Below are 57,312 nucleotides of genomic sequence, written 5' to 3'. Positions count from 1 at the left end.
GTGTGGCACAACGGTGTACGTCTCTGGGTGCCGTCGCTGGTGATGACGGCCGGATGGGCCGTGCTGTACATGGTCGTGGTCGACCAGAAGCGCTGGAGTTTGGATCTGTCGATGACGTGGGACCTGCTATCGCGGTCGGTGACGCACGGCATCCTGCCGGGGCTCGTCGGCGGCCCGTGGGACTGGCAACGCTGGGCGCCGGCGTCGCCGTGGGCCACGCCGCCGTTGACGGCGATCGTGCTGGGGGCGGTGGCACTGGCTGCGGCGGTGGCGGTTTCGATGTCGCGCAAGAAGCGAATCGGTGCGGTGTGGCTGGTGGCGGGCGGATACGCGGTGGCCTGTCAGATTCCCATCTACTTGATGCGCTCGTCGCAGTTCACCGCGTTGGAATTGGCGCAGACACTGCGCTACCTCCCAGATCTCGTCGTTGTGCTGGCGTTGCTGGCGGCGGTGGGCCTGTGCGCACCGAACCGGGCCGGCTCAGAGTGGTTGGACGCGTCACGCGGACGTACCGCGGTGATCTGGACGATCGCCGTCGCGTTCGTCGCTAGCAGCGCGTACTCGACGGCGACGTTCATGACGAGTTGGCGTGACAACCCGACGCGGGCGTACCTGCAGAACGCGGTGGCCGGGTTGGCCGACGCCGCCCGATTGTCCGATGCGCCGATGCTCGACCAGGAGGTCGACCCGATGGTGCTGCAGCGGGTGGTAGGACCAGAGAACCGCGCCAGCTACATGTTCGCGCTGTTGCATCCCCGCCCCGAGTTCGCGCCGGCGACAACGGAACTGCGCATGGTGGACAATGCCGGTCGAGTGGTCGGCGCGAAGGTCACCTGGGTGCGCAGCATCGCGCCGGGGCCGGCTCCAAACTGCGGCTATCTGGTTCAGCCCGATGTCCCGGTCCGGATGCCGTTGGACGGCCCGCTGCTGCCTGCGGACTGGACGGCGGAGATCAATTATCTGGCCAACAGCGACGGGTCGATGAAGATGTCGCTGTCGGAAGGGCACGAGGTCAAGGTGCCGGTGCGCCCAGGGCTGAACCGGGTGTTCGTCCGCCTGCCGGGCGCGGGGGACGCGATCGACGTGCGCGCGAACACGGCCGCGCTGTCGGTCTGCATCGCGTCCGGGCCGGTCGGATTCGTGGCACCGAGGTAGTTCGGGTGCTGGGATACTTGTTCGGTGAGTTCGATCGAGGCGTTCCTGACGACGTGGTCCGACGCGCGCGTGACCTACGGTGAGGGCGCCCCACAGACCGGTGCGCAGTACGACAACAGCGGCATGCTGCGGGGGTTGCAGTCGAACCTCGACTCCGCCGCGCCCGGCTCGCGATGGAGCGGCGGCGCGGCCACCAAGTACGCCGAGGCCAACACGGAGCATCGGCGCGTCATCGGCCAACTGGCCGACCTGGACCGAAGGTTGGCCGCCGAGGTCGACAATTCGGCGAGGTCGGTCGATGCGGGGCGCCGCAGCCTCGAAGGTTTGCGCAGGTGGGTCGTGGACGCCGCCGACAGCGTTCCGCCGGGCAAGAACGGCGACCAGTTGCGCATGGTCATCGCCCAGCGGGGACTTTCGCAACTGCAGGAGATCATGCTGCTGTCGAATGCCGAGGCCCACGATGTCGGCCGACGAATCGGGTTGTTGGAGCGCGAGTTTCACGCGTTGGGTAATCAGCGGTTCGGCGGCAAGGAAGGCGGGGGCGGCGATGTTCTTGACGATAAGGCTGTCGAGGACACGAAGAGGCGGGCTGAGGAGGATGTTCGTCGGGCGCTTGCGGGTGACCAGGCAGCAGCTGAACGGGTTGAGAAGGTTCTGAGCGGCATCCAGCAGGGAGGGGCCCTGTCACCCGAAGAAGGGTCATACCTGAGTCAGATGCAAGCTCAGCAGAATGGGATGTCCGTGAACGAACTGAAGGCTGCGGAGCAGAGACTTGGCAGCCATAGGGACGTCATCGGCGACTCATGGCAGCTGATGACCAATCCGAATGTCAGCTTCCCAAAGACTGATACGAAAGTCGGCGCTCTGGATGACTCAGGGCAGATGGTCAAAGGGGCCTTCGACCAGTTGCCGCAGAAAGTCCAAGAGGCGGTCAAGTCGCCCGGTGTCCTCTATGCCGAAGACATAAGTGACATCTCAGCGATCGTGCGGGACGGCAACCCGGCACTGCAAACCGGCACCGAGCTCGACAAAGAAATGCTGAATAAGGCTGACCGCATGATGGACACGCCGATCTGGGAGAAGGACCCGGCCAGTCATGGCAAGGACGTCGAGCGGGACCCCTACCTTGATCCGGTGGTATCTGAAGTTTTCTCCTCAGCCGGCCGTGATCACCCGGCCGTCGCCGAGCACATCACCGGTGGACAAGGCGAGGATTTCCTACATGACATCACCCACCACTATTGGAAAGACAACGGAGCGGCTGCCGGTTCGCTGCTCAGTTGGACGGGACACGAAGCTCTCGGTCCGCACTCAGGGATCGCTGCGGCGACAGCACAGGTTTATGCCGATTACATCGGAAAGCACGACGGTGACCTTCTTGCCCTCAACCATCACACCATCGGCGATATCAATCCAAACCTCGTGCGGGGGATCGCGGAAGGACTGACTCCATATATCCCGAACATCGCGGGAATGTCAGAAGGACAGCTACCAGGATTCGAGACCCCCGATTCAGATGATGCGATCGAGAAAGGCCTCATGCCGAGCGCCAAGGGGATCTTCTCTGTCATGAGCAGCGACGAAAAGGCGGGTGTGTTGTTCAACGGCGCCGCACAGCACCAAGCGGTGCTTGCGCAGGAGCGTTTCACCGAGGACTTCGAGAACCGTGTGCGCGGGCTCTCGTCACGATCCGGAGACCTGAATGATTCCGCGACGCTGCAGGGACTGGTCGATTCAGGCCTGCACAATGCGCTCTCCCACGAGAAGCTCAACGGCATCGAGCTGGAAAGGTCTGTCTACGAAGCGAAATCGCATGCCTTCGACATGGACAAGAGCATTCTGGAAGGTCTGGGAGGCAACCTCCCGGGTGTTGGCTCGGTGGTGGGTCCAGGTGTAGACGTGTTCGGGCAAGCGGCGAAGGACGCATTCATCGGGTCCGCTCCGACCGTCTCCCCTACAGATGCGAACGGAAACTACATTGCTCCCGACCTCCCCACGTCGGTCGCGAATGCGCAAGTCATCGGAGCACTCGTCAACGAAGGCGTCGAGATACCCGGTATACCGCCCGACTGGATCGTGCGCGAAGCCAACGGCGAAGCACGGATCATGTCCTTTGCCGAGGTGCAGAAGGCAGCACCGGAGCACCTGCTGACTTTCGGCGAGTACAACGAAAGGCTCTCGACAGCAGCGGAAGCGGTAATGGGGCAGAGCTTCGCCGTCGACGTGACTGATTCGATCGCGTACCGATACAACCAAGTGTCCGAAGTGCTCGATCCGCAGACCGAACAACCGGAACAACCGCGATGATGCTTCGAGGCTTAATCACACTGCTGTTCACTGGCTTTCTGCTCGTCGTCAGCGGGTGCTCTTCTGCCGCCGAACCTGAACTGCCCGACAGCCATGACACCAGCAGCGTGGCGCAGAAGCTCACAGGATCGGATGGGTCGTCGTTCTTGCGGGCCATCACGTCCTTCGAGTGGTCGGATGACGGCCGGCGGGCGGCGGAGACACTTGCCTGGGTTCCAGCCGACGCGAACTCACCTGACCTGAAGACCGCCGAGCAAGCCGGAGCGTCGGCGCATGCCATTGCAACGTTCCTTTCATCGAACCCGCAGAGCTGCACAGAAACGTCCGCGAGAAATCCGGAGCTCTTCGGCGCCTACGTCAAGGCGCTGATTCCCTACGTCGGTGCGATGGTCGGTGATCCCTCGGACACAGCAGGATTCGGCCCGCTCGATCCCCTTGATGGCTCGATGCCGGCCACGACGAAGTTGTTTGCGGCCATGGCCTGTGATGCCGGTGATGAATTCACCACCGCCGCATCTGAGCGTGCCTCCGCCTACGAGGAGGCATTTGCAGATTTTGCGGCCAAGAATCCAACTCTCGATGAACCGGATGACGTCCGAAATTACCTCTACCAGGCCGCTCGATTGAGCGGACTGATCTCCGCAGGCGCGCGCACTGCGCGCGTACAAGCTGATCCGACGACCGTGCAGACTCCATACCATGTGCAGTACCTGCTCGTGTCTCGGATGGTCCACGGCAGCGATCCGCGAATCAGCCCGGAATACTTCAGCTCTGACGGATCGCTGAAGTCTGCTCGAGAGCTCGACGGTGGAAGCTGGTCGCGCTACAACGGCCAACTGGCGAGCTACTTGACCTCATATCCGCAATTGGACGACGCGGTCAACGATTTCGGGAGGATATCGTCGTCGATCGGAAAGCCGTGACGCCGTGAGCGTACGACACATGCACCTGAACGGCGCCAATTGGAGCCACCTAGGAGAATCGAACTCCTGACCTGCTCATTACGAGTGAGCCGCTCTGCCGACTGAGCTAAGGTGGCGTGCCCTACAGGCGGGACGAGTCTACGGCAGCGTCCGCCGTGGACCCAACTCAGTCGCGCAACGCGCGGCCCACGGTGGCCACCATCGCGTCGACCGCGAACTTCGGCTTGACGTTGAGCGTCAGCGCTTCGCGGCACTCCAGCACCGCCTCGATGCAGCGCAGCAGCTTCTCCGGTGACGCGTGCGCGGCGATCTTGGCGACCTCGTCCGCCATGTCGGGATGGTTCCGCTGGACATCTCGGGCACTCGAGGCCACCAGCAGCGCATCACGGAAGTACGTCGCCAGGTCGATCAGCGCCCGGTCGAGCGAGTCGCGCGACGCGCGTGTCTTGCGTGACTTCTGCCGTCGCTCAAGAGCATTGAGTGCGCCCGCAGCTCCGCGCAGCGAACCGGCCGTGCCCTTTCCGGTGCCGCCCGCCCCGAGCGCGGTGCGCAACTCCTCGGTCTCGGCTTCGCTGCGGTCGACAGTCAACGCCAGGGCCTCGTCCTCGGCGGTCTTCACCAACTCCTCGGCGGCCGCGTAGGCCCGCGACGGCGTTGCCGCATCCCGCGCCAGCCCCAGCGCCCTCTTCCTGCGCTCACGCGCCGCCTCGTCGGTGGCCAGTCGCCTCGCCCTGCCGACATGGCCGCCGCTGACCGACGCCGCCCAGCGCGCCTCCTGCTCCGGCAACCCGTCGCTGCCAATCAGCACGTCTGCGATCGCGTCCACCGTCGGTGTCACCAGCGCCTCATGCCGGCAGCGCGAACGCAGCGTGATCGCGATGTCCTCGGGGTCCACCGACGGTGCACACAGCAGGAACACCGTCGAGGGCGGCGGCTCCTCCACCACCTTGAGCAGGGCGTTGGCCGCGCCCTCGGTCAATCGGTCGGCATCCTCGATCACCACGACCTGCCACCGCCCGGTGCTTGGCCGCCGCGACGCGATCTGCACGATGCCGCGCATCTCGTCGACGCCGATCGACAGCCCTTCCGGAATGATGCGCCGCACATCGGCATGCGTGCCGGCCATCGTCGTCGTGCACGCCCGGCACGCACCGCAGCCGGGCACACCGTCCGATGTGCACTGCAGCGCGGCCGCGAAACACAACGCCGCCACCGACCGGCCCGAGCCGGGCGGGCCCGTAATGAGCCACGCATGTGTCATGGTCCCGCGGACCTGTCCGATGTGAGCCGTCTCACCTCGTGCGGCGCGAGCGGCGGCCACCAACTCGGCCTCAACAGCGTGCTGGCCGACCAGACGTGAGAAAACCCCGGGCATCGCAGATAACAGTAATGCTGCGAACCGACACGTCCGTCTCACAGCACCCGTACACGTCCCCGATGCCCGATACGGTTGACGCGTGGCCATGGACGCGAGACCGATCGGGCGAATCAGCGCATTCGTCCGATGGGCTGCGCGCACCCCGTGGCCGGTGTTCACGCTGGGCATGGTGCAGGCCGACATCATCGGCGCACTTCTGGTCCTGAGCTTCCTGAGGTTCGGCCTGCCCCCCGAGGACCGCATCCAGCTGCAGGACCTGCCCGCGTTCAACCTCGCGGTCTTCCTCGGCTTCCTGTTCGTCTCGTTCACCATCGCGGCGTACTGGAGCCTGCGGTTGCTCATCCCCGTCATGCGCTGGCAGCGCCGCGACATGCTGCTCGGCGACCGGGGTGACCCTGCCGACACCGAGGTGGCGCGCACCCGGGCGCTGAAGATGCCGTTGTACCGCTCGGTGATCAACGCGGTGAACTGGTTTCTCGGCTCGGTGGTGTTCATCGTCGCCAGTTGGCCGGTGGCCAGCAAGTCAGCGCCGGTGGTCGCCGTGGCAACGGGCCTGGGCGCCACCGCGACCGCGATCATCGGCTACCTGCAGTCCGAGCGGGTGCTGCGGCCCGTGGCGGTGGCCGCCCTGCGCGGCGGGGTCCCGGAGAACTTTCGCGCCCCGGGTGTCGTCCGGCGCCAGGTGATGACGTGGGTGCTGTCCACCGCGGTGCCGATCATCGCGATCGTGCTGGCCTTGGTGGCCAGCAAGTTCGAGATCCTCACCGCATCCGCCGACCGCCTCATCACGCCGATCCTGATCCTGGCGATCGCCGCGCTGGTGGTCGGGCTGGCCGGCACCGTGTTGGTCGCGATGTCGATCGCCGACCCGCTCCGTCAATTGCGGTGGGCCCTGGGCGAGGTGCAGCGCGGCAACTACAACGCGCACATGCAGATCTACGACGCCAGCGAGCTCGGCCTGCTGCAGGCCGGCTTCAACGACATGGTGCGCGACCTGGCCGAACGGCAGCGGTTGCGAGACCTGTTCGGACGCTACGTCGGGGAGGACGTGGCTCGCCGCGCGCTGGAGCGGGGCACCGAACTGGGCGGTGTGGAGCGTGACGTCGCGGTGCTGTTCGTCGACCTGGTCGGCTCGACGCAGCTGGCCGCGACGATCCCGGCCGCCGAGGTCGTCAGCCTGCTCAACGACTTCTTCCGCGTCGTGGTCGACACGGTCAACCGGCACGGCGGCTTCGTCAACAAGTTCCAGGGTGACGCCGCACTGGCCATCTTCGGCGCACCGATCGAGCATCCCGACGCGTGTGGTGCCGCGTTGGCCGCCTCGCGAGAACTGCACGACGAGCTGATCGAAGTGCTGGGCCAGACGGAATTCGGCATCGGGGTGTCGTCCGGCCGCGCTATCGCCGGGCATATCGGCGCGCAGGCGCGCTTCGAGTACACGGTGATCGGCGATCCGGTCAACGAGGCGGCGCGGCTGACCGAGCTGGCCAAGCTCGAAGAGGGCCACGTGCTGGCGTCGGCGATCGCGGTCAGCGGCGCGCTCGACGCCGAGGCGCTGTGCTGGGACGTCGGCGAGATCGTCAACTTGCGCGGGCGTGTCGCGCCGACACAGTTGGCCAGGCCGTTGAACCTGATCGCACCGAACCGAGCCGACGCCGAATGTGAAGTGGTGTCCGAAGAAGCGCGCTGACCTCGCGCACACGCTCGGGCGGACTAGCTCTTCTTGGCGGCCTTCTTCGCGGTGGTCTTCTTCGCAGTCTTCTTGGCCGCCTTCTTCGTTCGCTTCACCGGACCGCGCGCTCGTCGGTCGGCGAGCAGCTCGGCGGCGCGCTCATCGGTGATCGACAACACGTCGTCGCCCTTGCGCAGGCTGGCGTTCGTCTCGCCGTCGGTGACATAGGGACCGAACCGGCCGTCCTTGATCACCATCGGCTTGCCGGTGGCCGGGTCCTCGCCGAGCTCGCGCAGCGGCGGGGCGGCTGCGCGCTGCCCGCCACGACGTTTCGGCTCCGAGTAGATCTTCAGCGCTTCCTCGAGCGTGATGTCGAACATCTGCTCTTCGGTCGCCAGGGAGCGAGAATCGGTACCGCGCTTGAGGTATGGGCCGTAGCGACCGTTCTGCGCGGTGATCTCCTCTTGCGTGTTCGGGTCGACGCCGACGACCCGGGGCAACGACAGCAGCCGCAACGCGTCCTCGAGGGTCACCGTCTCCAAGTCCATCGACCGCAGCAGAGAACCGGTCCGCGGTTTGGGACCCGTCGGCTTCTTGCCCTTCTTGGCGCCCGCGGCGGCGTCGCCCTCGTCCGGCGGCTCGGGAAGCACCTCGGTCACGTACGGTCCGTAGCGACCGTCCTTGGCGACGATCTCGTGACCGGTCTGCGGGTCGATGCCCAGCGATCGGCCCTCTTGCGGTGTGGCGAAAAGCCTTTCGGCGAGCTCCAACGTCAGCTCGTCGGGCGTGAGCTCGTCCTTGAGGTTGGCCCGCTGCGGGGTCGGTTCACCGTCGTCCCCGGTGACCATTCGCTCCAGGTATGGGCCGTTCTTGCCCACCCGCACGTAGATCGGACGGCCTTGCTCGTCGTCGAAGAGCTTGATGGAGTTGACTTCTCGCGCGTCGATCTCCTCGAGGTTCACCCCGACGAGCTTCTTGAGTCCACCGGAGCGCGCGATCGAGTCCTCGACCCCGTGATCGCCACCGAAGTAGAAGTTGTTGAGCCAGTTGGTCCGTCGTTCGTTCCCGGCCGCGATCGCGTCGAGCTCGTCTTCCATCGCCGCGGTGAAACCGTAGTCGACGAGGCGGCCGAAATGCTGCTCGAGCAGACCGATCACGGCGAACGCCACCCACGACGGCACCAGCGCGCTGCCGCGCTTCATGACGTAGCCACGGTCCTGGATCGTCTTGATGATCGACGAGTACGTCGACGGCCGCCCGATGCCGAGGTCTTCGAGCGCCTTGATCAGCGAGGCCTCGGTGTAGCGGGCCGGCGGCGCCGTGTTGTGCCCGTCGGCGGTGAGTTCCTTGGCGTCGACGCGCTGGCCCTGCGTGAGGTTCGGCAGCCGGCTCTCAGCGTCGTCGGCCTCGCCGCCCGCCTGATCGTCGATGCTCTCGACGTAGGCCTTCAGGAAGCCGGGGAACGTGATCGTGCGGCCGGACGCGTTGAACACGACCTGCTGTCCATCCGCGGCGGTTCCGGCGATCCGCAGCGACAGCGTCGTACCGCGGGCGTCGGCCATCTGCGAAGCCACGGTGCGTTGCCAGATCAGCTCGTAGAGCCGGAACTCGTCGGTGTCGAGCTGGCTGTGCAACTGGCCGGGCGTGGAGAACACGTCACCGGCGGGCCGGATGGCCTCGTGCGCCTCCTGCGCGTTCTTCACCTTGCGGGTGTACTGGCGCGGCGACGGGTGCAGGTACTCCTCGCCGTAGAGCTGGCGGGCCTGGTTGCGCGCGGCTTCGACAGCGCTCGCCGACAGAGTCGTCGAGTCGGTGCGCATATAGGTGATGTAGCCGTTCTCGTAGAGCCGCTGGGCGATGCTCATCGTGCGCTCCGAGGAGAACCTCAGCTTGCGTCCCGCCTCCTGCTGCAGCGTCGACGTCATGAACGGCGCGTACGGCTTGCGGGTGTAGGGCTTCTGCTCGACCGAGCTCACGGCCAGCTGCGCCCCACGCAGTCCGGTCGCCAGGGCATTCGCGGCCGCCTCGTCGAGCACCAGCACCTCGTCGGGCTTGCGGACCTGTCCCAGCGAGTCGAAGTCGCGCCCGGTGGCCACCCGGCGTCCGTCGACCGAGTTGAGTTTCGCCGTGAACGTAGGCGGGGAGGCCTGCGCGTCGGAGACGCTGGCGTCGAGCTCCGCGGTGACGTCCCAGTAGCCTGCGCTGCGGAACGCCATGCGCTCGCGCTCGCGCGACACGATGATGCGCGTGGCGACCGACTGCACCCGGCCGGCCGACAACTTCGGTGCCACCTTCTTCCACAGCACCGGGCTGACCTCGTAACCGTAGAGGCGGTCGAGGATGCGGCGGGTTTCCTGTGCGTCGACCAGGTCACTGTCCAGGTCGCGGGGATCCTCGGCGGCGGCCCGGATGGCCGGCTCGGTGATCTCGTGGAACACCATCCGCTTGACCGGGACGCGCGGCTTGAGCGTCTCGAGCAGATGCCAGGCGATGGCCTCGCCCTCCCGGTCGCCGTCCGTGGCCAGATAGAGCTCGTCGACGTCCTTGAGCAGGTCTTTCAACTCGGCGACGGTGCTCTTCTTCTCGGGGCTGATGATGTACAGCGGCTCGAAGTTGTGATCGACGTCGACGCCGAGTCGCGCCCACGGCTCCGACTTGTACTTGGCCGGCACGTCGGCGGCGTTGCGCGGCAGGTCGCGGATGTGCCCGCGGGAAGATTCGACGATGTAGTTGGAACCCAGGTAGCCGGCGATTTTGCGCGCCTTGGTAGGCGACTCGACAATCACGAGCCGCCGGACGTTACCGTTGCGACCACCGCCGCGGTCCCCGTCTGCCACCTTTACTTACGCTCCACTTCGTCAATCGCCGACATGGCGCCGAATTCCGCATGCTGCGGCCCCTCGACCCCGTCGGCAACTGACAATTTCGCACCCCGCGCGACCCGACGCAAACTGGCCCCCCTCGATACACGTGTCAAATACGCGGCCACTGGTGGAACGCCTCCACATTGCCCGGCGGTTCCCCCACGTTCTCTACCAGGCGCGATAACCGTCGCCGACCGCTGATCCGCAAGGCCGGGCGAGAGCCGCGAGTGCCGATCAGCGTCGGCGCGATCCCCACCCGCATCATTGCCGACGCAAGCGGCGAGTGCGTGTCCGGCGCGTGCGGATCCAACCCGAGCAGATAGCGATCGGCCTCCGGTGCGCCCGCCGCCAACGTCCAGGCCCTCAGCTCGCGCGGCCCAGGCAACCACTGCGGGGGCACGGTCTTGACGGCGCCGCGGGTCCACTCGGCTGCGATGCCCACCAGCCGGGGGTCGACCGTGGTGCGCACCAGCGGCGTGTGCTCGTCGGTGCGGGCGATTTCCGGCTGCAGGCCGGCCTCGACGATCATCTCGGCCAGCGCCTCCGCCCGCCACATGTGGTCGACCACCACCGACAGCCGCGCACCCTGCTGTGAGCCCGAACCGATCACGACCACCTGGCCCGGCGCGGCGAGCACCCCGGTGAGATCGGCGACCGCGGGGGGCACCGACTCCGCCGAGAAGAACGACAGCTGGCTCACAGACCGACAGTAAGCCAGGCGACGACATCTGCTGTGTCGGCTCGGCCGAAGCGCGCCGTAATAGCGAACACCCCGCCGCAGCCGGTCTCGGATGCGCGCGGGGTGTCGCCTTCAGTTCGTGTTGGTCGCTCTAGACGGCCCGAACACCCGTGGCCTGAGGCCCCTTGGGGCTCTGGCCGACCTCGAACTCGACTTTCTGGTTCTCCTCCAGGGTGCGGAAGCCGCTGCCCTGAATCTCCGTGTAGTGGACAAAGACGTCAGCGGACCCGTCCTCCGGGGCGATGAAGCCGAAGCCCTTCTCCGCGTTGAACCACTTCACAGTTCCCTGTGGCATTTCCTGTTGTTTCCTTCTCTTATTCACCGGGTGCGGTCCACCGTGTTTCGGTACACCGGGCCCGTTCCGACCGCTCTCCTTCGTGGAAGCTCGGAACTGAACCCGACCTACAACCCTCGCAGGAACCGCGATCGCAACGTCGTTCCTGCGAGTGCTAGTACACGAACACAGAAGCTGCGACCGCGCTTAGTCAATCACGTTCGTCGCCGCTGCGTACAGTCTCGGCGCTGGTAAGTGGGGAACAATTCACCTAAGCGGTGCACTCAGGAGGGCGATCGATGGTTGATTTCGGCCGCGAGCTGCTGGCTTGCGCGGTCGAAGGCACAGGGCAGGGCGGGCAGAATCCGCTGCGCCACGTCGCGGACCTGCCGCCCCGGCAAGGCCGCCCGCAGCGGTGGCCGCACTGGGCCGACCCAGATGTGGTGCGGGCGTTCGTTGATCGCGGCGTCGAGGCGCCGTGGTCACATCAGCTCGCTGCAGCCGAACTCGCTCGCGACGGCCGCCACGTCGTGCTGTGCACCGGCACCGCTTCGGGCAAGTCGCTGGCCTATCAGCTGCCCATCCTGACGGCCTTGAGGACGGATCCACGAGCCAGGGCGCTGTACCTGTCGCCGACCAAGGCGCTCGGCCACGATCAGCTGCGAACTGCGGTGGCGCTCACCGAGGCTGTGCCGCTGCCCGACGTCGCGCCGTGCGCCTACGACGGAGACAGCCCCAGCGACGTGCGGCGTTTCGCGCGCGAACGGTCGCGGTGGATCTTCTCCAATCCCGACATGATCCACCTCTCGCTGCTGCGCAACCATGCGCGCTGGGCGGTGTTCCTGCGCAACCTGCGCTACGTCGTCGTCGACGAATGCCATTACTACCGCGGTGTTTTTGGGTCGAACGTAGCGATGGTGCTGCGCCGGCTGCTGCGGTTGTGCGCGAGATACTCGGCCACCGGCAGCATGCCCACGGTCATTTTCGCCAGCGCGACGACGGCCGCGCCGGCACAGACCGCCTCCGAGCTCATCGGCCAGACCGTCGTCGAGGTGACTGACGACGGGTCACCCCAAGGTGCGCGCACCGTCGCGCTGTGGGAGCCTCCCCTGCTCGACGACCTGGTAGGCGAAAACGGGGCTCCCGTAAGACGATCGGCGGGTGCGGAAGCCGCAGGAGTGATGGCCGACCTGATCGCCGAGGGCGCCCGGATGCTGACATTCGTGCGTTCGCGCCGCGGGGCCGAACTGACGGCCCTCGGGGCACGGGCCCGGTTGCAAGAGCGGGCGCCCCAGCTCGTCGGCCGGGTCGCGTCCTATCGTGCCGGTTACCTCGCCGAGGATCGACGCGCGCTCGAACGCGCGCTGGCCGACGGGGAACTGCGCGGTCTGGCGACGACGAACGCGCTGGAGCTCGGCGTGGACATCGCGGGCCTGGATGCCGTTGTCTTGGCTGGCTTTCCAGGCACCGTGACGTCTTTCTGGCAGCAGGCCGGCCGGTCGGGCCGCCGCGGCCAGGGTGCGCTGATCGTGTTGATCGCCCGCGACGATCCGTTGGACACCTATCTGGTGCACCACCCGGCCGCACTGCTGGACAAGCCGATCGAACGCGTCGTCATCGATCCGACGAACCCGTATGTGCTTGGGCCGCAAGTTCTTTGCGCAGCCACCGAGCTTCCGCTGACCGATGCCGAGGTGCGGACCTGGAACGCCGAGGCGGTGGCGGACGCTCTCGTCGACGACGGGTTGCTGCGCCGACGGCCGAGCGGATACTTCCCCACACCCGGCATGGATCCCCATCCGGCGGTCGACATTCGAGGCGGACTGGGCGGGCAGATCGCGATCCTCGAGGCCGGCACCGGGCGCATGCTGGGGAGCACCGGTGCGGGGCAAGCACCCGCTTCGGTGTACCCCGGTGCGGTGTATCTGCATCAGGGCGACAGCTACGTGGTCGACTCTCTCGACTTCGAAGACGGCGTGGCATTCGTGCACGCCGCCGAACCCGGCTACACCACGTCAGCCCGGGAAGTGGCCGACATCTCGGTCACCGGCGAGGGCGAACGAAAAGCGTTCGGTCCGGTGACCATTGGGCTCGTACCGGTCTCGGTGACCAACACAGTCACTGGCTATCTTCGCCGCAGCATGACCGGTGAGGTGATCGATTTCGTCGAGCTGGAGATGCCCACCCGCACACTGGACACCACTGCGGTGATGTGCACGATCGACCCAGACATGTTGCAGCGCAACGGCATCGACCTGTTGCGGGTACCCGGCGCCCTGCACGCGGCAGAACATGCGGCCATCGGCCTGTTGCCGTTGGTCGCCAGCTGCGATCGCGGCGACATCGGCGGGGTGTCGACGGCGGTCGGACCGGTGCAGGGCTTGCCCTCGATCTTCGTCTACGACGGCTATCCGGGCGGGGCGGGCTTCGCCGACCGCGGATTCCGCAGGCTCGCCATCTGGTGGGCAGCGACAGCCGATGCAATCGAAGCCTGTGAATGCCCTGCGGGTTGCCCGTCTTGTGTGCAGTCACCCAAGTGTGGCAATGGAAATGACCCGTTGGACAAGGACGGCGCGGTACGGGTGCTGCGCCTGGTCCTGCGCGAGATTGCCGACCATGCGCCGTGACGGCCGTGCAGAAGGGCGACCGACCCCTCGACGGTCGCCCCCACGGTTTCCGCGTTTTGGGCCGTGAGTCGAGCGCCTCGCGCGAATCTTGCGGGGAACGGCCGGACAACGCAATCCGTTCCCTATCCCGGACACCGGGTGCAGACGAAAATTACCTCGTCGTCGGGGTAGTTGCAACTACCCATTTCCGGCACCGACAGTCACGAAAGTCCTGGTACGGCCGATGGGCAACGAAATCCGCACCCGTCCGTCTGCCCGGGCGCCGCGCCCCTCGTCGGTAAGGTGGTGCCATGACCCACGACTGGCTGCTCGTGGAGACGCTGGGCGATGAGCCGTCCGTGGTCGCGCAGGGTCGTCGAACCAGGAACCTGATTCCGATCGGCGCGTTCCTGCGCCGCAATCCACATCTGATGGCCGTGCAGAGTGCCATCGCCGAGACAGTGCGCGCGCAGCAGGGCCTGAGCAGCATCACACCGAAGAACGACCGCGTCATCCGCACCGAGGTCGTGCAGATGACCGACGGCCGTATACACGGTGTGCACATCTGGATCGGGCCGCCCGACATGGAACCACCACCGCGGCCGGTGCCTGGGGCGCTGGTGTGGGACCTCGACGCGGGAACCGCCACCGACACCGAGGAATCGCTACTGAACAGCGGCTGGGATCCCCAGCGGGAGCCTGCGCTGCACCGCACTTTCGCCGACGACTTGCCGATGCGCGAGCTCAACCCGAGCGAGGCCAAGGTGCTGACAATGGCGATCAAACGCGAACCGGGCACCACCTTCTGCAGCACGTGGGACGTCACCGACTATCGCGGCGAGCCGATCACAGTGGGTTTCGTGACGCGCACGGTGGCCGAACCCCAGGACGACGGGCCCGACCGGCTGCTGTGCCGGGCGATGAACTGGCGCAGCGAGCAGGAGCCGACCGTACCGCGGCCGGACCACCTCGCGCAGCGGATCCTCGACGGGCTCGCCCAGCCCGGTGCGCATCGTGCGCTGGTCGACCCCGCGAACTGGACCCTGCTGAAATGGCTCGACGAGCCGGCCCCGTTTTTCGACTGGCGTGTCAGCCTCGCCGGTGACCATGCGGTACATCCCGACGACCGCGCCGAGATGCAGCGGATGGCAACCGAATTCACGAACTGTTTCGTCACCGGTGTACTGCGGATGACAGGTGTCGGGGGCGAGGAGTGGGCGCCGGTGCACGTGACGGTGAACCGGGTCGAACTCGACGACGACGTTTTCGCGGCACTTGCGACGCTGCGCCAACCCAGCGCCGGAGAAATCGCCGCGACAGGTAGGCACCCCGAGCCCTAGCCCGCCGGGTCTCCGGGTCCCGCCCGCGCCTGCGCCCGCGCGGGTCCCAGTCCGAAGCGGCCGATTGTCACCGGGACATCCACGGCGACAACGACATCGAGGTCGGCGACGTCGCAACGCACGATGGCAGTGCGCATCTGGGCGGCTACGACGGCGGCCGCCGCACATGCCGCGTCGGCCCCCGATGCGAGCCGATGGGCTGCGGCGAGTGCGCCGAGGTCTGCGGCGGCCTGGGCACGGTGCCGTGCTGCCACCGCAACGCCGAGACAGCCCACGCCGACGCAGATCATCAGCACCACGGCGACCATCGCCGCCGCGAGGACGCTCGCCGAACCGTCGTCAGCGTGCAGCCGGTTCAGCCGCAGCGACCGCCCTGGCCTCCACGGTGAAGCCGGGCAACATCGCGGACCGCGCGCTGACGCTGGCGACGACGAAGTCACCGTCGCGTCGGATGAGCACCGCGGCGCCATGCGGCGCGAGATCACGCGCCACGCTGGCGCCGTCGTCACCGCGCGCCGCAAGCCGCGCAGCCTCGCGTGCGGCGTCCACACAGCGGATGTGCATCGAGACCGCACTGAGCGCTGCCGCACACATGATGAGCACCGCGACCAGCGCCGCCACCGCGAACGCCGCCTCGACCGTGGCACCACCACGGTCACCGGCTAGATGTTCGTGTTGAGTGCGCGACTGATGATGTTGGTCAACGCGCTGACGATCGAATCGCCGGTGACCACTGTGTAGAGGATCGCGCCGAACGCGGCGGCGGCGATGGTGCCGATCGCGTACTCGACGGTCGACATGCCGTCCTCTTCCACGATCAGCAGCGTCAACCGCGCGTGCAATGTGCGAAATCTGTTGTGCAATCCCATTTTTCCTCCCCACTCGATTCCTTTCACAGGACCCCGGACCGCAGCACGTCACCGGCCAGGCCGGTGATCACGGGCACGATGCCCAGGCATATGAACGCGGGCAGGTAACAAACGCCCAGCGGGCCGGCGATCAAGACCGATGCACGTTCGGCCGCCGCGCGGGCCGCGTCCGCCGCGTCATCGCGCGATCGCTCCGCCAGTTCGATCACTCCCTGCGCCAGCGCCGATCCCGACGCCGCAGACCGCCGTGCCAGCCGCAGCAAGGCGTCGGTATGGCGATCACCGTCGACCGGATTCGCCCACGCCGTAGAGGGGTCGGCGCCCAGCGCGAGCAGATCCGACGCGCGGAACAACACGGTGGCGAGCTGCGACGGCGCCGACCCCGCCGCCGCCGCGGCGGCCGTGGAAACTGCCATCCCGGAACGCAGACATGCTGCCAGCACGTCGAGCGTCGATGCGAACGCCATCGGGTCGTCCGGACGGGTTCCGTCGAGCAACGGCGGCGTGGTGTCGTACACACGGCGGACACGCATCCGCGAATCGATTCCAGTCAGAAGGACCGCTCCAGCGAGAAGCATTGCGGCCAAGCTCATTTGACCACCGCCCCGGTGATCCGGTCCGCCCACGCGACGCCCAGACAGGTCAACGTGACACCACCGGCCAGCAGCCACTGGCCGCCGGAGAACAGGAACCGCAGTGGCTCCGCACCGATCAGTTCACCCAGGCCGACCCCGAGAAGCGGCAGCGCGGCCAGCACCGTACCGGTGGCGCGCGCGCCGGCCATTCCAGCATGCACTTGGGCCGCGAATCGCTGCCGCGCAACGATATCCCGCTGGGCGGTGCGCATCAACGTCGCGACGGCGAGGCCGTGGTACTCAGCCAGCTGCCAGCAGACTGCGAGTCGCTGCCAGTGCGCAGCCAGCACCGAACGCCCCGCCACGTCTCGAAGCCCGGCCGGGACGTCGGCACCCATCCGCGCCCTCGCCGCAACCGATCGCAGCGACGCCGCGACGGCACCGTCGGTCTCTGCCGCGGCCGCATCGAACGCGGCCACCGGATGAGCCCCGATGCGCAGTTCACCGACCAGGACGTCCAGCGCGCCCTCCAGGGCCGCAGCTTCCGCCGTCCGCGCGCGCTGTCCACACCTGCGGCGCCTGCGCAGTTCACCGCTGAGCGCGGCGACCGTCGCGGCAATCACTACTCCCAGCGGTGCGACGAACGTCAGGATGAGCAGGCCGAACACCAGCCACCCGGCGACCGGCACGCGCATGCCTCGGCGTGCGGGTCGGCGGCTCATCCGGGCCCACCGGCGCCCGGGGCCGGGCGAGATCAGCAGAGCCAGCGCCAGTGCGAGCGCAGCGATACTCATCGCGGTGCCCGCTCGCGCAGGAGGGTATCGAATCGCCCACGCGCGCAACCGGATCCTGACCCGAGGCGCCACACCGTCGAGGCTCGTACTCGACCATCGGTCCCGGCAGTCAGCAGCGCGATCTCGCTGAGCCTGCGGATGCCGGCGCGGTCGCGGTCGACATGGATCACGACTTGCACGGCCGCGGCGAGCTGGCTGTGTAGGGCAGCCCGGTCCAGACCGCCCAGCGCGGCCAGCGCCTCCAGCCGGGCGGGCACCTCTCCCGGGCTGTTGGCGTGCACGGTGCCGGCACCGCCGTCGTGACCGGTGTTGAGCGCGGCGAGCAGATCGACCACCTCGGCGCCACGCACCTCGCCGACCACGATGCGGTCCGGACGCATCCGCAGGGCCTGCTTGACCAGATCGCGCACTGTCACTTCACCGGCCCCCTCGACATTGGCACACCGCGCGACGAGCTTCACCAGGTGTGGATGTACCGGAGCGAGTTCCGGGGCGTCCTCGACGCAGACGATCCGTTCACTGGCGCAAACCGCCCCCAGCACAGCGGCCAGCAATGTGGTCTTGCCCGCCCCGGTGCCGCCGGAGATCAGGAATGCCAGACGCGCGCGGACGATGTCGCCGAGGAGGAGCGCGGCCTCGGAGTCGATCGCACCGGACGCGGTCAACGACGTCAAATCCTGTGTGGCAGGACGAAGTACCCGCAGTGACAGGCAGGTGCCCGCCGGGACGATCGGTGGCAGTACGGCGTGCAGGCGGACCGTGAACTGGCCGGCGCCGAGCCCGCTCAGTTGACCGTCGACCCACGGTTGCGCCTCGTCGAGCCGCCGTCCCGCGGCCAGCGCCAACCGCTGCGCGAGCCGGCGCACCGCACCCTCGTCGGGAAAGCGGACCTCGCTGCGGCGCAGACCGTTCCCGTCGTCGACCCACACCTCGTCCGGTGCGGTGACCAGCACGTCGGTAGTGCCGTCGGCGCACAACAACGGGTCGAGCGCGCCGGCGCCGGACAATTCGGTCTGCAGGAGGCGTAATCCGTCGAGCACCTCGCTGTCACCGAGCAACCCGCCCGACTCCGCCCGGATCGCCGCGGCCACGACGGTTGGCCGCAACGGCGACGACTCGACGGCCAACCGTTCGCGGACGCGGTCGATCAACGAGTCGCTCACGCGGCGACCCCCGGATGCTGATGCAGCACGGTGAGCACCTTGCGGGCTGCGCAGGCCAACGGTGACCGCCGGGCGATCTGCAGCCCGCCGCGCTCGAGGTCGGCGGCCACCCGGGGCTGCGGACGCATCGCCGCCAGCAGCGGAAGCCCGACAATGCCCGCCACGTCTTTCGACCGCAGGCCGCCCGGTGAGGGGCCCCGAACCACCACGCCGGAGTTCGGGTTGACCGTCGACACCCAACGCGCGACCACGGCCGCCGCGGCACAGGACCGCACGTCGGCCGGGGTCAGCAGAACGACGAGATCCGCTGACGCCAGTGCAGTTTCGCCAGCCTGGCCTGGCCGTCGCGGCACATCGCACACCACAGTCACCCCACCGCGGCTGCCCGCCTCGATCACCGCCCCCAGCGGTACGGCGTCGACCTCGCCTCCGTCGCGGCTCGCCGACAGCACGCTGACGCCGTGCAGTTGCGGTAGCACGCCGCGTAACGCCGCGAGATTGAGCCGGCCGCCCTGTAGCGCGAGATCGGGCCAGCGCAAGCCGCTTTCGGCCTCGCTGCCGAGCACCAGGTCGATGCCACCGCTCCAGGGGTCGGCGTCGATCAACAGCGCATCGCAAGCGAGGCGGGCCAACGCCGTCGCGAACACCGACGCTCCGGCGCCGCCCCGGCCGGCGATGACGGCCACCACCGCACCGCGTGTGTCGTCGTCCGAACGGTCCGCCGCATCGGCCAACTCGGCCATCAACTCACTGTCCTGTGCGGGCAAGCTCACCAACCGTTGCGCGCCGACCGCGATTGCCGCCTGCCAGTCGGCCGCGCTCGGTTCATCGCGCCCTACCAACACGACCCGAGAGCGACGTGGCAGCGCACGTGCGGCGCACCGCTGGGCCGCCGGCGCGTCGAGTACGACGGCCGCCGCGTCGGCCCACACTTTGCGACTGGACGGGTCCGCGGCATGAACGACCCGCACGCCCGCCGCTGCGCACACGCGGTCGACCTCATCGCGTAGCGCAGGATCGCCGATCAGCGCGAGGTACCCGTTCGAGGAAGCCATGCATCGAGCGTGCGGGGCGCAGTGAGGTCCGCACCACCGCCGATGTCGGATCTGTGGATGAACTCCGCTTTGGGGATGAAGGGAAGCTGTGCGTGAGCTGAAAACGGCGTTCCGCAACCACGCCGAGCGGCTGAGATTGTCCGCAATACGAATTAGCCCAAAAAAGGGACGACCCCCGCCAGGGGGGGAGGAGGCGGAGGTCGTCGTGTATCAGCCCCGGGGGGTCGGGCTGATGCACACCCGACATAAGCCGGGTAATGCTCACTATACACACGCTCGTTGGCTTGGGCGCAAGTGCTGGTTGCTTACGAAAACAGCCTGGTTTGCAAAATTGGCGGGCCGACGACAGGTGTCATAACCTGCCACTTTGTACACTCCACCCCCGTTTGTCACGCGCGGGCCCCTATGCTGACGGGGTGACCGAATCTGCGCCGGCGGCGGGGGGTCCGATCCCTCCGCAAACGCATGGCCCGAGGGACGGCTTCGTGCGCACCGCCGCCTTTTTCGATCTCGACAAAACGGTGATCGCAAAATCCAGCACGCTCGCCTTCAGCAAACCTTTCTTCGAGCAAGGGCTAATGAATCGGCGGGCAGTTCTGAAGTCGACGTACGCCCAATTCCTGTTCCTCATGTCGGGTGCTGATCACGATCAGATGGATCGCATGCGTGCCTATGTCACCAATATGTGCGCCGGATGGGACGTCGAACAGGTCAAGGCGATCGTCGGCGAGACACTGCACGACATCGTGAACCCGTTGGTGTTCGCGGAAGCGGCGGAGTTGATCGCCGACCACAAACTGTGCGGCCGCGATGTGGTCATGGTTTCGGCGTCTGGTGAAGAGATCGTCGCGCCGATCGCGCGGGCATTGGGCGCCACCCACGCGATGGCCACCCGGATGGTCGTCGAAGACGGCAAGTACACCGGAGACATCGCCTTCTACTGCTACGGCGACGGCAAGGTCGCGGCCATCCGAGAACTGGCGGCACGCGAAGGCTATGCGCTCGAGCACTGCTACGCGTACTCGGACTCGATCACCGACCTGCCGATGCTCGAAACCGTCGGCCATCCCAGTGTGGTTAACCCGGATCGCGCGCTGCGCAAAGAGGCAGCCGCCCGGGGTTGGCCGGCCCTGAACTTCTCCAACCCAGTGTCGCTACGAGACCGGATTCCGGCACCGTCAGGCGCCGCCGTGGCAACCACCGCCGCCGTCGGCGTGAGCGCCTTGGCGGCCGGCGCGCTGACCTATTCGCTGTTGCGGCGCTTCGCTTTCTAGCCGACCCTTCGCGCTGCGGCGAGCACGCTCATAACAATCCGGACGACTGCAGATTTGGGCCTTGATGTGACCGCGGTCACGGGGTACAAAGGAACCACGGAAGCTTGGAGAGGCCAAGATCGAGCCGGAAGAGAAGGCTCGAATCTCCCGCTTCAAGCTCCCCAGCACGGAACCCGGCACCCACGCGGAGCACATGCCGCGGAATAGGCAAAAGTGTTGCGGGCCTGCGTATTTGCGAAAAGCGGACGGCCATAGTGGCCCCTTGGGTGGGGCTGCCGCCGAAGCGCATCGACAAGACGCCGAGGCCACCCACGCAACCCGAAAAGCACGCTTGGTAACCGGTGTCCGTGCTAGCGGGCGACGAGCCGAACCGACGTTCGGAACGTCGCCCGCTTCGCGTTGTCGACGGGCGCCGACTCAGGATGCCTGTGCGATCGACAGCGCCTCGCGGGCGCCGGCGTGCAGCGCACGGCAGCTCAACAGAATCCACGCGGTGAGGCCGTCGGCGGTTCCCGAGGAGAAGCCCCGGGCCGCGGCTTGGTAGTCGCCCGACTGGCGCATCCAGTAGACCTCCGGCACACCGAGGCCGTGTGGATCGAGGCCGGTGGTAATCGTCACCAACCGCGACGCCGCCCGAGCCACCACGCCGTCGGCGACGCCGAACGGCGCGAGCGTCAGCAGTTCACCGTGCACGACAGCGGCCAGGACGGGCGCGGGCACCCTGGTTCCTCCGGCGACGATGTCGGCGAGCAGCGTCAGCCGCTCGCCCACGTCGGTATCCGTACGCGGACGGCCCAACCGGTCGTCGTCGGCGATGCCTGCGGCGGCCAAAGCATGCAGGCGGGCGATCGCCTGCAGCGGAGCCCGTTGCCACACCCCGACCAGCGCCGTGGCCCCGCCTTCCACCGCTTCGGAGACCCGAAGCGCACCGGCCAACACCGGATCCGGCGTGCCGTCGGCGGACAGTTGCAGCGCACCGCCGTCGAGCACCGACGACGCCCGCGCGCTGCGCAATGCGGCCTCGGCGGCGCTCTTCGGCCAGCCGCGGAGGTTGGTGCGGTGCCGGTGCGCCCGGCCCAGCGCCTCGCGCGCCTCCTCGGCCGCCTCCGCCACGCCGGGCAGTTCGGCCAACGGCCCCAACGGGTCTCTTGCCAAGCCACCGGTCACGGCAGCACACGCTAATGACATGTCGGTGTGTGCGGTCGACGGGGTGACTACCCTCACAGATATGACCGACGCACCGGCGAACGACACCGAAGCTTTGTCCGTCTATCCCCCGTCGCGCGAGTTCGCGGAGCAGGCCAACGCGACCGAGGAGCTCTACCGGGAGGCCGAGCGGGACCGGCTCGCGTTCTGGGCCGAACAGGCCAACCGGCTGTCCTGGGACACCCCGTTCACCGACGTGCTCGACTGGTCGCAGGCCCCGTTCGCCAAATGGTTCGTCGGCGGCAAGCTCAACGTGGCCTACAACTGCGTGGACCGGCACGTCGACGCGGGCCACGGCGACCGGGTGGCCCTGTACTGGGAGGGCGAACCGGTCGGCGACTCCCACGCGATGACCTACGCCCAACTCAAAGACGAGGTCTGCAAGGCCGCCAACGCGCTGACCGAACTCGGCCTGCGCACGGGTGACCGGGCCGCCATCTACATGCCGATGATCCCCGAGGCCATCATCGCGATGCTGGCGTGCGCACGCCTCGGGGTGCTGCACAGCGTGGTCTTCGCCGGGTTCTCCTCGTCGGCGCTGGCGGCCCGAATCGAGGACGCCGAGGCCAAGTTGGTCATCACCACCGACGGGCAGTACCGCCGCGGCCAAGCGGTGCCGCTGAAAGAGGGCGCCGACGAAGCGGTGAAGGGGCAGACATCTGTCGAGCATGTGTTGGTGGTGGCGCGCACCGGCATCGACGTGCCATGGACCGAGGGCCGTGACTTGTGGTGGCACGAGATCGTCGACGACGCCTCCACCGAGCACACCCCCGAGGCGTTCGACTCCGAACATCCGCTGTTCCTTCTGTACACCTCGGGCACCACCGGCAAGCCCAAGGGCATCGTGCACACCTCCGGCGGCTTCCTCACCCAGTCGTCCTACACCCATTACTACGTGTTCGACGCCAAGCCGGACACCGACGTGTACTGGTGCACCGCCGACATCGGCTGGGTCACCGGGCACAGCTACATCGTGTTCGGCCCGCTGTCCAACGGCTGCACCCAGGTGGTGTACGAGGGCACACCCAACTCACCGAGCGAGCACCGCCACTTCGAGATCATCGAAAAGTACGGTGTGACAATCTATTACACGGCCCCGACGCTGATCCGTACCTTCATGAAGTGGGGCCGCGACATCCCCGACTCGCACGACCTCTCCAGCTTGCGCTTGTTGGGGTCGGTCGGCGAACCGATCAACCCCGAGGCCTGGCGGTGGTACCGCAAGGTGGTCGGCGGTGACCGGACGCCGGTGGTCGACACCTGGTGGCAGACCGAGACCGGCGCCATCATGATCTCTCCGCTGCCCGGTGTCACCGCAGCCAAGCCCGGATCGGCGATGCGGCCGCTGCCCGGCATCTCGGCGAAGATCGTCGACGAGGAAGGCAACGAACTCGTCCCCGGTGCCGACGAGACGGAGCACGTCACCGGCTACCTGGTACTCGACCAGCCGTGGCCGTCGATGCTGCGCGGCATCTGGGGAGACGCCGAGCGGTACAAGGACACCTACTGGTCCCGATACGCCCAGCAGGGCTGGTACTTCGCCGGCGACGGGGCCAGGGTCGACCCCGACGGTGACATCTGGGTGCTCGGCCGCATCGACGACGTGATGAACGTGTCCGGACACCGCATCTCGACCGCAGAGGTCGAGTCGGCGCTGGTCGGGCACTCCTACGTCGCAGAGGCCGCGGTCGTCGGCGCCAGCGACGAGACCACCGGGCAGGGCATCTGCGCGTTCGTCATCCTGGAATCACACGCCGAGCACCGCGACGACGAGGAGATGACCGCCGAACTTCGCGAGCAGGTAGCCAAGGAGATCGGAAAGATCGCGCGGCCCAGGGAGATTCACGTGGTGCCGGAGCTGCCCAAGACCCGCAGCGGCAAGATCATGCGGCGGCTGCTGCGTGACGTCGCCGAGGGTCGTGAACTCGGCGACACGTCAACCCTGTTGGACCCCAGCGTGTTCGAGGCGATCCGGGCCAACAAGTAGCTCAGCCGCCGACGGGCGTGAAGCCCGTTCCGGGTCGGTTCTTGGCCGTGATGTCGGCCAGTTGGGTGTTGAACGACATGGTCACCGCGGGTGTGTGCAGCGGGATGTACTTGATGACGCACGTCGGCAGTGCCTGCGAGAACGCACCGTGGATCATGCCGACGAGGCGGTTGTTGACGGTGACCGGCGCGCCGGAGTCGCCGGGCTGGCCGCACACCTGGTTGACGATCGTGCCCGGCTGCTCGCCGCGGCCCCACGTCACACCGCACGAGTAACCGGTGGTGCGGCCGAGCTTGCAGGCGATGTCGCCGACCACCGGGTCGGGGCCGAGCCCGTCGATCTGAAACCCGTTGACATTGTTGACCGGACGCACCTTCTGCGGGTCGAACTCGATGACGGCATAGTCGAGCGCGTCGTTGCCCGCCACCATCGTGCCGAGCACGCCGGCAGCCTCCGCACCCTCGGCAGCGACCTGTGCGCCGGGGCCTCCGCAGTGCGCCGAGGTGAAGCCGATGAGTTTGCCCCGGTTGTCGTTGCCGATCGTGGTGAGCGTGCACAGCGTCTCGCCGTTGACGACGAGCCCGGAACCGCCGCCCAGCGAAACCCGCTCCTGAGCGGCTGCTACGGCCGGTGTGGAGATCAGGGCGGCGGCGACGGCGATGGTCGCGGCGAGACGGCTCATGCGCAGGCCGCTGGTCAACACGTGAACATTTCCCCTTACCTGCGTCCCGACCGCCCTGCCATGGATCGGGCCAGTCTATCGTCGGCCGGGATCGTTTCAGCGCACGGCACATGGCAACATGAATCGTGACCGAGACGAAATGCGGGAGGAACTGTCGTGAGCGATCGCAGGAATGGCGCGCCGGCCACCGTGACCTCGATACCGTTGGTCGACCCGCACGCACAGAAGGCCGATCCCTCTATCGGTGACCTCGTCAAGGATGCGACGGCGCAGGTCTCCACGCTGGTGCGCGCCGAGGTCGAGTTGGCCAAGGCCGAGATCACCCGCGACGTCAAAAAGGGCCTCACCGGCAGCGTGTTCTTCGTGCTCGCCCTGGTGGTGCTGTTCTACTCGACGTTCTTTTTCTTCTTCTTCCTCGGCGAGCTGCTCGACCTGTGGCTGGTGAAGTGGGCGGCATACCTGATCGTCTTCGGCCTGATGGTCGTCGTCACCGCGGTGCTCGCGCTGCTGGGTTATCTCAAGGTGCGACGCATCCGCGGCCCGCAGAAGACGATCGAATCGGTCAAGGAGATCCCCGAGGCGCTGACGCCCGGCCACGACAAGACGAAGGCGATCGCCACGGGTCCGGCGTCGACGGCCGACCCGTCAGGCTGGTAAGTGCCCGCACCCGCTCCGTCGGTCGTCCGCATCGACGGGCCGTGGCGCCATCTCGAGGTGCACGCCAACGGAATTCGCTTCCACGTGGTCGAAGCGGAGTTAGCCGGGGCTGCGGGCACCGATGTCGCCACGGCTCCGGACTCCGAGCGCCCGCTGGTCATCCTGCTGCACGGATTCGGCTCGTTCTGGTGGTCGTGGCGCCACCAGCTTCGCGGCTTGACCGGCGCGCGCGTGGTCGCGGTGGATCTGCGCGGCTACGGGGCCAGCGACAAACCGCCGCGCGGATACGACGGTTGGACGCTGGCCGGTGACACCGCCGGCCTGGTGCGCGCGCTGGGCCACAAGAGCGCGACGCTGGTCGGGCACGCCGACGGCGGTCTGGTGTGCTGGGCGACCGCGGTGCTGCATCCCCGCGCGGTGCGCGGCATCGCGGTGGTCAGCTCGCCGCACCCGGCGGCGCTTCGCGCATCCGCTGTGCGCCGCCGAGACCAAGGTCGCGCGCTGCTCCCGTCGATGCTGCGCTACCAGGTACCGCTGTGGCCAGAGCGCGCGCTGACCCGGCAGAACGCCGAAGAGCTGGAGCGCCTCGTCATCGGCCGGGCCGGCCCGAAATGGGTTACCTCCGAAGACTTCTCGCAGACCATGGAGCACATGAGACGCGCCATCCAGATCCCCGGAGCCGCACACTCGGCGCTGGAATACCAGCGCTGGGCGGTGCGCAGTCAGCTCCGCGGCGAAGGGCGTCGGTTCATGCGCTCGATGAAACGCCCGATCAACGTGCCGGTGCTGCACTTGCGCGGCGACGCCGACCCGTACGTACTGGCCGATCCGGTGTACCGCACCCAGCGTTACGCGCCGCACGGCCGGTACGTATCCGTCGCCGGCGCTGGGCATTTCGCCCACGAGGAGGCGCCCGGTGTGGTCAACGAGCAGTTGTCACGCTTCTTGAGGCAGGTCTACGGCTAGCCGACGCACTCGCCGGTCGCCACGCGCTCGGTATTGTTCAGCTTGGCGAGTTGGTGCGACACCTCGTTGGCGGTCAACACGAAACCGGTGTCCGCGTCGTCGACCGCTGCGCCGAACACGACCCCGAGCACGCGACCCTGCTGGTCGATCATGGGTCCGCCCGAGTTGCCTTGCCGCACACTGCCTCTGATCGTGTAGACCTCACGCTCGACAGTTGTGGTGCGGTAGATGTCGGGGCCGCTGAGCTCGATGACCTCGCGGACCCGCGCAGGCGTTGCGACGAAGTTGCCGCCGCCCGGGTAGCCCATCACCACGGCGTCGGTGCCGGTGGTGGCCGGGGTGTCGACGAACGACAGCGGGGCCGACGGCAGCTTCGGCACGTCGAGGATCGAGATGTCGGTCTGCGGGTCGTAGGAGACGACGAACGCGTCGTAGGTCTCCCCGTCGGCCTCCACTGTGACGCTCTCCGAACCGGCGACGACGTGGGCGTTCGATATCACGCGATTCGGGGCGGCGACGAAACCGGTGCCTTCGAGCACCTTCTGACAGCCGGGCGCCACTCCCCGGATCTTGACCACACTGGGGCGCGTCGCCGCAACGACCGGGTCGGCGGCGAGCGCGGCGTCGGGTGCGTCGACCGCGACGATCGGGGTCCGTCCGAACGGTTGCAGCACGTCGGGCAGACCTGAGGTGTCCAACAGTGCCGACAGCCGCGTCGGCACCGACCGCAGCCAGTCTGGGGCGACGTCATTGACTTCCTTGAGCACCTTCGAGCCGCGCACCGCAGCGGCGAGGTTGGGCTGGTCCGACGACTGCAGCGGATAAGTCAGCATCCACGCCGCCACCAGCACGGCGACGATCTGGATGGCCACCCCGACCAGCGAATCGATCCCGCGCACCATCCGGTTGCGAATGGCGCTGCGCACCGCACGACCCAACACGACGCCCGCGATCTCGCCGACCACCACGAGCGCCAGGATCAAGAACAACGTCACGAACAGCTTGGTGCGCGGACCCTCGATGTTCTCGACCAGGTGGGGCGCCAGCAGAACGCCCGCGACGGCGCCCAGCACCACGCCGAGGAACGACAGCATCGACCCCAGCGCGCCCGACCGCCAGCCCGAGATGCCGGCGACGAACGCGATACCGAGGACGACGAGGTCCACCCACTGTGACGATGTCATGGTTGTGCATCACCGTAACCGGCGTCGCGGCCGACGAGCGCCATTGCGTCCTCCAGTTCGCGCACGTCGTCGTTGTTCCACGGCTGCGCCCAGCCCGCGACGTCGAGCATGGCCGAGATCACCTGGCCGGTGAAACCCCACACCAGCATCTCGTTGAGCAGGAACGCCGGACCCGCATAGCGGCGGCCATTTGCGCTGCGGTACACCATGATCCGGTTCTCGGGGTTGACGAATGCCCGCAGCGGGACCCGCGCGACGTGAGCGGTCTCGGCGGGGTCGACGACGGTCACCGCTCCCGGGTCGGGCGAATAGGCCAGCACCGGCACCACATGGAATCCCGACGGCGGGATGAACAGCCGCTCCATGGTGGTCAGCGGCTGTAGCCGCGCGACGTCGATGCCGGTCTCCTCGTTGGCCTCGCGCAGAGCGGTCTGCACCGGGCTGCGGTCGCCGATCTCGAACGCCCCACCCGGAAACGCGGCCTGCCCCGCATGGTGCCGCAGCGTCGCCGCGCGAACCGTGACCAGCAGGTCGGCGTCCTCGGGTAACGCGCCGGTCGGGTTGTCGGCGGGACCGGAGAACAACACCAGCACCGCCGCCTCGCGAGCGTCGGCCTGCGCCGCCTTTCCCTCACTGGTGACCATGGCGAGCAGTTCGGGCGGCACCCGACGGCGATACGCCTGCTTGATGTCGCCGGCGTTGTCCAGCAACGGCTTGAGCCAGGGCGGCGCGGCGTCGGGCATCAGCCCGCTGCCCTCGTCGACCCAACTCACCCGGGCGCTCCTATCTGCGAGTTCACCGCTGCGGCGATCTCGTCGGCACTGGTGAACGAGCGCGGCAGGACCTCGGCAACGCTACCGTCCGCGCGCAGCACCACGGTGGCGGGCATGACGTTGGGCACCCGCAGCGCGGCGGCGATCAGACGCCGTCCGTCTTGCAGCGTGGGCAGGCGCACCCCGAGCTCGGCGAGCCGCAGCAACGCCGCGGTCTCGTTCTCATCCTGGTGCACGGTCAGCACGGTCACGGCCGAGCCCATGCGGCGCTGGTACTCGGCCATCGCCGGCAGCTCCTCGGCGCAGGGCGCACACCAGTACGCCCAGAGATTGAGCACCACGACCCGGCCGGCGAGCGCTTTGGCGACGTCGACGGGCGCGCCGTTGCCCACACATTCCAGCGTTATCCCGCGCAGGGCCTCGGGGCCCGGGCCAGCACCCGGCGGCGGGCACGGCAGCAGGTCGGCGCGGGCCCGCGGCGCCGCCAATGCCTCGGCCGTGTCGGCGTCGCGCCGGTCCCGCGCGCTGGTCTGCGACGGCGACCCGGTGGGCGCGGTGTCGTCATCCAACTGCGCCCACAAGGCCCAGCCCAGGGCGACCAGGACCACGAGGACCGCGACGGTCCAGCGAGTCGAGGTGCGCATGGTTGGTCCAGGTGTCGACGGGCTTAGAGCCCGGCCATGGCCAGTAGGTGCTCGGTTTCCGGACCCTTGACCAGTGCGGCGGCGGTCATCGGGTCGGTCGGTCCGATGCCGAAGGACGGGCAGTCGTTGGCGAGCACACAGACGCCGCACGCCGGCTTGCGCGCATGGCAGACGCGGCGGCCGTGGAAGATCACCCGGTGGCTGAGGTCGGTCCACTCACTGCGCTCGATGAGCTCAGCGACCGCGAACTCCACCTTGACGGGGTCCTCCTCGGCGGTCCACCGCCAGCGGCGGACGAGCCGGCCGAAATGGGTGTCGACCGTGATGCCCGGGATGCCGAACGCATTGCCGAGGATGACGTTTGCGGTCTTGCGCCCGACGCCCGGCAGCGTCACCAACTCCTCCATGGTCGCGGGCACCTCGCCGTCGAACCGTTCGACGAGTTCCTGGCCCAAGCGGATGAGCGAGTTCGTCTTGTTGCGGTAGAACCCGGTCGGCCGGATCATCTCCTCGAGTTCGGTGCGGTCGGCCTGCGCGTAGTCCATGGCGGTGCGGTACTTCTCGAACAGCGCCGGGGTGGTCAGGTTGACTCGTTTGTCGGTGCTCTGCGCGGACAGGATCGTCGCGACGGTCAGCTCGAGGGGGTTGGTGAAGTCCAGCTCGCAGTAGACGTGTGGAAACGCCTGTGCCAGCGTGCGATTCATCCGTCGCGCGCGCCGAACGAGACCGGTGCGCGTTTCGCCGTCCCGATTCCGGGCCCGCTTCGGCGCACCCGATTTCCCTGCCGGCGTCTCACTCACGGTCACGGGAGCCAGCGTATCGAGAGACCCCGACAGCGGTACTGCGGACCGGTGACAATTCGTGATCCCGCTGAGACCTTCGAAGTGTTTACTTCACCCTTGTGTCCTGGTTGCTGGTTGGGCTGATTCCGGGGTTGCTGATGGCGGCGACTTTCGGGCTGCAGCGCCTCGAGTCGGCCCTCGACCCCGACGCCGGATCGGCCACCGACGTGGCGAAGTTCTTCCAACAAGCCGAACCGTCCGACGTCAACACGCTGGCCCGCGACGGGATGAGCCGCGCGCTGGCGGAGTTGCGTCAACGGCAGCTCGTCGACCACGCGGTCGCCGCATCCGCGTTCGGCTATCGCGGCGCGGCTTTGCCGGCACAGCGCCTCGGCGGGCACATGGTGAATCCGGAGTTTCGGCCGACCCGACATGCCGATCGTGTGTAGCGTGAGCTGGTCACGAAACCGGGTACCTCTAGACTTGTCTCGCTAACTCATAGAGGTCGGCTTCACCTAACAGCTTAAGAGGGGCAACGTGGACGAGATCCTGGCGCGGGCCGGAATCTTCCAGGGGGTCGAACCGAGCGCCGTCGCCGCGCTGACCAAGCAATTGCAGCCAGTCGACTTCCCCCGTGGACACACCGTGTTCGCCGAAGGGGAGCCCGGCGATCGGCTGTACATCATCATTTCGGGCAAGGTCAAGATCGGTCGCCGGTCGCCGGACGGGCGGGAGAACCTGCTCACGATCATGGGCCCGTCGGACATGTTCGGTGAGCTTTCGATCTTCGACCCCGGCCCCCGCACGTCGAGCGCGACGACGATCACCGAGGTGCGCGCCGTGTCGATGGACCGGGATGCCCTGCGGGCGTGGATCGCCGACCGGCCGGAGATCGCCGAGCAGCTGCTGCGGGTGCTGGCCCGTCGGCTGCGCCGCACCAACAACAACCTCGCGGACTTGATCTTCACGGACGTGCCGGGCCGGGTGGCCAAGCAGCTGCTTCAGCTCGCGCAGCGGTTCGGCACCCAGGAGGGCGGAGCCTTGCGCGTGACGCACGACCTCACGCAGGAGGAGATCGCCCAGCTCGTCGGCGCGTCGCGGGAGACCGTCAACAAAGCGCTTGCCGATTTCGCGCACCGGGGCTGGATTCGCTTGGAGGGCAAGAGCGTTCTGATCTCCGACTCGGAGCGGCTGGCCCGCCGCGCCCGGTAGCGATTTGTGGAGCCGCACCGGCGGTGAGCGCCGGTAGGACTCCACAAATCACCTAGCGCAGGTAGTCGAGCTGGGCCTGGACGCTCCACTCCGCCACGTCCCAGAGCTTCTCGTCGACGTCGGTGTAGACGTGTTCGACGACCTCGCGGACCGTCGCGTCCTCACCCAACGCGTGCAGCGCGGCGCGCACCTGCTCGAGCCGCTCCTGCCGATGCGCGAGGTACATGTCGCTCACCGATTCGAGGTCGTCGAGTTCGGGGCCGTGGCCGGGCAGCACGGTGCGACGGCCGAGGCCGCGCAGGCGTTGCAGTGAGTCGAGGTACTGGGCGAGGCTGCCGTCCTCTTTGTCGATGACCGTCGTGCCGCGGCCCAGCACGGTGTCGGCGGTCAGCACCGCATCGTCGAGGAGAAACGACACCGAGTCGACGGTGTGCCCGGGCGTGGCCATCACGGTGATGCGCAACCCCGCGGCGTCGATCACCTCGCCGTCGGTGAGCGGTCCACCGAGCCCACGCAAGAAGCCACTGCCGACGGCGCGCACCACCGCACCTGTTCTCTCGACGATCTTGTCGATGGCCCCGGTGTGGTCCTCGTGTTTGTGGCTGATCAGCACCAGCGGGATGGGTCCGAGCTCCGCGATGCGCGCGATGTGCTCGTCGTCCTCGGGTCCGGGATCGACGACGACCATCTCGTCGCTACCGGGGCCGCGCAGCACCCATGTGTTCGTGCCCTCCAGCGTCATCAAGCCGGGGTTGTCGCACAGCAGCACCGACGCGGTCTCGCTGACCGGCCGCAGCAGACCGTACGCCGGATGTTCGAGCGTCAACCAAGCTCCACGATCAGCTCCACCTCAACCGGCGCGTCCTTCGGCAGCTCGGACACCCCGACCGCCGAGCGGGCATGCGCGCCGGCCTCCCCGAACACCTCACCCAACAACTCGGACGCGCCGTTGACGACACCGGGCTGGCCGTTGAATCCCGGCGCCGAGGCGACGAACCCGACGACCTTCACCACGCGGGTGACCGAGTCGATGCCGACCAGCGAGTGCACGGCGGCCAGCGCGTTCAGCGCGCACACCCTGGCCAGACCGCGGCCCTGCTCCGGGCTCACCCCGCCGCCGACCTTGCCGGTCTGCAACAACTCGCCGTCTGCGATCGGCAGCTGCCCGGCGGTGTAGACAAGATTGCCGGTGCGCACTGCGGGTACGTAGGCCGCCAATGGCGCCACCACCGCGGGGAGGTCGATGCCGAGTTCGGCCAGCCGGGCCGACGGCTTCTGCTCTCGGCCGCCGTGCGGCGACGAACTCACTTCGGCCGTTTGAGGTAGGCCACGTGCTGTTCGCCCGTCGGCCCCGGCAGCACCGAAACCAACTCCCAGCCGTCCTCGCCCCACTGGTCGAGAATCTGCTTGGTGGCGTGAGTCAGCAGCGGGACGGTCGCGTACTCCCAGCGGGTCGGTTCGCTCATGTGACTGAGCTTATCGGGCGGCGGACAGGCGTTAGCTAGCATGCACAAGTGGCTTCCACTACCAATGGCGGTAGATCCGTCGGCTGGCCCTCACGGTTGAACAAGGCTCGTCTGCACTTCGTCACCGGCAAGGGCGGTACCGGCAAATCGACGATCGCCGCGTCGCTCGCGCTGGCACTGGCCGCGGGCGGCCGCAAGGTCCTGTTGGTGGAAGTCGAAGGGCGCCAAGGAATTGCGCAGCTGTTCGATGTGCCGCCGCTGCCGTACCAGGAGGTCAAGATCGCGACCGCCGAAGGCGGCGGTCAGGTCAACGCGCTGGCGATCGACACCGAGGCGGCGTTCCTCGAATACCTCGACATGTTCTACAACCTCGGGCTGGCCGGGCGGGCGATGCGCAGGATCGGGGCCGTCGAGTTCGCGACCACCATCGCGCCCGGACTGCGCGACGTGCTGCTGACCGGCAAGATCCGCGAGATCGTGACTCGCGGCGACAAGGGCAAGCAGCCCGTCTACGACGCCGTCGTCGTCGACTCACCGCCCACCGGTCGCATCGCGCGGTTCCTCGACGTCACGAAGGCGGTGTCGGATCTGGCCAAAGGCGGCCCCGTGCACGGACAGGCCGAGAGCGTGGTCAAGGTGCTGCACTCCGACATCACCGCCATCCACCTCGTCACGCTGTTGGAAGCGCTGCCGATCCAGGAGACGCTCGAGGCCATCGACGAGCTGCGGGAGCTCGGCCTGCCCATCGGCAGCGTGATCGTCAATCGCAACATTCCGGCCTACCTCCCCAGCGATGCGCTGGCCAAGGCAGCCGAAGGTGACATCGACGCCGACACCGTGCGAGCCGGGCTGTCCGAAGCCGGAATAACGTTGTCCGACAGCGACTTCGCTGGCCTGTTGACTGAGACGATCCAACACGCCACCCGGATCCGCGCCCGCTCCGAGAGCGCGGAACAACTCGACGCGCTGGACGTCGCACGACTGGAACTGCCGCAGATCACCGACGGGGTGGACCTCGGCAGCCTCTACGAACTCGCCGAAGAACTCGAACGCCAGGGGGTGCGTTGAAATGAGTGCCACTCCACCGGCCCTGGACATGGGCTCGATTCTGTCCGACACCGCGAACCGGGTGGTGGTGTGCTGCGGTGCGGGCGGCGTCGGCAAGACGACCACCGCGGCGGCGATGGCGCTGCGTGCCGCGGAGTACGGCAGAACCGTCGTCGTGCTCACCATCGACCCGGCCAAGCGGCTCGCTCAGGCGTTGGGCATCAAGACGCTCGGCAACACCCCGCAGCGTGTTCCGCTCGCACCGGAGGTGCCCGGCGAGCTGCACGCGATGATGCTCGACATGCGCCGGACGTTCGACGAGATGGTGATCCAGTACTCGGGACCGCAACGGGCACAAGAGATTCTGGACAACCAGTTCTATCAGACGGTCGCCACCTCGCTGGCCGGCACGCAGGAGTACATGGCCATGGAGAAACTCGGCCAGCTGCTCGGCGAGGACCGGTGGGACCTTGTCGTCGTCGACACCCCACCGTCACGAAACGCTCTGGACTTCCTGGACGCGCCGAAACGGTTGGGCGGCTTCATGGACAGCCGGCTGTGGAAACTGCTACTCGGCCCCGGCCGGGGCATCGGGCGGCTGGTCACCGGCGCGATGGGGTTGGCGATGAAGGCCCTGTCGACGGTGCTGGGTTCTCAGATGCTTTCCGACGCAGCAGCTTTCGTGCAGTCGCTCGATTCGACGTTCGGTGGGTTCCGCGAGAAGGCCGACCGCACCTACGAACTGCTCAAGCGGCGCGGCACCCAGTTCGTGGTGGTGTCGGCGGCTGAACCGGACGCACTGCGCGAGGCGTCGTTCTTCGTCGACCGGCTTTCCGAGGAGAACATGCCGTTGGCCGGCCTGATCCTCAACCGCACCCATCCGATGCTGTCGGAACTGCACGCCGACAAGGCCGAGGACGCCGCTGATTCCATCGCGAAGAACGACCCCGACTCGCTGACGGCGGCGGTGCTGCGGATTCACGCCGACCGGGCGTCGACAGCCAAGCGCGAAATCCGGTTGCTGTCCCGGTTCACCGGCGCCAATCCACATGTGGCGATCGTCGGAGTGCCGTCGTTGCCGTTCGACGTCTCGGATCTGGAGGCACTGCGGGCGATCGCCGACCAGATCACCGGCGAGGCACCCGCCGCCTGACGGCGACTTAGACGGCGCTGCGGTGCTTGCGCTGGGCGGCGAAGAACTCGGCCCAGGACACCACCTCTGGATGCTGCTTGAGCAGCGCGCGACGCTGACGCTCGGTCATCCCACCCCAGACTCCGAACTCAACGCGGTTGTCGAGCGCGTCGGCGCCGCACTCGAGGATCACCGGGCAGTGTCTGCAGATCACGGCGGCTTTGCGCTGTGCGGCCCCCCGCACGAACAGCTCGTCGGGATCGGTCTGGCGGCATCGGGCCTGCGACACCCACGCGATGCGGGCTTCGGCCTCAGCGCCGTGGACAACACTGTGCGCCGAGGTTGTCATCGCGGTTCTGCGTACCGCGGACCTAGTAGCTGACACCAGCGTTCCCTCCGTTCCAACCGCCCCCCGGCCAACACCGGTACGGCGCAGTCCCAGGTGTAGAGCGCTGCTGCGATCTACGCCACATTGCGAGGGGTCAATGTGACCTGCATCGCACTGTTCGACCAAATTAGATGGTCAAAGCCGTTCTGCGCAATACGTACGTCCCTTCTTTTTTGGGACGCCCGTGCCGTCAGCGAGCAAAATTGACGTCCGCGCCGCTCGGGGCCGTTTTCAGGCCCGGAGATCGACCGTCGGAAGCCGCCGTTTTTGCGACGTTAGTCTGTAGGTCATGCCGGAGAGCCAGCCGAGTCGACCGCCGACTCCGCCTCCCACGACGGTCACCGTCGTCAAGCTCGTGTGGTGCATTCTGCTGGCGAGCGTGATCACCGCGGCCTTGTTGTTTCCGGTCGTCGGCGGTTTCGGCCTGGTCTCGAACCGCGCTTCCGACGTCGTCGCCAACGGTTCGGCACAGTTGGTGGAAGGCGAGGTTCCGCAGGTCTCGACAATGGTCGACGCCAAGGGCAACGTCATCGCCTGGCTGTACTCGCAACGCCGCTTCGAGGTGCCCAGCGAGCAAATAGCGAACACGATGAAATTGGCGATCGTTTCCATCGAGGACAAACGGTTCGCCGAGCACAACGGCGTCGACTGGCAAGGCACGCTCACGGGTCTGTCGGGGTATCTGTCAGGCAACCTGGACACCCGCGGCGGCTCCACGCTCGAACAGCAGTACGTCAAGAACTACCAGTTGCTGGTGATCGCGCAGACCGACGCGGAGAAGCGGGCCGCCGTGGAGACCACCGCGGCGCGCAAGCTGCGCGAGATCCGCATGGCGCTGACGCTGGACAAGACGTTCACCAAGCCGGAGATCCTGACCCGCTACCTCAATCTGGTCTCGTTCGGCAACGGCGCGTTCGGGGTGCAGGATGCCGCGCAGACGTACTTCGGTGTCAATGCCTCCGAGCTGAACTGGCAGCAGGCGGCGCTGCTCGCGGGCATGGTGCAGTCGACCAGCGCGCTGAACCCCTACACCAACCCCGAGGGTGCGCTGGCACGACGAAACCTGGTGCTGGACACCATGATCGACAACATCCCCGAAGAGGCGGAGGCGTTGCAGGCCGCGAAGCAGCAGCCGCTGGGAATCCTGCCGCAACCCAAGGAGCTGCCGCGCGGCTGCATCGCGGCGGGCGATCGGGCGTTCTTCTGTGACTACGTGCTCGAGTACCTGGCGCGCGCGGGGATCAGCAAAGAGCAGGTCGCCCGCGGCGGCTACCTGATCAAGACCACTCTCGACCCCGACGTCCAGGGTCCGGTGAAGGCCGCGGTCAACCAGTTCGCCAGCCCCACCCTCAACGGGGTGGCGAGTGTGATGAACGTCGTTCGCCCGGGCAAGGACTCGCATCCGGTCCTGGCGATGGCCAGCAGCCGCACCTACGGGCTGAACCTCGACGCCGGCGAGACGATGCAGCCGCAACCGTTCTCTTTGGTCGGCGACGGCGCGGGATCGACGTTCAAGATCTTCACGGTGGCGGCGGCGCTGGAGATGGGCATGGGCATCAACGCCCAACTCGACGTGCCCGCGCAGTTCCAGGCAAAGGGGCTCGGCAGCAGTGACACCCCGGGCTGCCCGGCCGCGACGTGGTGTGTGAAGAACGCCGGCGCCTACCGCGGCTCGATGAACATCACCGAGGCGCTGGCCACCTCCCCGAACACCGCGTTCGCCAAACTGATCTCCCAGATTGGGGTACCGCGCAGCGTGGACATGGCCGTCCGGTTGGGCTTGCGGTCCTATGCGCTGCCGGGTACCGCGCGCGACTACGACCCGAACAGCAACGAGAGCCTCGCCGACTTCGTCAAGCGGCAGAACCTCGGCTCGTTCACCCTGGGGCCGATCGAGGTCAACGCGCTGGAGTTCGCCAACGTCGGCGCCACGCTGTCGTCCGGTGGCGTGTGGTGCCCGCCGAACCCGATCGCGCAGGTCCTCGATCGCCATGGCGAGCAGGTCTCCGTCACCACCGAGACCTGCGAGCAGGTGGTGCCCGAAGGCCTGGCCAACACTTTGGCCAACGCGATGAGCAAGGACGACCAGGGCTCAGGCACCGCGGCCGCGGCGGCGGGTTCGGCGGGCTGGGACCTGCCGATGTCCGGCAAGACCGGCACCACCGAGGCGCACCGCTCGTCGGCCTTCCTCGGGTTCACCAATGGGCTCGCGGCCGGCAACTACATCTACGACGACTCCACCGCACCGGGCGAACTGTGCTCGTTCCCCCTGCGCAAGTGCGGTAACGGCGATCTCTACGGCGGTAACGAGCCGGCTCGCACCTGGTTCACCGCGATGAAGCCGATCGCCAACAACTTCGGTGAGGTCCGGCTGCCCCCCACCGATCCGCGTTACGTCGAGGGCGGTCCCGGCTCGCGGGTGCCCAGCGTCTCGGGCATGACCGAGGGCACCGCGCGGCAGCGTCTGCGTGAGGCGGGCTTTCAGATCGCCGATCAATCGTCGTCGGTGAACAGCGGCGCGCCGCGGGGGTCGGTCGTCGGAACCTCGCCGAGCGGGCAGACCGTGCCCGGTTCGATCGTCACGATCCTGGTCTCCAACGGCGTCCCGCCCGCACCGCCGCCTCCGCCGGTGGGTGGGCCGCCCGGAATTCCGGGTCTGCCGGCGCCCGTGGGTCAGACGGTGGTCGAGATACCCGGACTGCCGCCGATCACCGTGCCCGTACTCGGCCCGCCCGCGCCGGTTCCGCCGCCGCCCTGATCGGTTGTGCAATCGCGCACGTCGGGACGGGTGAAAGCGGTCAGATGGCGGGACTGGCAGTAGGCTCTGCAGCATGTCCGCCCGTTCGACGATCCTGAAGAACTCCGCCGCGGCGTCCGCCGGTGCGCTGGTGGCCGGTGTCGGCTACGCGACGCTCATCGAGCGCAACGCGTTCGCGGTGCGGGAGTTGACGATGCCGGTGCTCTCGCCCGGGTCGTCGCCGTTGAAGGTGCTGCACATCAGCGATATCCACATGCGGCCCGGGCAGCGGCGCAAGCAGAACTGGCTGCGCGAGCTGGCGGCGCTGGAGCCGGACCTGGTGGTGAACACCGGCGACAACCTCGCGCATCCCAAGGCCGTACCCGCGGTGGTGCAGTCGCTGACCGAGCTGCTGTCGGTGCCGGGGGTCTTCGTCTTCGGCAGCAACGACTATTTCGGGCCGCGGCCGAAGAACCCGCTGAACTACCTCACCCGGCCCACGCACCGCGTGCACGGTGAACCGCTGCCCTGGCAGGACCTGCGGGCGGCATTCACCGAACGCGGCTGGCTCGACCTGACGCACACACGCCGTGAGCTCGACGTGCGCGGGCTGCACATCGCCGCCGCGGGGGTCGACGACCCGCACCTGTCTAGGGACCGCTACGAGACCATCGCGGGACCGGCCAGCCCCGCCGCGAACCTCACCCTGGGACTGACGCATTCACCCGAGCCGCGGGTACTCGACCGGTTCGCCGCCGACGGTTACCAGCTGGTGATGGCCGGCCACACGCACGGCGGCCAGGTCTGCCTGCCGTTCTACGGCGCCCTGGTCACCAACTGCGGCCTGGACCGCTCGCGGGTCAAGGGCCCGTCGCGCTGGGGCGCGCGCACCCAGTTGCACGTCTCAGCGGGCATCGGCACCTCGCCGTACGCGCCGCTGCGCTTGTGCTGCCGTCCCGAGGCCACGCTGCTGACGCTGGTCGCAGCCCCGATCGGGGGGCGGGACGCGGACATTCGGGCGGGCAAGTCCCATCCGAGCGTCTCGGTGCGGTGACCGACAAGGCGCTCACAGCCAGTCGCGAGAACCCGCGGACGTGGTTGGACGACGCGGTCCGATTGATCGAGGCCGACGCGCGCCGCAGCGCCGACACCCATCTGCTGCGGTACCCACTGCCGTCGGCGTGGTGTGACGGTTGCGACCTGCAGTTGTATCTGAAGGACGAGACGACCCACATCACCGGCAGCCTCAAGCACCGCCTGGCGCGGTCGCTGTTCCTCTACGCGTTGTGCAACGGCTGGATCGACGAGCACACGACGGTGATCGAAGCGTCGTCGGGATCAACGGCGGTGTCCGAGGCGTACTTCGCCGCACTGCTCGGGTTGCCGTTCATCGCGGTGGTGCCGTCGTCGACCAGCGCGAGCAAGATCGCCCTGATCGAATCACAGGGCGGGCGTTGCCATTTCGTGGCTGAGGCGAGCCAGGTGTATGCCGAGGCGGAACGGCTCGCCGAAGACACCGGCGGGCATTACATCGATCAGTTCACCAACGCCGAACGGGCCACCGACTGGCGCGGCAACAACAACATCGCCGAGTCGATCTACGAGCAGATGCGCGACGAAGCGCACCCGGTGCCCGACTGGATCGTGGTGGGTGCCGGCACCGGCGGCACGAGTGCCACCATCGGCCGCTACATCCGGTACCGCCGCCACGCCACCCGACTATGCGTGGTCGATCCGGAGAACTCGGCGTTCTTTCCCGCCTACGCCCAGGGACGCGACGACGTAGTGGGGATGTCGTCGCGGATCGAGGGCATCGGCCGCCCGCGGGTCGAACCGTCGTTCCTTCCGAGCGTGGTCGACCGGATGGTCGTCGTGCCCGATGCCGCCTCCGTCGCCGCCGCCAGGCACGCGAGCACGGTGCTGGGCCGCCGAGTCGGTCCGTCGACCGGGACGAACCTGTGGGGGGCGTTCGGGCTGCTGGCGGAGATGATGGCCGCAGGACGCAGCGGTTCGGTGGTCACGCTGCTTGCCGACAGCGGCGACCGGTACGCCGACACCTACTTCTGCGACGACTGGCTCACCAGCCAGGGGTTGGACCCCTCCGAGTTCGCTTCAGTCCTGGTCGAGTTCGAGCGCTCAGGGCGCTGGCCCTGATCGTCGCCGTCGCCGGTCAGCGGACCGTCGGAGGTGAGGAACAGCCATACCGCGGCGAGCAAGAAGAAACCCAGGTAGATGGATGCGCCAAGGCCAGTCATCTCGTCCTCGATTCGTCGATTGCTGTTCTCATGATGAACAACACCGCCGACAAGTCCTTGCTTCCCGCGCCGTGTCGCGCCTCGCATCTCGGGTACCCCCGCGCTGCCGCCGGCAAGCGCCGAATGCGTTTGGCTTAGCCCCCGACCGGTGCGATACGCTGTCGTGGCTTCACGCGGGGTGTGGCGCAGCTTGGTAGCGCGCTTCGTTCGGGACGAAGAGGTCGTGGGTTCGAATCCCGCCACCCCGACTCGTGTAATCGCAGGTGAGAGGCCCTGACTGGTTGTCCAGTTCAGGGCCTTCGTCCTTTCCAGTCCGCAGCTGGTCCGCAGCAGCTTTCAGCGATTGGGTTCGAGCTTCGTCCAGAGCCGCCGAAACCATCTCCAAGTCATCCGGAAACAGATCGGCGTAGGTATCCAACGTGAGGACCGCCGAGGCGTGGCCCAGCATGGTTTGGACGGCCTTGACGTTGGCGCCGGCGCTGATGGCCAGAGACGCGGCCGTGTGACGGAGATCGTGCGGCGTCACCACCGGGAAGGTCGCATCCGTCGCGACGAGCCGCTTTACCGCTTTGTTGAATACTCGGCGACGCCAGTTCGACACCCTCAGCACTCCGCCTTCGGGCGCGGCGAATATCAGGTCATCGGGTTTCTTTCCGATCATCGACGCACCCAGTTCGTCAGCGAGGAATGCGGGGAAGGGCACCATCCGCTGCTCGTACGACTTGGGCGATGACCATTCGAGTTGACCTTCGACCTCCGTGACGGATTCACGCACGTGGACGCGACGTCGAAGCATCTTCGCGTCACCGACGCGCAACGCTGCCATCTCTCCCCAGCGCAATCCGGTGTAGGCGAGGAAACGCACGACCGTCGCATCGGTCCCGACTTCAGACGCGAGCTGCTCCACCTGCCGGTGCGTCAGATAACCGCGTGGCCGCCGTTTGCGCCGAGGAAGTTTGATTCCGACACACGGATTGCGTGCGATACGACGGTCCTCGACCGCCATCTCCAACACCTGACGCAAGATGCCGACGGCGTTCTCGATGGTGGCCGCGCCAGCACCGGCAGATGTCAGCGACTGGACCCACGTCCGGACGTCGGTCGTTTGCACGTCGGCGACGGCTACAGCCGACCACCGAGGCTCGACGTACACCGGCCACGTGTATCTACGCGTCGATGCCGTGGTCTTCTTGAGATGGCTCTGCGTCCCAAGCCATTTCGCGTAGAGGTCGCCGACGCTGACGCGTCCTGCCTTGGGAGCGACATAGGCGCCCGTCACCTGCATGGCTGTGATTTCGTCGAGCCAGGCCTGCGCATCCACCTTTCGCTCGAAGGACCGTGTGTTCTCCTGACCCTGGTCGTCGACATAGCGTGCCAGCCAGCGACGCCCCTTGCCTGCCCGCGCAGAAGGGCCACCGTCTGCACGCCGCCAGCGGTCCTCCACGCCTCCGCGGCGGTTACGTCTTTGCATAGCTGCTCCTCTGCCAACGCCAGTTTGGCACCGACCACCGACAGTCGGTGAGAAGAACCGACCGCCACCAGTTTCATCGTGAATTGCAGGCTACTGGTGGACAGATTGATAACACCACCAGCAGGGTGGGATCCACACCGAAGAAGTTTGATTTAGGAGGAATCAGATGGAACTGCTTGGAGCTAAACAGGTATCGGAGATGATCGGCGTTCCAGTCGGGACGCTGCGGTACTGGCGCCATTCGGATATCGGCCCGGCGAGCTTCACGCTCGGCCGCCGAGTCGTCTATCGGCGCGACGAGGTACTGCGGTGGATCTCGCAGCGGGAGAACGCAACCCGTCGAGGAGGCGGCGACGCGGCATGACAACCATCCAAGAGAAGAGCCCCGGGGACTAGCCGAGGCTCTTCGTTCGAACCACCCGATCCTAGAACACGGAAGTTCCTCATGAGGATAGCTCGTCATGTCTGCCTGCAGAAGCACCACGGGCAGGAAAGCCTATGAGCGCCAAAGAAGAAGCTGACAAGCGGTCAGTGGCCGCCCGTCTGGTCGGCATGGCGCAGGAACGCTACCTTCTCGGGGTGTCCGAAGACGGCGAACCATTTGGCGCCGAACGTACGCGTCCGCATATCGCGATGCTCCTTCGCGGTGGCCGAACAGGGCTGCGTGCCGACCTTGCCGCCCGACACTTCGCCGAGACCGGCGCAGTCGCCGGCGGCCAAGCACTCACCGACGCCACGTTGATCCTTGAAGGCCTGGCAGCTGCCCAGGCCCCGGAGAAGCTGCACCTGCGCGTTGCCGAGCACCACGGGGCGAGCTACATCGATACCGGACGTCCCGATGGCAAGGTCATTCGCATCGGCTCAGGCCGTTGGACGATCCTCGACTCCGCTCCGGTGCGGTTTTCTCGAACGCGGCTGACCGCTGCCATGCCCCTCCCTCCGACCGATGGTGATCTGGAGCGGCTATGGGATTTCGTCAATGTCGCCGTCGAAGATCGGCCCGTGTTGCTCGCAGTGCTCGTCGCTGCACTGATCCAATGCGACGTGCCGCATCCTGTCTTGGCACTCTTCGCGGAGCAAGGTAGCGCCAAGAGCACGACGACACGCATGCTGGTCGACCTGATCGACCCGTCCCCTGTCCCGCTGCGCCAAGCGCCGCGCGACGCCGACTCCTGGGTGACCGCCGCCTCCGGCTCATGGGTGGTCGCCCTGGACAACCTGTCCGCCATCCCGCCGTGGTTGTCAGACTCGCTGTGCCGCGCCGCTACCGGCGACGGCAATGTCAAACGCGCGCTCTACACCGACGCCGATCTCGCGGTTGTGAAGTTCCGCCGCTGCGTCATCATCAACGGCATAGACGTCGGCGCGGTACGTCCCGACCTCGCCGAGCGACTCGCGACGGTCGACCTGCGACGCATCGATCGCCACATGCGACAACCGGAGGCCACGATGCGACAGATGTGGATGGAGTCTCTACCAGGAATTTTAGGCGGATTGCTCGACCTAGCCTGCGCTGTGCATCAGCGCCTGGCGACCATCGTGGTCGACAACGCGCCACGGATGGCGGACTTTGGCCGCACCCTGGCGGCCGTGGACGAGGCGTTGTCGACCCATGGCTTGCGTCGCTACTTGTCGCGCGCCGATCAGCTCTCCGAGGACAGCCTGTCTGCCGACCCATTTATTGAACAACTGCGGCGGCACGCCCGTGAACCACTCGTCGGGAAATCTGGCGGCGACCTCCTGGCGATGGTCACCCCGGTCAGCGACCACTGGCGACGCCCCAAGGAATGGCCGAAGAACGGCAGAGATGTCACAGCAAGTCTGAGGCGGCACGCACCGGCGCTGCGGAGCCTCGGATGGGTCATCGACGACGACGGCGCGCGTAACCATCGGAACGTGTTGCTATGGACCATCTATCCGCCATACAAAGATGTGGTGGCTCAACAATCCTCGCGTCCCTCGCTGCTGCGGTCGAGCCCCACCACGCTGCGTAACCCTGAAATCCCGGCTGCTCCGGTCGCCGATGAGCGCCGCGAAGACCTACCCGCATAGCAGTGCCTCCGCGGTTCCCCGGAATCGCGAATTGTCTTGTCGGTGCCGGAGGGCATCATCAGGACGTACACGGGAAGGCCAGTTGACATGAATCTCGATAACGATCTGAAGCGGTTGGCCACCGCCGCGGCAACTAATTGGCCGGAGATCGCATTATCGGGCCGTCTCGACGCCGCGATTCGAGACCTCTACCGAACACATCTGCCGTTCCCGCCATCCTGGACTCCCGACGAGCGTGACGAGTTCATCGAGGAGCACGCCGAAATGGACGCGCAACGATTGGTTAGCCGGTTCGACGACCTGATCGACGTCGTGATTGACGGCGTCGGCCACCAGTACGGGTGCCAGCCCAGTCAGGACGACGCTTCATCCACGATCGCTCAAGCGCGACAGGATGCCGTCTACGAGTTGGAAGCCAGTATCGAGTATTTGTCAGATGACCTCGCGCAGAGTGCGATCCACACCGGGGGTCGGACCGTCGCGAGTATGACTGGGTGCAGTCCCGCCGGACGACATTCCCGGCGGAGGTCGAGACACACGAGCCGCTGATTCGCCTGACCTTCTCACCAGCTACGGTGCGGATGAACGGCATTGGATAGATCCCGCGCGGCCGTCAGAGTTGCCCGATCGAGCTTCTTGAGCCGAGCCTGCTCTGCCACACGTGTGAGCAACTCACACAGCACCCCGGCGTCACCCAGCGCAGTTCCTACGGCATCCACCTGCACGACAGGCTCGTTCCGTCGGCCGGTCGGCTCAGATTGCTCCTGTGACGCAATGACTTTCGGCACTTCGACGACACGTATCGGTGCGCCGTAGCGTTGCGCGGCTGTGCGCGCCGACGACGCGTCTCGACGACACGTGTCCGAGCAATACAATCGGCGACGGCCACGCCGAGGAGCGGCGTCCTCATCGAGCATGACCGCATCGCAGCGGACACAGCGAGTCGGATCGTAGCCACCGCCAACACCTTCACCGGGCGAACCCCGTGGTACGTCCTCTGGCAGTGGATCGACGCTGACTGACTCGGTGTTCGGATCCACTGTATCAACAGGCCTCGAACTCGCTACCGCAGAAGCTGTTGAACCCCGTCTACCCTGATCTCCGGTGCGCGCCCGGCGCAGAACAGTATTAATTTCGCGGGCATCCACGCCGACGAGTTCAGAGATCTGTGCGATGGTTTGGCCGCGAGACCGCATCTGATCCACCACAGCCTGCAGTTGGCGGAAGTGACCGGCGCGCCTCTTCACCGCATCAGCGCGGATGTTCTCAGCGGCCTGGTCTGAGCGCTTGCGTTCCCAAATATCAACGGCGTCAACTCTATGGAGAATTGCCCGGATCTCCTCGGCACCGGCCGCGTTGGCTCGATCACGGCGAGCCCGCTCCTCTCTCTTCTTTCGCTGCGCTTCCCATGCCCGGTGCCGCGCAAGAAGCTTCTCATTCGCGCCCATGTCTGCAACCTATGAACTGGCAGCTGGATAAGTCCACCACCACGGCCACATTCGTAAAGACAGTCCGAGACCCACGGCAGGGCGACCTACGAAGCCCGAGCAACCTGCATCGCACCGTATGTCAGCGGGAGACTTCGACGACCTCGCCCCGAATCGACCAGTGCTCATCTATCGGTTCAACCCGGAGTAGCTCGCCGGCGACGCAGAACTCGTCGGCAGGTGCCCAAACGACACCGTCGTTAGACAAGCGGACGAGTCGCGGCACCGAGCCGAGCACAGCGCGGCGTTGATCAAGCAGGTGGCGTTCTATGTCTGCGGGGTCGGCTGCGAGACTCATTGCGAGCCGCGATGCGACCTCGTGCACGATCGTCGTGTCAGTGTGGGCCTGGAATGCAGCGACCACACCGTCCACGACCCCCTTGACCAGATTGCCTAACACGCGCCGATGCCTACGCGGAGGTCGCACCTCGACCTTGACCGCGAAAGCCGTCCCTCGATCGCAGACGGACTCAGCCACCTTGACCTGTCCGCGGGCAACCGCTAACCACACCTGTGCTGCCAGCTTTTCGCCGGCGAACGCGCCCAGGTCCGTCCAGCCGAACGCTGCGAGCTGCCGACCCTCCTGCCAACCGTCGAAGCTGCAAGACCGCGACCGAAGTGCGTAGCGGTACCCAAACGGATACACGGCACCATCCGGAGCTGGTGTGGCGGCACCAGCGAGTTCGAAGCGGATTCCGTTGGCGCCAGCCACTGCGAAGGAGTCGATGCCGTAGAGCACGACGTTTTCGACGTCTGCCCTGTCGTCCTTCTCGCCAAAGAATGTGGCATGTAGCACCTGTCCCCCTGCAGGCGCCAGTTGCCTGCAACGGGACTTGATAGCCGAACGCAAGCGCTCCTGCCAGTCAGGCCGATGTTGGCGCTCGAATCGGATGTAGTCGTCGGCCCACGCCTGGACGACCTCACCGTCCGGTCCGTGGATCTCAAAGCGGGCTGCGTGATCAGAGCTCGAAGCTGCGGTCTCTGTCTCCGTGCCGAGGACACGCGGAGGCACGTCTTGGCCAGGACGGCACGCCCTGCACCTCGAGATCGGCACTCCTACGTGTTCGGCCGCCCACTGTTCGATCCCGATCACGTGCTCCGCACAGACTTTCACGTATTGGTCAGTCCATGATCCCTTGCCGCCCTGCTGCCGGACGCTGATCGTCGAGCAGCCGGCACGGTGAACGCGCGCGTCGGTCGGGCTGTGATTACGCCTGATGTTGATCACGTAGCCAGCGGGGTGCTCGCTGAGCCACTCCATGTAGCCGGTGTCGTCGTCGCGGAACTCGCGGGCGCTCATCGCCTCATCCTCTGCCACGTTGCCGCAGGGTCAATGCACCTCGGCGCTGCCGCATCACATCAAGTCCCTGCTCAAAGTCGGATCCACACACCTCTTGCACTCCGGGCCAGAAGATCGCCAATCAACTTAAAGTTGACGCACGCGGGTGGCGCTTGGGGCGAGAGCCGCCAAGCCGCCATTGAACCATTTCCCGTTTGTGCTGATGAGCGATTTCGGCCCAGATCGTGGTAACTTGCCGTTGACATTGACAACTGTGAGTTGACCGTCTGGAGGCCTTCAGTTGAGCGTTCCAGGTTCGGCGCACCTCGTTCTCGCCGCGGGCGTGGTCCATCTTGATGAACCGTCCGCGGTCTTTGAAGCGATGCTGTCGGGGTGGCGACGCCAGCAGAAGTCCCGGCTGCTTGCCGAGGCCACGATCGAATCGCGATTGGCGTTCGTGCGACGGTTCGCTGCGTTCGCCGAGACGCATCCGTGGGATTGGACGGCCGGCGATGTCGAGGACTTCACGGCGGCTCTGATGTCGGGAAACAACCGCAAGGCGCCCTCGACAATTCGCGGCTACCACATGACGCTGCGGTTGTTTTGTGACTACCTACTCGATGGCCGTTATGGCTGGATCTCGCAGTGCGAGCAGCGGTTCGAAAGGATCCCGTCGCAGGTCTGCCATGACTTCAACACCGCGGCGCATCTGGTCGAATACGAGGGCAAGCCCGCCCGCCGGCCGTTCACCTACGACGAGGTGGAAACGTTGTTCGCGTTCCTTGCCGATCGAGTGGACATCATTGCGCGTTCGGGTCGCAAAGGCGCGTTGGCGGCGTTGCGCGACGCGCAGATGATCAAGACGGCCTACGCCTTCGGGTTACGCCGTCGAGAGCTGTGCTACCTCGACGTGGCCGACCTGCGTCCCAACCCGCGGATGCCGGCGTGGGGAACGTTCGGCGCCGTCCACGTCCGGTATGCCAAGTCCAGCCGCGGCAGCGCCCCTCGGCGTCGCACGGTGCTGGCCGTTCCCGAGTTCGACTGGGTGATCGACGGACTGCGCCAATGGGTCGATCAAGCCCGGCCGCTTCTGAGTCCCGGCAGCCGTCAAGAGTTGTGGCTGACTGAGCGTCGGCAGCGGGTGGCGACCAAGCAAATGGACAAGCGATTCGCCTACTTGCGGGCGCAGGCCGGTCTGCCTCAAGACCTCACCCTGCACTGCCTGCGGCACTCCTATGTGACCCACCTGATCGAGTTCGGTTACCCGGAACGGTTCGTTACCGAGCAGGTCGGACATTCTTACGCCTCGACCACCGCGATTTACACCTCGGTGTCCAACGACTTCAAGACCAAAACGTTGCAGGCGGCGCTGCGCCGCGTCTACGGATCCGCGACGACTGAAGGGAGCCAGGATGAGCACTAGAACCGTCCTCCGGTGGAACCTGCGCCGCCTGATGGCCGAGAACGGCATGTTCGCCACCACCGACCTCGTCGCACCGCTGCACGAACGTGGCGTGGAGATCTCCCGACAGATGGTTCACCGGATCGCTACCAAGCCTCCACAGCGCATCAATCTCGACCTGCTGGCGGCGCTGTGCGACATCCTGGCGTGCACCCCCAACGATCTGTTCGAGCTCGCCCAAGAACAGATCCGCGAGGCACCCGCAGTCAACGACAGCGGGCCCGGGATCGGCGACCTGCGGCCGATCCGCGCCAGGATCCGCCGCCCCGGCGACAACGAGTGAATCGACGAGCCTGCTGGGAGTGCGCAAGCACCAACTACCTGACCCGGCTGACGCATGGGTGTCGCATTTGTGTCGGCTGCCGTCGCAGGCGGCACTACCACCCCGAAACCTGTCCGGGCTGCCATGTCGTGCGGCCGCTGGCATGGCGACGCGGCGAGACGGTGGTGTGCGCGTCATGTGCCGGTGTCGAGTCGATCTTCGGGTGCCGCGAATGCGGGCGCGAAGACCATCCCTACGGGCACAATCGGTGCGCGCGATGCTTCCTGCGTGAACGCCTCAGCGACTTGCTCGCCGACCCGACGACCGGCCAGATTCACCGCCAATTGCGGCCGGTCTTCGACGAGCTGGTGAACTCCGAACGCCCACAAACAGGGCTGTGGTGGCTGCGCAAGAAACCTGGCATCGGCCCCCAACTTCTCGGGCAGATGGCTTGCGGCGCGGTCGACATCAGCCACGACACCTTCCGCACCCTGCCCTCGGATCGTGCCCACGACTACCTTCGCAGTCTTCTCGTCGCGGTCGGTGTCCTGGAACCGTTCGACATCCGCATCGAACGGATGCTGCCCTGGATCGAAGACATCGTCGCCGAACTGCCCGCCGAGGACGCCGCCTTGATTCGCCGATTCGCGCACTGGCAGGTGCTGCGAGGAATGCGCAAGGCCGCCCGTGAAGACCGGTTGACCAAGTCGATGGCCGATGCGTGTCGACGGCGCATCCGCGTCGCGATCGAGTTCGTGGGCTTCCTCGCCCGCCATGACGCCAGTGCGGCGACCGCGACCCAGGATCTGTTGGAGCGCTACCAAGAACACGTCGGCAGGATGCTGAACCATGAGTACGCCTTCATCGTCTGGCTACGCCAATCCCGCACCAACACCAAACTCCGAGTCCCCGACGTCCCGCAGTCACCGCCCTCAGTAACCGTCTCCGATACGCAGCGGTGGGCGGCCGTAGAGCGTCTGCTGCACGACACGACCGTGCGCCGTTATACACGAATTGCGGGCCTGCTCACATTGCTGTTCGCACAGCCGCTTTCACGCATCGTCGCCATGCGCACCAGTCAGGTCGCGATCACCGACGACCGGGCCGTGCACGTCACCTTCAGCAAGATTCCAGTCCAGATGCCGCCGCTCCTCGACGACCTCATCCGTGAGCACCTCGAGCACCGCGGCAAAAGCCTCTACGCCTCACGCGGAACCGGCTGGCTGTTCCCCGGCGGCAACCCTGCAGCGCACCTCGCCACCGAGAACATCCGCTCCCAGCTCGTCGCCATCGGGATCAAGCCCTACGAGAACCGCAAAGCGACCCTCTTCCACCTCTCCGGCGACATGCCCGCACCAGTCCTGGCCGAACTGCTCGGGCTCACCGACAAAAACGCCGCCGACTGGGCCAGACTTGCTGCCCGCGACTGGACCGCCTACATCGCCGAAAGAGCCCGCTGACCGTATCGCTGTGCCTCAGATGGATTTCGCGGCGGCGGTTCCAGCGCTTGAGTTCTCGCGAGTGATTGTTCACTGCGTGGCGTCGACGCTGTCGAGCCTGCACTTCTCCACCCAAGTCGCCAGAAGGCTTAAAGCGGCGAGCCTCTCGGCGGCCTCCTGCGCCGATAGCTGCGTCCGGTCGTGGGTGGTTGGGTTTCGGATCGCAGCATGGACGCCCGTCGAGAAACTCAACAAGCCGCGGTTCATCGATATGACGGTCTGGTCTTGATTACCTCCGAGCCAGCGCAATCGCGGAGCACCAGCCTTGGGTGGACTCTGCGAGAAGGCCTGCGTGAAAACGTCCTTGTCGTCGAGGTCAGTCCTTCGGGTGAGCTGGCGGACGTGGTCGATGACAGCGCCCACGGCGGATGACACCGCTTCGCGGTACAACTCGATGCGCCATTGGCCTCGAGCCGCGCCCCAGACCAAAGGGTGCATATCCTCGATGCTGATGTCGCCGGTGACATCGACACGGTCGACCATCGATTCAAGGATGCCGATGGTGTGTTCGGACGCGGCGAGGATGTCGTCCGGCTGTACGAGCGAGTGCGGCTGGGTGACAGTTATCCACATCTCGAACGGGTTAACCGGACCGCCGAATCCCGGGCGGGATATCCGCACACCGGTGATGTCGGGAAGATGCGCAATACGGCCAGCTGTCCGTGAGCAGCGGCCCTTCGCCGCCACCCATTCGTCGTCTGACACATCAGATCTCGGTGTCACGGCGGGCAGACTGGCGTAGCCGGCAAGTACCTCGTCAGGCAGGTCGGGACCAGCCATCGCCCGAAGCCCAGCGGTGAACTGACACAGCTCGAGCAGGGCGCTGAACGCCCGCTCAAAGTCGCGCACCTGTTCCGCTGCTCGCCGCAGGAACCGTGGATTCAACTTCAGATCGTCATTGTCACCCATGTACGCAGCTCAGGGCCCAGTCGCATACGGCGCGTTCGCCCGCACGTTCTCGGCGGCGCGCTCCGCGTTGTAAGAGCTGGCGAACGACTCACCTGAGGCGGCAACTTTGTCACTCGACCGCCATGCGCGCCACCGCCAGCTTCCGCCGACGTCCTGGAATGTCTCATACCGTGCTGCGGACCCGCCGGACTTGAAGGCATTTGCCGCTCTGGTGGCGTTGGCTTGCGATTCGAAGCCTTCGCCTGCCCAGGCGACCATCTCATGGTTGTCGCCGTACAAGGCCCACGTGGGATAGCGGTTGGCGTCACCAGTGACCGTGACCTTGAAGTACATCGGATCCTCCTGCCTGTTGACCACAGGTACGCAGTCAGCTCGCAACAGTCTTATCAAGAGACACCGACAGCCAGCGCTTGCGACGCAGCGAACAAACTCGCCCTCGAACAGACCTCTGATTTGGGCATTCACCCCACTCGGAATTCGACCCCTCTGCCAATAAGCACGATCACTTAACGACGGACGATATCCGGATAAAGATCCGCGGCGCAGACACCCCGCGTCCCAAGGATTGCGAGACCGCGGATGCGAGGGGTTGCCCGCGAGACACCTCACGGACGTAGGGGGAAGAGTTCTCAACGCGGGAAACGGCGGTCCGAACACTGAGGTGGTGCACTCACTTTGCCGGCACGAATCGTCACGCGGATGCCCATGGAATCTGCGCGCACGGCCTCGCCGATGATGGCGACGAACGGTCCTTCGATGCCATCGCCGACGCGATTTGCGAGAAGGCGAAAAGGGCCCGAAGACCAGCCGGCTGGACGCTGTGATTTCGTTGTGCCTAGCGAGCTAAGCGCGCGGGGCGGCCCGTCTTCTTGGTGGCGATCTTCGACTCTTTGGCGTCGCTATCGGTCTTGCGGTGGGCGGCGAGGAAGTCATCGACGATGTTCGCGCAGTCATTGTGAGTGATGGTGCGAAGCCCGGTCATTCGGGCGAAGGCGAGTGGTCCGACGAGTTGGCAGAGCGCCAGTTCCCGGTCGAAGTCGTCGAGTTCGGCTTGTGCTCTCGGGCTGGTGAGTATGGCGTCAAATGGTTGACGGTACTGGTCAACGACTCGGGCCCGTAGCGCCCCGGATGTGTGGCGCTCATCCGCTTCGTTAGTGGAGCCGGTGGGCCCCAATGAGAGCCACGCGAGTGTCGTGACATGCAGCGGTGCGTCGTTGAAGAGTGCGGCTTGGCGGCTGAGCAATTCGATCAGCTGCTCACGGAGGGGTCCGCTGGTCGGTGCCGGAGTGGTCACTTGCGGAAGTAGGCGTTCGAACGTGGCTGCGAGCAGATGCGACGAACTGTGGAAGTGGCGGTACAGCGTGGTTCGGGCCACTTTGGATGCTTTGGTGACGGCATCGATAGTGACCGCTTCCACCCCACCGGTGCTCAGTAGCGTTGCCGCAGCATCCAGCAGCCGGGTGCGTGACCGGATGCGCCGCGGGTCCACGTCATCGTCAGGGACTGGCGCTGACTGACTGTTGCTCACTCATTCACCTCGGGCGGTCGATTTTCACGCGATGTTGTCCTGGCAGTCTAGCAGTGTGGTACTAACGGTATCGAAGCGAAACCGACAGTATTGGAGCGTGATGGTGCCAGGAAGCGCATCGCTGCCGGAGCGGTTACCTTCGCACACAACGACGTGCATGGGTTGCGGCCCGGACAATCCCCACCGACTGCGTTTGGTGGTGCACCGCAGCGGCGACGCGGTGTACTCCGATGTGACTTTCGACGAGCGCCACATCGGGGCTCCAGGCCTGGCCCATGGCGGAGCCGTGGCGGCCGCGTGCGATGACGTCTTGGGCTTCACATTGTGGGTCGCCGGCACCCCGGCGGTGACTCGCAGCCTGACGGTGGAGTATCTGCGGCCGGTGCCCCTGCATCAGCCCCACCGGATTACTGCCCACATCACCTCTCGTGAAGGACGGGCGCTGCACGTCACGGCGACAGGCACTGGTGAGCGTGGGATCACCCGCTTCACCGCCAATGCAGTGTTCGTCGCAGTCAGGCCCGAACACTTCGCCGCACACGGCGATGTCAGCGCTTTCGGCGATCTTCTGGAACAGTTCTCGCGCCGCGGCAGTTTCGACCCGGGGCCATCATGACTTTCCCTCAGGCTCGCAGCCACGGCAAAACCCGACGCTCGGAAGCGAACTCGTTCGCTGGAGAGAAGCGGACCGCTAGCGCGTCGCGCTCGCGCGCCTCCGCACGGCGCCGGGAAACGATTCTGGATGCAGCTTTGGCCGTGGCTGCGTCGGGTGGTTACGAAGCGGTTCAGATGCGGACGGTTGCCGAGCGGGTCGGCATCGCCGTCGGCACGCTTTACCGCTATTTCCCGGCGAAAACCCACTTGCTGGTAGCAGCGCTGACGCGCGAGTTCCGTCGACTCGACTCGGCCGGCGACTGGGCGAGTGGTGAGGGCACACCGCTGGAACGGCTCGAACGGCTCACCTCACATCTGCATGACCGCTGGCAGCGCGACCCATGGCTGACGACGGCCATGACACGGGCCTTCGCCGTCGCAGACACCCGCGCCGCCGCGGAACTCGACCGCGCGGCCGATGAGATCCAGATCCTGCTGGCCCGCACGCTCAGGGGCGGCGAGCCCACCCCTACCGATCTGCACGTCGCTGGGGTCATCTCCGACATCTGGTTGGCCAACCTCGTGGCCTTCAGCGGCCACCGCGCGACAGCCGCCGACACCCGCGACCGCATTGACCGAGCCACCAGGCGCGTCGTGACCAGCGCTGCTAGGCCCACCGCCAACCGATAACGATACTACTGATATCGCAGCGCTACTTAGCGTACTCTTTGGGGATACGGCTCAACGATGCGTCGAAAAGAGACTGCCATGTACACCCAATGGATCGAAAACCTTGTTGTACAACGCCTCTCGCTGCATGGCGGCCTGGTTCTGGATTTCGATGACTACAACGAAATCGTCATCTCCTGCCCCCTGCTATTGACCCTTCCTGCCGTCGGCACCTACCCCATCGAGGCGGTGCGTATTGACCCCCTCAGGATCGCGACCCACGAACGCCCACTGCTGAACCTCGCCGGCGCAGTGTGCACCCAGGCCTGTTCCAGCGACGATGGAGGACTACACCTGAGCTTCTCGCGCGGACATCGCATCGATGTCGATCCCGACGCTGAACAGACAGCGTGGGAGTTGTATGGTATGCGCCACGGCTACATGGCCTGCCTACCTCAAGGACGGGTACGCGTGGTCCGCCATGACCTCCCCGACACCGACGACGCCAACATCGTCAACAGCGCCACGCAATCATCGGCGGGGTCGGCGCGGCAGACCCACTGATGCGGCCGCGGACGCGGCGACGGGTCGACTTGGGCGGCAATACGTGGATCAGGTTGAACGTGGACAGGACCGCCCTGGCGACATCGAGGCGGGCGAGCATTCCCGGATGATGCTGGCGAAGTTTTGCTGCACGCGTTCCGCAGCGATGCCGACCGATGGTGAATACAGCATGATGTGGTCGAGGACGCCTTCGTAGCGTCTCAGTTGTTCACGGACCTCGTGTGCCGTCCCGGCGACACCCATGGTGTCGATCATCTCCTCGGACACCGCGGCGAACATCGCCGGGAAATCGCGCTGGGCGAATGCTTCTCGGATGGTTCGGCCTTCGCTGGCGAAGCCGTTCACATCGAGTACCGTCTCGTAGGATTTGACCGAGGAGTAGAACGCAATCTGCTGCGCCAGTTCGCGCCTGGCGACCTCGGTGTCGTCGTGGATGGCGCACATCACCATGGAAATGATTTCCACGTCATTGGGGTCGCGGCCGGTGTGCGCGGCACCCCTGGCGATAGCGGGCCGGACGATCTCCTCGACGTAGGTGGTTGTGAACAGCGGATGTCCGGCCAGGCCGTCGGCCACCCGCCCGGCCGCCTCGCACATCCGGGGCCGGACACCGGCAGTGACGATCGGGATCGGCCGGCTGGAGGGTCCCATGTCGCCGGTCGGGGTGAGATTCATTCTGTAGAAACGGCCCTCGTGATGGATCGGGCCTTCATGCAGGTTCCATATCCGGCGCAGCAGCATCACGAGTTCTTCCATCCGCAGGGCGGGTGCGGAGGTGTCGGGCACGCCGTGCCAGTCGCCCATCATCCGTTTGGTGCCGTTGCCGATGCCGAGTACCAGTCGTCCGTTGGAGAGTTCGTCGAGGTCGCGTGCCTCGGTGGCCAGCACCAGGGGGCTTCGGCCGACGCCGTAGAGAATGGAGGAACCGATCCGACAGTTCTGTGTGCTGTTGGCCATCGCGGCCATGGAGATCGATCCGGACCGAGAGTAGAACTCGGAGGCCCATACGGCGTCGAACCCGGCCGCATCAGCGGCCTGGGCGGTTTGGGCCAGTGACTTCAGATCCCCGCCGAGAACCGACAGGCCGTAGGTGCTCATGACTGGTCTCCTGTGCGCGGGCGCAGGCCGTCGAACATGACGGCGCTGAGGGTGCTGGCGACCACCGTCTCGTCGAGGTGGTTCTCGGTGACCAGGTACATGAGTGCATTGATGGTGACCGCGCCGAACAGCGCAATGGACGTCGATCGTGCATCGGGCTGAGCGACGAGGGATCCGTCGCGGGCCCCTTCGATGAGCAGAGTTTCGACGGGTTGTTGGTAGGCGGTATTGATCATCTCGGCGATGGCCGGCATGCGGGCCGCTCGTCCCAGTTCGCCGATGAGTGCACGGCATACCGCTGGCCGCTGCGCCATTGCCCGCAGTTGTGCGCGGATGACGAGTTCGAGGCGTTCGGCACCGGTGCCGTCGGTGTGCACGATCGCGGTCACGGCATCGGAGATGTCCTTGAGGAGGTCTTCGAGCAGGAAGGCAAGGATGTCCTCTTTGCCGGCGAAGTAGTAGTACAGCGTCGCTTTCGGCACACCGGTCACCGCGGCGACGTCTTCGATCTTGGAGTCGTTGAGCCCCTTCTCGGCGAACAAGTCCGCCGCGGCGGGAAGCCGGTCAGAGATCTGACGTGGAATCTTGCGCATTGCCCCCCTGTCCCGGTCGGCCGGTTTAGACTGCGAGTCTAAACCGTCGTTACTTTGGTGGTCGGAGGTCTTGGTGGTCTCGGTGCAGATTCGTTACGACCCGTTCGACGCCTCGATCCTCAACGACCCCTATCCGACGTATCGGTCGTTGCGTGACACGGCTCCGGTGTACCGCGCCGAGGAGTCCCATACCTGGGTGTTGAGCCGGCACGGCGACGTCCAGGCCGCAGCACTGGATCACGGCACGTACTCCTCGGTGGACGGCACACCCCGCCGGGATCGGACTTCATCGGCTCGTTCCTGCCGATGATGATCGCGATGGACCCTCCGCGCCACGACCAGTTGCGTGCCCTGGTGAGCCGGGCGTTCACCCCCCGGCGGGTGGCCGGGCTGCAGGGCGCCATCACACAGATGGCCGCGGAGTTGTTCGAGCGCCTCGACGAGGGCTCCGGATCGGCGGACTTCGTGACCGACTTCGCCGCGATCCTGCCCGCCGCGGTGATCGCCGATCTGCTGGGCGTTCCCGCCACCGATCGTGATCAGTTCCGATTGTGGTCGAGCCAACTGGTCCAGGTCGACGTCAACCACGGACAAACCACCGACGCACTGACCGCCGCCACCTCGATCTACGCCTACTTCACCGACTTCCTCGCCGACCGCCGCAAAAACCCCCGCGAGGACCTGATGTCGGCGTTGGCCAACGCCACCGTCGACGGGATCGGACTGACCGACGAGGAAGTCCTCGGCTTCTGCGCGCTGCTGCTCGTCGCGGGCTACGAGACCACCACCAATCTGCTGGGGAACTCCGCGGTCGTACTGGCCCAGCATCGGCAGACCCGCCGACGCCTGGCCGCCGATCGAACACTGTTGGGGCCGGCAGTCGAGGAGTTGCTGCGCTACGACTCACCGGCACAGGGACTTTCACGAACCCTGACCCGCGACGTCATCCTGCATGACACGACGATGCGTCAAGGTGAGAAGGTGCTGCTGTTGTTCGGGTCGGCCAACCGCGACGAGCGTGCCTTCCCTGATCCTGACGTGTTCGACATCGAGCGCACCAGTGAGCACCAGGTCGCCTTCGGTCGCGGCATCCACTTCTGTCTGGGTGCGGCACTGGCGCGGATGGAGGCCCGCATCGCTCTGGATGCTTTGTTGGACAAGGTGCCTGACTGGGAGGTCGATCTTGAATCGGCGCGGCGGCTGCGGTCCGGACCGATCCGCGGCTACACATCGCTGCCCATCACTTGGACCACGCCGGTCTAGCCCGTGCCCCTCTTCGACGACGCGTCGTGTGCTTCACCGCGCGGCCAGGTTCATCGCCGTCGATGTCGAGCACTCCGCGCGCACGGCGACCTCGGCGCATTCGGCGACATGCTCAACGATTCGCGGGCTCGAACGGTGATCGACCCATGACCGGACAGGAGGCAGGGGCATGGTGGTGGCAGTGACATTCGCGCACTTCGATGAGCAGATCGCCGACCAGCTGCTCAGATCGGCGAACACAGCGGGTGGACTGTCGACGTTTCTGAGCTTTCGGCACACCGAACTCGCCGCCGGTCGGCTGGTGGCAGAGATGGAAACCCGTGCCGAACTGCTCACACCCTTCGGCACCCTGCACGGCGGATGTCTATCGGCGATGGTCGACCACTGTCTCGGAGTCGTGTTCTACCCCGTCATTCCGGCCGGATCATGGGTCGCCACCACCGAATTCAAGCTGAACCTGCTGCGACCCGTGTCCA

General features: G+C 66.5%; 54 protein-coding genes, 2 tRNA genes and 3 pseudogenes (2 of these 59 running past the window's edge). 29 read left to right on the top strand and 30 right to left on the bottom strand.

Features of this window, described 5'->3' with window-relative positions:
• The 3 genes in view from A5663_RS16620 to A5663_RS16610 are tightly spaced (at most 24 nt apart) and all read left to right on the top strand, a layout consistent with a single transcriptional unit that may run on beyond the window.
• Window positions 1-1,155, top strand: partial view of a hypothetical protein gene (locus tag A5663_RS16620; RefSeq protein WP_197503432.1) — the 3' portion only. 630 nt of this gene lie to the left of the window's left edge; 1,155 of the gene's 1,785 nt are visible here — the last part of the coding sequence; the start codon falls outside the window, past its left edge; it ends in the stop codon at window positions 1,153-1,155.
• A gap of 24 nt (window positions 1,156-1,179) precedes the next feature.
• Window positions 1,180-3,462 carry an EspA/EspE family type VII secretion system effector gene (locus A5663_RS16615; RefSeq protein ID WP_068151282.1) on the top strand — a complete coding sequence of 761 codons (2,283 nt, stop codon included), beginning with the start codon at window positions 1,180-1,182 and terminating at the stop codon, window positions 3,460-3,462.
• Entirely contained in the window at window positions 3,459-4,385 is a 927-nt protein-coding gene (locus tag A5663_RS16610; protein WP_068151278.1) for a hypothetical protein, read from the top strand. The genes A5663_RS16615 and A5663_RS16610 overlap by 4 nt, the downstream gene beginning before the upstream one ends.
• A gap of 40 nt (window positions 4,386-4,425) precedes the next feature.
• On the opposite strand, the gene A5663_RS16605 is transcribed toward A5663_RS16610, so the two are convergent.
• A tRNA-Thr gene (locus A5663_RS16605) sits at window positions 4,426-4,501 on the bottom strand.
• 50 nt (window positions 4,502-4,551) lie between these two features.
• Window positions 4,552-5,760, bottom strand: coding sequence for a DNA polymerase III subunit delta' (locus tag A5663_RS16600; protein WP_068151274.1), 1,209 nt, complete (start codon window positions 5,758-5,760; stop codon window positions 4,552-4,554).
• A gap of 88 nt (window positions 5,761-5,848) precedes the next feature.
• Between A5663_RS16600 and A5663_RS16595 the strand changes: the two genes are divergently transcribed.
• Complete coding sequence (locus A5663_RS16595) at window positions 5,849-7,453, top strand: adenylate/guanylate cyclase domain-containing protein (RefSeq protein ID WP_231976811.1); 1,605 nt, start codon at window positions 5,849-5,851, stop codon at window positions 7,451-7,453.
• 23 nt (window positions 7,454-7,476) lie between these two features.
• Here A5663_RS16595 and topA read toward each other — a convergent pair whose 3' ends face one another.
• The 3 genes from topA to A5663_RS16580 form a co-directional block, all read right to left on the bottom strand.
• Window positions 7,477-10,272 (bottom strand): type I DNA topoisomerase, encoded by a 2,796-nt coding sequence (gene topA / locus A5663_RS16590; protein ID WP_068151269.1) that lies wholly within the window; start codon window positions 10,270-10,272, stop codon window positions 7,477-7,479.
• A 136-nt stretch (window positions 10,273-10,408) separates the two neighbouring features.
• Window positions 10,409-10,999: a hypothetical protein gene (locus A5663_RS16585; RefSeq protein WP_068151264.1), complete on the bottom strand. Its 591-nt coding sequence runs from the start codon at window positions 10,997-10,999 to the stop codon at window positions 10,409-10,411.
• 130 nt (window positions 11,000-11,129) lie between these two features.
• Window positions 11,130-11,333, bottom strand: a complete 204-nt coding sequence (locus A5663_RS16580) for a cold-shock protein (RefSeq protein WP_006243848.1) — start codon at window positions 11,331-11,333, stop codon at window positions 11,130-11,132.
• Between the two features lie 278 nt (window positions 11,334-11,611).
• Here A5663_RS16580 and A5663_RS16575 point away from each other — a divergent pair, with 278 nt between their 5' ends.
• Together A5663_RS16575 and A5663_RS16570 are read left to right on the top strand one after the other, a co-directional pair.
• On the top strand, window positions 11,612-13,939 hold the full coding sequence (locus A5663_RS16575) for a DEAD/DEAH box helicase (protein ID WP_068151260.1): 2,328 nt from the start codon (window positions 11,612-11,614) through the stop codon (window positions 13,937-13,939).
• 290 nt (window positions 13,940-14,229) lie between these two features.
• The gene (locus tag A5663_RS16570) at window positions 14,230-15,258 is read left to right on the top strand and encodes a PAS domain-containing protein (protein ID WP_068151255.1); all 1,029 of its coding nucleotides are present in this window, start codon (window positions 14,230-14,232) and stop codon (window positions 15,256-15,258) included.
• Here A5663_RS16570 and A5663_RS16565 read toward each other — a convergent pair.
• The 7 genes and pseudogenes from A5663_RS16565 to ssd form a co-directional block, all read right to left on the bottom strand.
• On the bottom strand, window positions 15,255-15,608 hold the full coding sequence (locus A5663_RS16565) for an Rv3654c family TadE-like protein (RefSeq protein ID WP_369816649.1): 354 nt from the start codon (window positions 15,606-15,608) through the stop codon (window positions 15,255-15,257). The genes A5663_RS16570 and A5663_RS16565 overlap by 4 nt on opposite strands.
• Window positions 15,598-15,885, bottom strand: a pseudogene (locus A5663_RS16560) (TadE family type IV pilus minor pilin); the annotation flags it as partial. The gene A5663_RS16565 and the pseudogene A5663_RS16560, both read right to left, overlap by 11 nt.
• A 35-nt stretch (window positions 15,886-15,920) precedes the next feature.
• A complete protein-coding gene (locus A5663_RS16555) occupies window positions 15,921-16,127 on the bottom strand; it encodes a DUF4244 domain-containing protein (RefSeq protein ID WP_068151248.1) in 207 nt (68 codons plus the stop codon).
• Between the two features lie 23 nt (window positions 16,128-16,150).
• A complete protein-coding gene (locus A5663_RS16550; protein WP_068151246.1) occupies window positions 16,151-16,720 on the bottom strand; it encodes a type II secretion system F family protein in 570 nt (189 codons plus the stop codon).
• The gene (locus A5663_RS16545; protein WP_068151243.1) at window positions 16,717-17,496 is read right to left on the bottom strand and encodes a type II secretion system F family protein; all 780 of its coding nucleotides are present in this window, start codon (window positions 17,494-17,496) and stop codon (window positions 16,717-16,719) included. Before A5663_RS16545 ends, A5663_RS16550 begins: the two co-directional genes overlap by 4 nt.
• Window positions 17,493-18,659 carry a TadA family conjugal transfer-associated ATPase gene (locus A5663_RS16540; protein WP_068151239.1) on the bottom strand — a complete coding sequence of 389 codons (1,167 nt, stop codon included), beginning with the start codon at window positions 18,657-18,659 and terminating at the stop codon, window positions 17,493-17,495. The genes A5663_RS16545 and A5663_RS16540 overlap by 4 nt, the downstream gene beginning before the upstream one ends.
• Complete coding sequence (gene ssd, locus A5663_RS16535) at window positions 18,656-19,714, bottom strand: septum site-determining protein Ssd (protein WP_068151235.1); 1,059 nt, start codon at window positions 19,712-19,714, stop codon at window positions 18,656-18,658. Before ssd ends, A5663_RS16540 begins: the two co-directional genes overlap by 4 nt.
• A gap of 416 nt (window positions 19,715-20,130) precedes the next feature.
• Here ssd and A5663_RS16530 point away from each other — a divergent pair, with 416 nt between their 5' ends.
• The gene (locus A5663_RS16530; protein WP_068151232.1) at window positions 20,131-20,988 is read left to right on the top strand and encodes an HAD-IB family hydrolase; all 858 of its coding nucleotides are present in this window, start codon (window positions 20,131-20,133) and stop codon (window positions 20,986-20,988) included.
• A gap of 417 nt (window positions 20,989-21,405) precedes the next feature.
• On the opposite strand, the gene A5663_RS16525 is transcribed toward A5663_RS16530, so the two are convergent.
• Window positions 21,406-22,176, bottom strand: a complete 771-nt coding sequence (locus A5663_RS16525; RefSeq protein WP_068151229.1) for an oxidoreductase — start codon at window positions 22,174-22,176, stop codon at window positions 21,406-21,408.
• Between the two features lie 40 nt (window positions 22,177-22,216).
• Between A5663_RS16525 and acs the strand changes: the two genes are divergently transcribed.
• Entirely contained in the window at window positions 22,217-24,181 is a 1,965-nt protein-coding gene (acs, locus tag A5663_RS16520; protein ID WP_068151226.1) for an acetate--CoA ligase, read from the top strand.
• Between the two features lies 1 nt (window position 24,182).
• Here the strand turns inward: acs and A5663_RS16515 are convergent, their stop codons facing one another.
• On the bottom strand, window positions 24,183-24,863 hold the full coding sequence (locus A5663_RS16515; protein ID WP_082974194.1) for a S1 family peptidase: 681 nt from the start codon (window positions 24,861-24,863) through the stop codon (window positions 24,183-24,185).
• 156 nt (window positions 24,864-25,019) lie between these two features.
• On the opposite strand from A5663_RS16515, the gene A5663_RS16510 reads away from it, so the two are divergent.
• On the top strand, window positions 25,020-25,520 hold the full coding sequence (locus tag A5663_RS16510) for a phage holin family protein (RefSeq protein ID WP_068151221.1): 501 nt from the start codon (window positions 25,020-25,022) through the stop codon (window positions 25,518-25,520).
• On the top strand, window positions 25,521-26,486 hold the full coding sequence (locus A5663_RS16505; protein WP_068151215.1) for an alpha/beta fold hydrolase: 966 nt from the start codon (window positions 25,521-25,523) through the stop codon (window positions 26,484-26,486).
• On the opposite strand, the gene marP is transcribed toward A5663_RS16505, so the two are convergent.
• Genes marP through nth form a run of 4 tightly spaced genes read right to left on the bottom strand, consistent with a single transcriptional unit; the run spans window position 26,483 to window position 29,791 of the window.
• Window positions 26,483-27,670, bottom strand: coding sequence for an acid resistance serine protease MarP (gene marP / locus A5663_RS16500; RefSeq protein WP_068151212.1), 1,188 nt, complete (start codon window positions 27,668-27,670; stop codon window positions 26,483-26,485). The genes A5663_RS16505 and marP overlap by 4 nt on opposite strands.
• Window positions 27,667-28,413: a CoA pyrophosphatase gene (locus A5663_RS16495; RefSeq protein ID WP_068151348.1), complete on the bottom strand. Its 747-nt coding sequence runs from the start codon at window positions 28,411-28,413 to the stop codon at window positions 27,667-27,669. The genes marP and A5663_RS16495 overlap by 4 nt, the downstream gene beginning before the upstream one ends.
• A gap of 26 nt (window positions 28,414-28,439) precedes the next feature.
• Window positions 28,440-29,087: a TlpA disulfide reductase family protein gene (locus A5663_RS16490; protein WP_068151209.1), complete on the bottom strand. Its 648-nt coding sequence runs from the start codon at window positions 29,085-29,087 to the stop codon at window positions 28,440-28,442.
• A 23-nt stretch (window positions 29,088-29,110) separates the two neighbouring features.
• Window positions 29,111-29,791: an endonuclease III gene (gene nth / locus A5663_RS16485; protein ID WP_068151206.1), complete on the bottom strand. Its 681-nt coding sequence runs from the start codon at window positions 29,789-29,791 to the stop codon at window positions 29,111-29,113.
• Window positions 29,792-29,988: 197 nt separating this feature from the next.
• Here nth and A5663_RS16480 point away from each other — a divergent pair, with 197 nt between their 5' ends.
• Together A5663_RS16480 and crp are read left to right on the top strand one after the other, a co-directional pair.
• Window positions 29,989-30,318 (top strand): hypothetical protein, encoded by a 330-nt coding sequence (locus tag A5663_RS16480; protein ID WP_068151205.1) that lies wholly within the window; start codon window positions 29,989-29,991, stop codon window positions 30,316-30,318.
• An 88-nt stretch (window positions 30,319-30,406) separates the two neighbouring features.
• Complete coding sequence (crp, locus tag A5663_RS16475) at window positions 30,407-31,081, top strand: cAMP-activated global transcriptional regulator CRP (RefSeq protein ID WP_059101725.1); 675 nt, start codon at window positions 30,407-30,409, stop codon at window positions 31,079-31,081.
• A gap of 52 nt (window positions 31,082-31,133) precedes the next feature.
• Here crp and A5663_RS16470 read toward each other — a convergent pair whose 3' ends face one another.
• The 3 genes from A5663_RS16470 to A5663_RS23110 are packed head-to-tail and all read right to left on the bottom strand — an operon-like array spanning window position 31,134 to window position 32,547.
• Window positions 31,134-31,907 (bottom strand): MBL fold metallo-hydrolase, encoded by a 774-nt coding sequence (locus tag A5663_RS16470; protein WP_068151202.1) that lies wholly within the window; start codon window positions 31,905-31,907, stop codon window positions 31,134-31,136.
• Window positions 31,904-32,389 (bottom strand): RidA family protein, encoded by a 486-nt coding sequence (locus A5663_RS16465; protein WP_068151200.1) that lies wholly within the window; start codon window positions 32,387-32,389, stop codon window positions 31,904-31,906. The genes A5663_RS16470 and A5663_RS16465 overlap by 4 nt, the downstream gene beginning before the upstream one ends.
• Window positions 32,386-32,547, bottom strand: coding sequence for a DUF4177 domain-containing protein (locus tag A5663_RS23110; RefSeq protein WP_014817956.1), 162 nt, complete (start codon window positions 32,545-32,547; stop codon window positions 32,386-32,388). The genes A5663_RS16465 and A5663_RS23110 overlap by 4 nt, the downstream gene beginning before the upstream one ends.
• Window positions 32,548-32,595: 48 nt before the next feature.
• Here A5663_RS23110 and A5663_RS16460 point away from each other — a divergent pair, with 48 nt between their 5' ends.
• Window positions 32,596-33,615 carry an ArsA family ATPase gene (locus tag A5663_RS16460; RefSeq protein ID WP_068151197.1) on the top strand — a complete coding sequence of 340 codons (1,020 nt, stop codon included), beginning with the start codon at window positions 32,596-32,598 and terminating at the stop codon, window positions 33,613-33,615.
• Window position 33,616: 1 nt separating this feature from the next.
• Window positions 33,617-34,747 (top strand): ArsA family ATPase, encoded by a 1,131-nt coding sequence (locus A5663_RS16455; protein ID WP_068151194.1) that lies wholly within the window; start codon window positions 33,617-33,619, stop codon window positions 34,745-34,747.
• A gap of 7 nt (window positions 34,748-34,754) precedes the next feature.
• Here A5663_RS16455 and A5663_RS16450 read toward each other — a convergent pair whose 3' ends face one another.
• On the bottom strand, window positions 34,755-35,111 hold the full coding sequence (locus tag A5663_RS16450) for a WhiB family transcriptional regulator (protein ID WP_068151191.1): 357 nt from the start codon (window positions 35,109-35,111) through the stop codon (window positions 34,755-34,757).
• Between the two features lie 292 nt (window positions 35,112-35,403).
• Here A5663_RS16450 and ponA2 point away from each other — a divergent pair, with 292 nt between their 5' ends.
• From ponA2 to A5663_RS16430, 4 genes are all read left to right on the top strand, one after another.
• Window positions 35,404-37,872: a transglycosylase/D,D-transpeptidase PonA2 gene (ponA2, locus tag A5663_RS16445; RefSeq protein WP_068151188.1), complete on the top strand. Its 2,469-nt coding sequence runs from the start codon at window positions 35,404-35,406 to the stop codon at window positions 37,870-37,872.
• Between the two features lie 73 nt (window positions 37,873-37,945).
• On the top strand, window positions 37,946-38,905 hold the full coding sequence (locus A5663_RS16440) for a metallophosphoesterase (protein WP_068151185.1): 960 nt from the start codon (window positions 37,946-37,948) through the stop codon (window positions 38,903-38,905).
• The gene (locus A5663_RS16435) at window positions 38,902-40,005 is read left to right on the top strand and encodes a PLP-dependent cysteine synthase family protein (protein ID WP_068151183.1); all 1,104 of its coding nucleotides are present in this window, start codon (window positions 38,902-38,904) and stop codon (window positions 40,003-40,005) included. The genes A5663_RS16440 and A5663_RS16435 overlap by 4 nt, the downstream gene beginning before the upstream one ends.
• 275 nt (window positions 40,006-40,280) lie before the next feature.
• Window positions 40,281-40,354, top strand: a tRNA-Pro gene (locus A5663_RS16430).
• A 206-nt stretch (window positions 40,355-40,560) separates the two neighbouring features.
• Here the strand turns inward: A5663_RS16430 and A5663_RS23610 are convergent.
• Window positions 40,561-41,112, bottom strand: a pseudogene (locus A5663_RS23610) (tyrosine-type recombinase/integrase); the annotation flags it as partial.
• Between the two features lie 631 nt (window positions 41,113-41,743).
• On the opposite strand from A5663_RS23610, the gene A5663_RS16425 reads away from it, so the two are divergent.
• The 3 genes from A5663_RS16425 (at window position 41,744) to A5663_RS16415 (ending at window position 44,178) form a co-directional block, all read left to right on the top strand.
• Window positions 41,744-41,941 carry an AlpA family transcriptional regulator gene (locus tag A5663_RS16425; protein WP_065015371.1) on the top strand — a complete coding sequence of 66 codons (198 nt, stop codon included), beginning with the start codon at window positions 41,744-41,746 and terminating at the stop codon, window positions 41,939-41,941.
• Between the two features lie 134 nt (window positions 41,942-42,075).
• Entirely contained in the window at window positions 42,076-43,629 is a 1,554-nt protein-coding gene (locus tag A5663_RS16420) for an ATP-binding protein (RefSeq protein WP_068151180.1), read from the top strand.
• A gap of 42 nt (window positions 43,630-43,671) precedes the next feature.
• Window positions 43,672-44,178, top strand: coding sequence for a transposase (locus A5663_RS16415; protein ID WP_231976807.1), 507 nt, complete (start codon window positions 43,672-43,674; stop codon window positions 44,176-44,178).
• 14 nt (window positions 44,179-44,192) lie between these two features.
• On the opposite strand, the gene A5663_RS22715 is transcribed toward A5663_RS16415, so the two are convergent.
• Entirely contained in the window at window positions 44,193-45,077 is an 885-nt protein-coding gene (locus tag A5663_RS22715) for a hypothetical protein (protein ID WP_082974192.1), read from the bottom strand.
• Window positions 45,078-45,198: 121 nt separating this feature from the next.
• Window positions 45,199-46,434 carry a hypothetical protein gene (locus A5663_RS16410; RefSeq protein ID WP_068151177.1) on the bottom strand — a complete coding sequence of 412 codons (1,236 nt, stop codon included), beginning with the start codon at window positions 46,432-46,434 and terminating at the stop codon, window positions 45,199-45,201.
• A gap of 262 nt (window positions 46,435-46,696) precedes the next feature.
• Between A5663_RS16410 and A5663_RS16405 the strand changes: the two genes are divergently transcribed.
• The 3 genes from A5663_RS16405 (at window position 46,697) to A5663_RS16395 (ending at window position 49,579) form a co-directional block, all read left to right on the top strand.
• The gene (locus A5663_RS16405) at window positions 46,697-47,818 is read left to right on the top strand and encodes a tyrosine-type recombinase/integrase (RefSeq protein WP_030133894.1); all 1,122 of its coding nucleotides are present in this window, start codon (window positions 46,697-46,699) and stop codon (window positions 47,816-47,818) included.
• Window positions 47,808-48,140 carry a helix-turn-helix transcriptional regulator gene (locus tag A5663_RS16400; RefSeq protein ID WP_064403599.1) on the top strand — a complete coding sequence of 111 codons (333 nt, stop codon included), beginning with the start codon at window positions 47,808-47,810 and terminating at the stop codon, window positions 48,138-48,140. The genes A5663_RS16405 and A5663_RS16400 overlap by 11 nt, the downstream gene beginning before the upstream one ends.
• Before the next feature lie 128 nt (window positions 48,141-48,268).
• Window positions 48,269-49,579, top strand: coding sequence for a hypothetical protein (locus A5663_RS16395; protein ID WP_067215230.1), 1,311 nt, complete (start codon window positions 48,269-48,271; stop codon window positions 49,577-49,579).
• Between the two features lie 69 nt (window positions 49,580-49,648).
• Here A5663_RS16395 and A5663_RS16390 read toward each other — a convergent pair whose 3' ends face one another.
• The 3 genes from A5663_RS16390 to A5663_RS16380 form a co-directional block, all read right to left on the bottom strand.
• Window positions 49,649-50,527 (bottom strand): TIGR02391 family protein, encoded by an 879-nt coding sequence (locus A5663_RS16390; protein WP_082974191.1) that lies wholly within the window; start codon window positions 50,525-50,527, stop codon window positions 49,649-49,651.
• Window positions 50,528-50,536: 9 nt separating this feature from the next.
• Window positions 50,537-50,884, bottom strand: a complete 348-nt coding sequence (locus A5663_RS16385) for a DUF1508 domain-containing protein (protein WP_231744957.1) — start codon at window positions 50,882-50,884, stop codon at window positions 50,537-50,539.
• A gap of 478 nt (window positions 50,885-51,362) precedes the next feature.
• A complete protein-coding gene (locus A5663_RS16380) occupies window positions 51,363-52,055 on the bottom strand; it encodes a TetR/AcrR family transcriptional regulator (RefSeq protein WP_013471001.1) in 693 nt (230 codons plus the stop codon).
• Between the two features lie 100 nt (window positions 52,056-52,155).
• On the opposite strand from A5663_RS16380, the gene A5663_RS16375 reads away from it, so the two are divergent.
• The 3 genes from A5663_RS16375 (at window position 52,156) to A5663_RS16365 (ending at window position 53,882) form a co-directional block, all read left to right on the top strand.
• Window positions 52,156-52,671, top strand: a complete 516-nt coding sequence (locus A5663_RS16375; RefSeq protein WP_120271088.1) for a PaaI family thioesterase — start codon at window positions 52,156-52,158, stop codon at window positions 52,669-52,671.
• Complete coding sequence (locus A5663_RS16370) at window positions 52,668-53,339, top strand: TetR family transcriptional regulator (protein WP_068151170.1); 672 nt, start codon at window positions 52,668-52,670, stop codon at window positions 53,337-53,339. Before A5663_RS16375 ends, A5663_RS16370 begins: the two co-directional genes overlap by 4 nt.
• Before the next feature lie 78 nt (window positions 53,340-53,417).
• Window positions 53,418-53,882, top strand: a complete 465-nt coding sequence (locus A5663_RS16365) for a DUF6188 family protein (RefSeq protein ID WP_064403597.1) — start codon at window positions 53,418-53,420, stop codon at window positions 53,880-53,882.
• Window positions 53,883-53,930: 48 nt separating this feature from the next.
• Here A5663_RS16365 and A5663_RS16360 read toward each other — a convergent pair whose 3' ends face one another.
• The gene (locus A5663_RS16360) at window positions 53,931-54,980 is read right to left on the bottom strand and encodes an LLM class flavin-dependent oxidoreductase (protein WP_064403596.1); all 1,050 of its coding nucleotides are present in this window, start codon (window positions 54,978-54,980) and stop codon (window positions 53,931-53,933) included.
• On the bottom strand, window positions 54,977-55,573 hold the full coding sequence (locus A5663_RS16355) for a TetR/AcrR family transcriptional regulator (RefSeq protein ID WP_064403595.1): 597 nt from the start codon (window positions 55,571-55,573) through the stop codon (window positions 54,977-54,979). The genes A5663_RS16360 and A5663_RS16355 overlap by 4 nt, the downstream gene beginning before the upstream one ends.
• A gap of 73 nt (window positions 55,574-55,646) precedes the next feature.
• Between A5663_RS16355 and A5663_RS16350 the strand changes: the two are divergent.
• Together A5663_RS16350 and A5663_RS16345 are read left to right on the top strand one after the other, a co-directional pair.
• Window positions 55,647-56,836, top strand: a pseudogene (locus tag A5663_RS16350) (cytochrome P450).
• A gap of 169 nt (window positions 56,837-57,005) precedes the next feature.
• Window positions 57,006-57,312, top strand: partial view of a PaaI family thioesterase gene (locus A5663_RS16345; protein ID WP_064403593.1) — the 5' portion only. It continues 146 nt past the right edge of the window; the window shows 307 of its 453 coding nt (coding positions 1-307); it begins with the start codon at window positions 57,006-57,008; its stop codon lies off the right edge, out of view.

This window comes from Mycobacterium sp. E740 (assembly GCF_001672895.1).
Taxonomy (GTDB): Bacteria; Actinomycetota; Actinomycetes; order Mycobacteriales; family Mycobacteriaceae; genus Mycobacterium.
Note: the sequence above shows the minus strand (reverse complement) of the source record. Positions and strands in the feature narration are given on the sequence as shown.

Coding starts and splice junctions, on each gene's coding strand:
- A5663_RS16610 (WP_068151278.1), top strand. CDS start 3,459: ATGATGCTTCGAGGCTTAATCACACTGCTGTTCACTGGCTTTCTGCTC.
- A5663_RS16600 (WP_068151274.1), bottom strand. CDS start 5,760: ATGCCCGGGGTTTTCTCACGTCTGGTCGGCCAGCACGCTGTTGAGGCC.
- A5663_RS16595 (WP_231976811.1), top strand. CDS start 5,849: ATGGACGCGAGACCGATCGGGCGAATCAGCGCATTCGTCCGATGGGCT.
- A5663_RS16580 (WP_006243848.1), bottom strand. CDS start 11,333: ATGCCACAGGGAACTGTGAAGTGGTTCAACGCGGAGAAGGGCTTCGGC.
- A5663_RS16575 (WP_068151260.1), top strand. CDS start 11,612: ATGGTTGATTTCGGCCGCGAGCTGCTGGCTTGCGCGGTCGAAGGCACA.
- A5663_RS16570 (WP_068151255.1), top strand. CDS start 14,230: ATGACCCACGACTGGCTGCTCGTGGAGACGCTGGGCGATGAGCCGTCC.
- A5663_RS16555 (WP_068151248.1), bottom strand. CDS start 16,127: ATGGGATTGCACAACAGATTTCGCACATTGCACGCGCGGTTGACGCTG.
- A5663_RS16550 (WP_068151246.1), bottom strand. CDS start 16,720: ATGAGCTTGGCCGCAATGCTTCTCGCTGGAGCGGTCCTTCTGACTGGA.
- A5663_RS16545 (WP_068151243.1), bottom strand. CDS start 17,496: ATGAGTATCGCTGCGCTCGCACTGGCGCTGGCTCTGCTGATCTCGCCC.
- ssd (WP_068151235.1), bottom strand. CDS start 19,714: ATGGCTTCCTCGAACGGGTACCTCGCGCTGATCGGCGATCCTGCGCTA.
- A5663_RS16525 (WP_068151229.1), bottom strand. CDS start 22,176: ATGTCATTAGCGTGTGCTGCCGTGACCGGTGGCTTGGCAAGAGACCCG.
- acs (WP_068151226.1), top strand. CDS start 22,217: ATGACCGACGCACCGGCGAACGACACCGAAGCTTTGTCCGTCTATCCC.
- A5663_RS16515 (WP_082974194.1), bottom strand. CDS start 24,863: ATGAGCCGTCTCGCCGCGACCATCGCCGTCGCCGCCGCCCTGATCTCC.
- marP (WP_068151212.1), bottom strand. CDS start 27,670: ATGACATCGTCACAGTGGGTGGACCTCGTCGTCCTCGGTATCGCGTTC.
- A5663_RS16495 (WP_068151348.1), bottom strand. CDS start 28,413: ATGCCCGACGCCGCGCCGCCCTGGCTCAAGCCGTTGCTGGACAACGCC.
- A5663_RS16490 (WP_068151209.1), bottom strand. CDS start 29,087: ATGCGCACCTCGACTCGCTGGACCGTCGCGGTCCTCGTGGTCCTGGTC.
- nth (WP_068151206.1), bottom strand. CDS start 29,791: ATGAATCGCACGCTGGCACAGGCGTTTCCACACGTCTACTGCGAGCTG.
- A5663_RS23110 (WP_014817956.1), bottom strand. CDS start 32,547: ATGAGCGAACCGACCCGCTGGGAGTACGCGACCGTCCCGCTGCTGACT.
- A5663_RS16455 (WP_068151194.1), top strand. CDS start 33,617: ATGAGTGCCACTCCACCGGCCCTGGACATGGGCTCGATTCTGTCCGAC.
- ponA2 (WP_068151188.1), top strand. CDS start 35,404: ATGCCGGAGAGCCAGCCGAGTCGACCGCCGACTCCGCCTCCCACGACG.
- A5663_RS16440 (WP_068151185.1), top strand. CDS start 37,946: ATGTCCGCCCGTTCGACGATCCTGAAGAACTCCGCCGCGGCGTCCGCC.
- A5663_RS16425 (WP_065015371.1), top strand. CDS start 41,744: ATGGAACTGCTTGGAGCTAAACAGGTATCGGAGATGATCGGCGTTCCA.
- A5663_RS16420 (WP_068151180.1), top strand. CDS start 42,076: ATGAGCGCCAAAGAAGAAGCTGACAAGCGGTCAGTGGCCGCCCGTCTG.
- A5663_RS22715 (WP_082974192.1), bottom strand. CDS start 45,077: ATGGGCGCGAATGAGAAGCTTCTTGCGCGGCACCGGGCATGGGAAGCG.
- A5663_RS16400 (WP_064403599.1), top strand. CDS start 47,808: ATGAGCACTAGAACCGTCCTCCGGTGGAACCTGCGCCGCCTGATGGCC.
- A5663_RS16390 (WP_082974191.1), bottom strand. CDS start 50,527: ATGGGTGACAATGACGATCTGAAGTTGAATCCACGGTTCCTGCGGCGA.
- A5663_RS16375 (WP_120271088.1), top strand. CDS start 52,156: ATGGTGCCAGGAAGCGCATCGCTGCCGGAGCGGTTACCTTCGCACACA.
- A5663_RS16370 (WP_068151170.1), top strand. CDS start 52,668: ATGACTTTCCCTCAGGCTCGCAGCCACGGCAAAACCCGACGCTCGGAA.
- A5663_RS16365 (WP_064403597.1), top strand. CDS start 53,418: ATGTACACCCAATGGATCGAAAACCTTGTTGTACAACGCCTCTCGCTG.
- A5663_RS16360 (WP_064403596.1), bottom strand. CDS start 54,980: ATGAGCACCTACGGCCTGTCGGTTCTCGGCGGGGATCTGAAGTCACTG.
- A5663_RS16355 (WP_064403595.1), bottom strand. CDS start 55,573: ATGCGCAAGATTCCACGTCAGATCTCTGACCGGCTTCCCGCCGCGGCG.